The sequence below is a fragment of the Haladaptatus sp. QDMS2 genome (assembly GCF_029338295.1).
In the GTDB taxonomy this organism is placed as follows: Archaea; Halobacteriota; Halobacteria; order Halobacteriales; family Halococcaceae; genus QDMS2.
Window position 1 is genome coordinate 57,672 of the sequence record NZ_CP119793.1, and the last position, 57,671, is coordinate 115,342.

The following is a 57,671-nucleotide window of genomic DNA, read 5'->3' on the forward strand; positions in this document are numbered from 1 at the left end:
CGCTAATGACCATGCTCACGCTAGTTACCGTCGTCCGCCCCACGCGGTCTGCCGCGCTGCCTGCAATCCAGGCACCCACACCTCCGATTGCTATCGTCCCGAAGGCAAGCAACGATGTCGTAGTGGAACTGCCGCCTCCGTTCGCGTGCAAACTCGCTGCGATGTAGAATGGAATCCAGGTCCAGATCGCGTACAGTTCCCACATGTGGCCAAAGTAACCAACGTTCGCAAGCAACGTTCCCCGATCGCGTAGGATTCGCCAGACTGCAGTGGGATCAAACGGTGACGTGTCCGCTTGATAGGGTCCCGATTCATATTTCAATATCAAGAGTCCACCAGCGGTGGCGACAATTGCTGCCCCATAGAGCACGAGGCGCGGTTGCCCGATCCCCCCGAAAACGCGAAGTAGATGGGGCGCGGCTGACCCGACAGTGAGTGCGCCAACCAATACGCCGATTGCCAGCCCACGGCCTGCCTTAAACCATTCTGCCATCATCTTCATGCCAATCGGGTACACCCCAGCCATGGCTACACCGGTCACGAACCGGAGGCCAACAGCGGGAAGGAACGACTGGACGATGCCGGCAATAAGCACGGTTGCCGCAGCACCGACAAACGCTGAGCCAGCGAACAGATACTGGGGACGGATTGTATCCGAGATGGTGAAGATAGAGGAAAGAAGCGCGCCCACGACGAAGCCTAGTTGGACGGAGATGGTCAGCCAGGCCGCTTCAGTCCCGGATAATCCCCAGGCAGTTACGAATGATGACGATACAGCTGACGCACTGAACCACAGCGTCATGACGAATAATTCGGCCACAGCCACGAGGAGCAAGATTCGCCACTTCAGTTCGCCCCCACTAATCATTTTCACCACCGACCACTGTTTATTCGAACTGTCTACTTGACTCATCAGTATTCTCCCGAGAGACGAATGCCTTCGGTCATTTGACTCGAGTCGGGTAGCAGACGGTGTCAGAGCAGAATTTCATGCGTTATTGTCCCTCGAATCCAGATCCATGGTGTAGCAAACTGCGGTGCCATCCAGTACGACCGTTCCATCGTCTCGCGTTACGGTCGTCTCAAGGTTCGTGATTGGTTTGTCGTCACGCACGTCCGTCACCGTTACACAGCCGGTGATCGTATCGCCAGGGCGTGCCGGTGCCTTGAAATCCCAATTTACTGAGAGAAAAACGGTGCCTGGGCCAGGGAGATCTTCGGCGACGACCGCATTGAGGATCGCACTTGTGATTCCGCCTTGCACAACGATTTCACCGAATTGGGAGTTCGCCGCTGCCTCAGCATCGTAATGTAGCGGGTTGTAATCGCCGCTAATTGCGGAGAACCGTTCGATATCGTTCTCCTCAATTGTTCGAGATCTCTTCGCTGTATCGCCAATTACCGGCTGACTGACTGGCCAAACTTCCGCAGATGGGTTACTCATTGTTGGATGTATTACTGGATTTCGTAGTTGCTATCGAGCGTCTCTGACTTTCACTAAGCTTTCCGGATTCTCGATACTGGACGTCTCTTCAATCTCCTCGCCCTGGTAGAGCAAGCTGATGATACCACGCACAATTTTTCCGGATTGTGTCTTCGGGAACTCGTCGACGAACAGGATCTCTCGCGGTTTGAACGGTTTGCCGTGTTCCTGACCGATTCGATCGCGTATCTCTTCACGGAACAACTCACTTTCGTCGCATTCGGCTTCAACAATGACGTACAACACGACGGCAGTACCGGTCGTTTCATCAGGAACTCCGACTGCTGCCGCCTGATTGACACAGTCATGTTCTATTGCGACACCCTCTATTTCTGCAGGCCCGACTTTTCGACCAGCAACGTTCAACGCATCGTCTGCGCGGCCGTGAAGGAACCAGAAACCATCCTCGTCCTTTTGCGCCCAGTCGCCGTGATCCCAGAGGTCGTCGAACGTCGACCAGTACTCCTCAAGGTACCGACTATCGCCACTCCACAGGGAGTTCGTCATCGACGGACACGAGTCGGTCGCCACCAGATAGCCTCGTTCGTTCGTGTCGGCGATCGACTCGCCTGCCTCATTCACGATGTCGACGGGTTTGCCGACCGCTGGGCCCCCAACCGTACAGGGCTTTTGTGGATTCGAGGGGAAGGGCATAAGGAAACAGCCACATATTTCGGTTCCACCGATAATGTTCATGATGGGTATCTCACCGTTGCCGATTTGTTCGTAGAACCAGCACCAGGACTCTGGATCCCATGGTTCACCAGCTGAGCCGAGCAACCGAAGCGAAGACAGGTCGTGGCTATGTACCCACTCGTCACCTGATTTCATGAGGGCACGAACCGCGGTCGGTGATATTCCGAAGATCGTTAACTCGTGTCTATCGACCATTTCCCACAACCGGTCGGCTTCAGGATAATCCGGGGCCCCCTCGTACAGGAACACCGTACTTCCAAAGGTGTGGTTCCCAAGTAACGCCCACGGACCCATCATCCAGCCGATATCAGTCAACCAGAAGAACCGATCATCCGGCTTCAGGTCGAAGTGGAAGTACAGCTCGGTCGCACAGTTCACAAGTAATCCGGCGTGCGTCTGGACGATACCCTTTGGTTTCCCCGTTGTACCGGACGAGTACAATACCATTGCTTCTGCGTCGGCGTCGAGTTCCCTGGTTTCGAATTCTGTGGATTGAGACAGGACGGCATTTGCCCACCAGTCATCTACTGCATCATCCCAGTCAGGATCTGCATCCAACCGGTCGAAGACGATGGTGCGTTCGACGCTATCGGCCTGTTTCCGAGCCGCATCTGCTGTGGTCTTCATATCTACCTCGGAGCCACGACGGTAGAACCCGTCTGCCGTGAACAAGATCCGACATCCGGCGTCCTGTAGTCGGGAGGCGGTCGCCTCGACACCAAATCCGGAGAATATCGGGACGACAACTGCGCCAATCTTAAAACAGCCATAGAGGATCGATATTGCTTCCGGCACCATCGGCATGTACAACCCAACTCTATCGCCCTCTTCAATGCCAGATTCGGAAAGTGCGTTCGCGACCTGATTTGCTTCTCGGTTAAGCTCCTGAAAGCTGGTCTCGGTCACGTCGCCTGGCTCGGACTCCCAGAGGCAAGCGGTGTTCTCTGGATTGGTCGCCGCGTGCCGATCAAGGACATTGTGGGCGATGTTGAACTTTCCCCCAGGATACCAATGCGTGAACTGCGGCCCGCTCGTGTTATCGCGAACGGTGTCGTAGTCCTCATAGAACTCAATATCTAGGTACTCGACGACCTCATCCCAGAACCAGTCGAGGCCCGATGCCTCGATTCCATCGACCGATGTCGTCGTCCGAGTTATGAGCTCGTCAGTAGTTTGGATATCGTACTGCTGCATGAACTCGTAGGCGTTTGTCTGCCTGCCTGAGTCCAGGTTCTGTTCGTGAACAATCTCATCCAGTTCGCTAATGTTTGACAAGCCCATTGCTAACTATCCACAAAATCATGGGCCATCAATAAAAATGTTTTCCTGCCTGTCCCCTCGGTTTGAGGGTGGAACAGGACCAAGGCTTCGATGCGGCCACATATTTCGCCGCTACACCGCTTCTTGATCGAACGACGGAAGCACTCAGGCGGGTTCGATTACGTGAAGCGGCCAGTCTTGCTCCTGGCGGAGCTCCGTGTCGGCACTGATGTCTTCTGGCTGTCTGATGCGAATTTGAATTGGCATCCCGATATCCACGTCGGCGTATGGAACCGTCATTCGCCCGGTTAATCGCGCACCGGAGTCCAGTTCGACCGTCGCGATTGCGAACGGCGCCAGACCTTCGAACGCCGGTGGCGGCCGATAAACTTCCGTGTAGCTGACAACCTCCCCGGTCATTGGTTGCTCTTCGATTTCGATGGCACGGCTGCCACACGCGTAACAGGCTGGCCTGGGTGGAATCATGCGATTTTCACATTCCGAACACTTCCCGGCCAGCAGGCGTTCATCTGCCATTGCCTCGAAGAACCCTGGCAGTGTCAGGGGACTATCGGAGGTAATTTCTCGCTGTTCGTGTGTCATTGTCTGTATGTTGTTATTGGACATTGTTAGATTGAAAGAACGTGTGCCACGGTACAGGCATCAGCCACACCACCTTCGTTGATTAACAGACCAGTGGTAGCGTTGTCGATCTGTCGCCCAGCCGTCGCATTACCCGTGAGTTGTTCGTACACCTCGACGGCTTGCATTAGGCCAGTCGCACCAGTTGGATGGCCCCGCGCCTTCAGGCCGCCACTCGTATTGATGTGGACATCGGTCCAGCCGTCTGACCGGTCGACGGGATCGCGGACTGTTTGGATCCCCTCTCCCCAGGGAGCGAACCCGGCAGCCTCTGCTAAGAGCGCCTCGCATGCGGTGAATGCGTCGTGAACTTCTGCCACGTCCATGTCTTCGGCGGACATTCCGGCTTCGTCGTAGGCACGCTCAGCTGCCACTTCAGCACCCTCGATGGAAGTAAGATTCCGGTCGGCCACCGAGAGGTTGTTCGAAGTGACGCTGCTCCCGAGGATGCTCACTTGTTCTTCGTCAGGGACTAGTTCCGAAGCAAGGTCTTCGGACACGACGATTACGGCTGCGGCCCCGTCGCTGACCGGCGCACAGTCGTAGAGCTTGATCGGGGGTGCGATGTAGTCAGACTCCATGACATCGTCAATGTCTACTTCCTTCTGGAAGTGCGCGCGTGGATTCTGGGACGCATTGTGATGGTTCTTCACCGAAATCTCCGCAAGTTCCTCCTCGGTAATCCCCGTTTCGTGGAGATACCGCTGTGCGATGAGTGCGTATTGACTTGGTGCGGTGATTCCCGACCGTTGCTCGAGTGCTCGGTCAAACGCCCCCGAAAGGGATTCGATCGAGTGAGCGGTTCCGCCAGCAGTCATCTTCTCTACACCACAGGCGAGGACTGCGTCGTGAGTGCCGGTTTTGACGTCCCGCATTGCATTCTTCAATGCGAGCCCACCTGCGGCGGCACACGCCTCAACTCGCTCGGCGGGGACGTTTCGGAGGCCGGCCCACTCGGCCAGCAAGGTCCCCATCATAATCTGGTGTTCGTACATTTCGGATTGGCTTCCGGCGTAAACGGCGTCAACGAATGATGCCGGATCTGGGAGGCCACTAAAGGCCTCTTCCATCGCGACTGCGAACAAATCGCGACCAGTGAGATCGGTTCTGCCAATGGGTGATGTACCCACGCCTATAATGCAAGGGTCTGGCATTGCATAACAATGTCAATACCCCATCGTCATAAACCTACTGCAACCAATAACATATTTGCTACTACTTCTAGCACGGCTCTTGAGGGGTGACACCAGTATTGGCAAGCCCTCTTCCGAAATGGGCCCGCAAGAGTAGAATGAGTTAGGCACTCCCCTGTGATAGCGTCCTCAGAATTGCCGACAGCATCAAGCCCGCAGGCAGGGCACAACGTACAGGTCGAGCTGAACGTATTTTAAACCAAGCCACGCAAAAAGAGGCATCCGAATACATAGATCTGCCAGTGCTATGCCCAGAAGGGGAGGAAATAGAGCACGAGAGCCAGGAATGGAATCAGTCCGATGAGCATCGCGATGGCGTAGCCAAACATCTCACGTGCCTTGATTTGGGTGATTGCAATCAGTGGCACCGCCCAGAGCGGATTGAGAAGGTTCGTGTGAGCGTCACCGACCGAATAGGCAACCGTTGCCTGACCCACGCTAACACCCATATCCTGCGCAGCACCGACAATCGCGGGACCGATAACTAGCCATTCACCACCCCCGGATGGGATGAAGAGATTGACCACTGCACCGGTCATCCAGGCGAACACTGGAAACGTCTGCGGCGTTGACACCGAAATCAACAAATCCGCGAACGTCGCCGACAGACCGGACCCGTTCATCATCCCCTGGATACCCGCAAAGAAGGGGAACAGTAAGATGATTCCGCCGGCCGCATCTGCGGCTTCGTCGAATCTCTCACGATAGGCCATCGGATTCATGTATAATGAAATTCCACCGAATAAGAACGCGAAGTTTACTAAGTTGAGGTTCCAGGCCTGGATCCCTTGCGTGGCGAGCGTATAGATGGTCACGGCGACGCCGGTGAGTGCGATCCCACCGCCAATGAGTCGACTATTATCGATTTTCTCCGCCGGGACGGTTGGTTCTGAATTCTTCAGTTCTGACGCCTGCGGTTCCGAGACTTTTTGTTCGATACCGCTGGTCTCTCCACCGTCAGTGGCCGACTCGAACAGTTTCTCTTTAGCGACATACTCAGTGATTCCGTTCGACATCCCCTCTGGGGGGTCGAGTAGGTAGAGCAACAGCGCGGCGAATGCAATCGAGAGCGCCACTAGAATCAAAGCATAGGGACTAAAAATCGTATTTGCGGTCGAAACAACCCCATCGACGATGCCCTGTTCGATGAAGACGTTGCCGGGCGTTGCAAGCAGAAGCGATGCAGACGCAGACAGTCCCCAGTGCCACGTGAGTCCAAGGCCCATGTAGCCGGCCACACACAACAATGGGTAATGAATGTCAATCCCTTTCTGGTGAGCTGTCTTCCCCATCTCACGTGCGATAATTGCTCCGAGAATCAGGCCAAGTCCCCAGTGAACCCAGGCCATTACCATCGCAAATACTCCCACGAGCATAACTGCCTGTCCGCTTGTCCTCGGGATGTGAGTCAACCGCACCACTGCTCCGTTGACCTTTGGATGATAGGCAACCATGTACCCCGTTAGAAGTATGAGCGCCATCTGCATCGCAAACGTGAGGAACAGCCAGAATCCGTCAAACCAGTGCATTACCATCTCCGACGGCCCAGTCCCTTCGATGACCATCCCGAGAACGAACGTTACGTAGCTCAGGATCAGGACAAACAGGAACGGACTAGGCATCCATCGTTCAACAACCCCGGCCAATCTGTAGCCAGCGCGTTGTATGAGCGTCTCGCTGCTATCTGCGGAATTAGCTTGTGCCATGCTACAAATTAACTAACACACAATCCCCATTATATAATTTGGGGTCAATTTTGAGAAAGCGACTCCCTATTGCGAGACATAATTAAAAATTCATCCAATAAGAATCGCTATATACTCTATTCCCATGCGAATTTTACTGATATTTGTGGAATAATTCCAATTATCTATGGTGAGGGACAAGGGGCCACCCGCTAATTCGACCTTCTGACATTTTGAGAGGGACAAATTGAAGTCAGTGATTGACTATGACTAGCACATGGCTCAAAATTCGTCAGACGGCGGCCCGCGGACAATCGCGGCAGTCGAAAAAGCATGTGCAATTGTGGACTCGCTCCATGAGATGAACGGCGCAACGCTCACGGAAATTGCGGATCATCTTGACTTGACCCCCGGGACAGTTTACCCCCACCTAGCGACTCTGATGCAGCAAGAACGAGTAATCAAGCAAGACGACCACTACTACACCGGATACCGATTTTTGACGATCGGTGAAACTCGACGACGGAACGACGTCATGTTTGAACACGCTATGGATGAAATTGGTGCGTTCGCTCAAGAGGCGAACGTCCGAATGCAAATCTACGTCGAAGAGTTCGGGCAGGCGGTTTGTATCGGAATAGCGGGTGGACAACGGAGTATCTCCCCCGTGGATGAGGTCGGTTACCGAACCCCACTTCACTGTATTGCAGCTGGCAAAGCAATGTTAGCGGAGTTCGATCAGGACAGGGTAGACGAACATATTTCGCGCCGTGGACTATCAAAACACACCGAGAACACGATTACGAACCGCGCCCGCCTAGTTGCCGAACTCAAGGAGATATCCGACCAGGGATACGCCATCAATGACGAAGAATATATCCCCCGATTGCGCGCAGTAGGAGCAGCAGTAACCGAAGAAGATGGATCCCTCCTCGGAGCAATATCGGCGTCGGCACCCGTTGGCATTCTGAGTGGTAGAATGCTCTCCGAGGAATTGCCAAAGGACATAGTGGGCATGGCAAACACAATTGAAATGAATATCAGCGTTCAATCTGAGTGACATTTGCTGGTCGCAAGTATCCATTCTCACCCTCTTCAGGTAGAAAATACGAAGAACCACGTATCTACTCACTCGATTAATAGTAATTCAACTATTTCAAAGAAGTTATTGGAAATACAGACAGATAGTCCTGGTAGAACGGTACTTGTGAGCTTCAAATCAGAGTACGTTCTCCAAAGAGGTCGAAACTTCACTCTCATTCGTATCTGTCATGGAAGTAGCGGTGAGTCAGCGATTTCTCAGAGACCGTACCTCAGTCCGTTCCACAGGTGAATACGGCGATTGGTAGAAAACCTGCGATAACAGTAGTACCTTTGTTATCCCATTAGCCTATTGTGATAAGGGAACTCTCACTCTAGGTTTTCCGATTGCACTATAGAACCGTCTTCGGCGTTGTTCTAACGACTCCACGTCGCTCATCCGCAGGCAAATCAGGGAAGGTTGCATCAACTTTTTCCCAAAACTACTGGCGGAGTAAAGATACACTCACGTCATTGAATGCTATCTCTTCAACACTTTCGCAGAAAACGGCTGGTGTGGACTGACCATTCTTCAGCCTACAATGGCCGGGAAAATGACGTTCAGAAAGCGAATACCGCCTACCAAGAAATAGCCGACTTAGGAAGATTGTTGTCTCCACCTCTCCTAACGCAATTTGATTCTACTGATATTCTATACATAACAATAGTAACTTTGTTATGGCTGGATGGATTTTTTCTGGGTTTGTGGACTTGGATATCGGATGGTACCTTCCCACAGAAATCCCACCTATTTGAACACCGTTTCAACCGTCCATGAATGTTGGAACGGACAAAATGGTGGTAGTATTAGAACAACGGATATGTTGGTGGTGCGAGGTTGAATTTCTCCGATGGTGACTGTCTGAAGGCTTCTACTCCAGTAAATCGTTTTTACTTGTTCATTCATCGAGGAAGTGTACGAGAGAAACACTATCTGCAGTAATCTGTCTCGATAACAATTGGCGACATGTGGCAGACCTGTGTCGCTACTGTGTTTCCATGAGCTTCCTCCTCTACAAGAAGACGACATTCTTTGAACGAGCGGGCAAACACTTCTTTGAACCCCGAGGATACACAGACCCCCGAAATCCACTTTGTGGAACCCATCGATGTTAGGTGTGTGGAGGTTGTGAAGCGCTGGTCCTTCAACGAGATGCTAGAAAATGTCGTACTCCGTCCAACACTGTTGGAAGCATCTCTGATCAAGAATATGAGACTGTAATCTCGACAATATTCGCCGCGTTCTTGACCAGTTTCGGAATCTCTTCTTCGAACCGTTTACCGTGAATCCGTCCTACAGGTCCTGATACACTCACTGCACCAACAACCTGGCCGTCACGAGTAATTGGTGCACCGATACAGCGGAGGCCCTTGCGTAGTTCCCCGTCATTCACGGCGTAACCCTGTCTCGACACTTTCTCAAGTTCTGCCCAGAGTTCGTCTCGGTCTGTAATCGTTTTATCCGTTCTGCGAACCAATCCTCTTTCGTCTACGATTTGTTCGACTTCAGCTCTCGGGAGTGCTGAGAGGATGGCTTTACCCGATGCCCGGCAGTGAAGATCGACGTGTTTGCCGATGTGGGATTTCACTGGCATCGCTTGATCTCCCCGCTTTCGGTAGAGATAGACTCCGTATCCGTGTTCGGGTATCATCATGCTCGCTAATTCACCAGTCTCCTCTGCGAGGCGGTCTACCTCCTCGCAGCCGAGTTCGTACAGTCGGTTTTGCGATCTGGCGTTCTCGCCAATTTCGAGGAATCGCATCCCGATTCGGTACGTTCCATCATCGTTCACTGCGTACCCAACCTCTTCTAGTGAGGATAGGTACACGTGTGCGGTACTCTTTGGAATCGAGAGCTCGTTTGCGACATCTGTGACTCCTGACCCACCCGACCGTTTGAGGTAGTCAATAACTTCAAACGCTGATCGTAGCGATTTGAGTGGTTTTGTTTTTGTACCAGACATGAGTTAGCGTGTGAACTGTACCAACATATATGTTCCTCCGATAGACGCAAACTCGTTGACAATGGTTGCGGTTCGGTGAGGTTTGAGGCTGCCGGATTGTCCAGAATCCGTCCAACAGTCTCGGACACCTCTGTTCGGTGTCAGTGTGCAATCTCTCAACTGAAGTGTCTCGTGGCATCGCGGTTTTGTTGTGCCGCCACTCCAATAATCAGAGTGAATAACGCTCGCACTGGCCGCTGAGAGCAAATTTCGACAAAAACCCTGCAATAGAAAATCCCACCACGATATCGGAGTAGTTCGGGAACTTAGTTCAGTGACTGTGAGGATTGCTCGAGTGTATTGACACCGTCCGTGGTTTGTGCAAGGTCTCCTTCCAGTGCATCTAGGATACGGTCGGTGGTGTCGGCAACTACCTCCTCCATGAATTCAGCGTCTGAATTTCGAGGGTCTCCACGCCCACCTTGGACGGCGATGTCGGTGTACCACGTGTATTGTCTTGCTTTGAACTTGGCCTTCCGCTCTTGTTTTTCCTTCTTCTCCGTCCGAACGAGGTCTGGGTGGAACAGTTCAGTGACGCTCGTTTCGTGTTCACCTGCATGGCTCCAATCTTCTCCGAAGCGAGTCTCCAGTTGGTCACGAGCGAACGAGGTCCAGTTTACGAGATACACTTCGATATCGTGCTCTCGCTGCAGTCGGTCTCCAGCGAGCTTCAGTGGTGGGTTATTGCCACCGTGACAGTTGACAATTAGCAATCGCTTTGCCCCGTGTTGTGAAATCGAAGCTCCCAACTCTTCGATGACTTTCTGGTACGTATCTGGCATCAGGGTCAGGGTACCAGCTCGGGTCATGTGATGTTCCGAGTATCCAAATGGAAGCGTGGGCAGGCGGATCATCGAGAGCTCACGGTCTGCTGCGGCTTCGACGAGTATCCGGGTTAGATTTTCCGCCCGGAGGGTGTCGACCGAAACTGGGAGGTGGAGCGAATGTTGCTCGATTGCACCTGTTGGGAGAACCATGAAATCAGCATTTTCGATGGCATCTTCCGCGTCCTCCCATGTCATGCTTCCGAGATCGTAGCTGTCGTAGTTAAGTGAGACAGTCATACTGCGACCTCGATTCTGCGTCCCCCCAGATGCGGAGAGAGTGTCGGTACTGCTTCTACTCGAGTCGAAGACTCTGTGTTAATGGCTAACATCGAAAGTCTACCAATAGCCATGTGCATCTGCTATTTATAACTTTGTGCAACTGCGCTCTTTGCCAGACGAAAAAGCGAATTTTCGTGCGTCTCTGGGCGCACGTTAGGAACGTATGATATCTTTCGTATGACATCTGTTTTCTTTCTGTCTCCAAAAATGCGGATGTATCTTCGACTGAGCCATGGTACTGCATATTCCTCATACTTCTATAACAAATATTGGCAATGATGAATAGATTTAAATGATGGTAACCCTTTGACTGCAATGTCAACGATTGGCAATAGGTACGCATACACATGGCTAGAGACATCATCGAATACGATATTAATCGACGACAGTTCCTCGCAATGACCGGTGCCCTAACGGGTGCATCGCTTGCTGGGTGTACGGGTGATAGTGAGTCTGGAGGAAACGGTACTGAAGGAAGCAACACTGGCAGTGGGTCTGGCTCCACAGGTGGAACCGTACGCCTTAATGTTGCAATCGCATCAGAGCCGTGGAATTTCGACCCGGCGTTGTGGGCTGACACGGGTTCGAGCGCGATCGGGAGTCTGATCTATGACGAAGTAATCGAGCTCACGCCAGATTCCGAGCTCGCACCAGGTCTCGTCGAAGAGGTGCCGAAGCCGACGAACGACGGACTCGCGTTTGACTACACGCTCCGTGAGGGACTTCAGTTCCACAATGGAGACGACGTGACCGTCGAGGACTTCAAATATTCTGTCGACTGGATTCTGAACCCAGACAACAACTCTCCGATCCGACGCCGGATTCCGAACGTGGAAGGAACAGAAATCGTAGACGACCGGACGCTCCGACTGAATCTGACGACAGAGTTTGCCACGCTCAACTGGTGGCTGACTCGGGGACTTGAGGGAATCGTACAGAAGGGCTCTCGTGGCTCTGCCAGTGAGCGAGAGGGGCCGACTGGCATCGCGACGAATCTCACGACAGACCCGAGTGGAGCCGGCACTGGCCCATTCAAATTCGTCGAGTGGAACACCAACGAGAACGTGCTTCTGAAAAAGAACGAGAATTACTGGAAGGACGGCATTCCGAAGGTCGACGAGATTAACTTCCAGATCATGCCAGAGGATTCGACGAGGTTGGCAAACCTCCGATCTGGAACGACGGATCTGACGACATCTATCCCGGACAAGGACTTCGAGTCGCTGCAAAACGACCCGAACATCAAAACGGGAACCGTTCCGGGGAACACGACCGAGGTGCTCTACATGAACCTCATGGAAGCGGACGGGAACCCGATGTCCAACGTCAACAACCGCCGGGCAGTCCAGTGGGGCATTGACGCAGAAGAGATCTTAGACGAGATTTTCTACGGGAGAGGAGTTGCCCAGCAAGGGCTCTGGTATCCGGACAGCGAGTGGACATCGCCAAAACTGAAGGAGATGGAGATGTACGACCCAGACAAGGCCCGCCAAGAACTTGAGAAGGCGGGCAACCCCGACGGGTTCACCTTCGAGATGCTCATCACGAAGGGCTCTCATCTCAAAGACCAGGGTGTCGTCATCCAGAACCAGCTCTCGAAGATTGGCATCGACGTCGAGATCACCACACTCGAGAAGTCCGCACTGTTCGACCAAGTGTACAACACGACGGATTGGCACGCTGCCTTGGAGAACTGGACGAACGCTGTCCCAGTCGTCACTTACTGGCTGAGTACTGGGTTCGTTCCGAACGACCGGAACCACAACAATTGGCATCACGCGTCTCCCGATCTGCCAGACCGATACGCACCAAGCGGACCGCCAGCCCCGGAAGACGCGGAGGGTGACTTCTCTAACGGCCACGACTGGTACGTCCAAACGGTGAAGAAAGCCCAGCGGACGGTTGACGAACAAGAACAAAAAGAGATTGTGTACAGGCTGCAGGAGTACCTCGTCGAGAATGCGATCCAGATCGATATCGCGTACTCGAGTCGGCTGGCTGCGTGGAGTGACGCGGCGTCCGGCTACGAGATGGGATCGTTCTCGTCTGATCTCAGGCCCGTGACAAAGGACTGATAATCCAGGGAAATCCACAAAAAGAGTCATTATCAATCATCTGCAAGCGATTGACGTCACAACCATGGAAATCACTACTAACATTTTGTTTCATACATTGAACCTATGAGCATCGGACGATTTATCCTCAAACGATTGTTGCTGATCGTACCGGTACTGTTCGGTGTGAGTGTAAGTGTATTCGGCTTGCTCCACATCGCACCGGGAGGTCCGGCAGCGGTCATGTTGGGGCCACTCCAGAACGAACAGATCATTCAACAGGTACGCCAACAGCTCGGACTGAACCAGCCGTTTTACATCCAGTACTGGATGTGGGCAAGCAGTGCGATTCAAGGTGACCTTGGTACCTCGTGGACAGTTCAGCAGGGGACGCCAGTGGTGACGTTGATCAAAAGCCGCCTTTTGCTCACGTTCGAACTCGCACTCCTCGCCCAATTTCTTGCCGTGCTCATCGGAATCCCGGCAGGAATCATCGGTGCGGTACGACAGAACAAACCCGCAGACCACTTGTCTCGTATCGGGGCACTTTCGGGCATCTCGATTCCGAACTTCTGGTTAGGCATCGTCTTGATCATGGTGTTCGGCGTCACCTTCAACTTCGATTGGGGGACCGGTGGCTGGATATCCCCGTTCGAAGACCCAATTGCAAACCTTCAGCATCTCCTCCTCCCAGTCATCGCGCTCGGAACTGCTCGGGCAGCGATTATCCAGCGTATGACTCGGTCTGAGATGCTCGAAACGCTCAATCAAGACTACGTTCGGACGGCCCGGGCTATGGGAATTGGCGAAGTCGAAGTTGTGCTGAAGGACGCGACAAAAAACGCACTCATCCCCGTTGTAACCGTTATCGGAATTGGAATCGGTGGATTGCTGAATGGTGCGGTTCTGACAGAGACAGTGTTCAATCTCCCCGGACTTGGGAAACTGTTTATCACAGCGATTGCCCGCCGGGACTTCGAGGTCATTCGTGCACTAGTATTGTTCATCACGTGCGTGTTCGTCTTCGCTAACCTGAGTGTCGACGTTCTCTACGCATATCTCAATCCGAAAATTCGTGAAGATGGAGGGAACTGAAATGGCTACAAAAGAGACACGCACGATGGAGCAAGAACCGAAGACCAGTGAACACCGGAGCCAGTTCGAACAGTTTTGGCGGGAGTTCCGGAAGAATCGATTGTCGATTGTCGGCGCGGTAATTATCGGACTGACGCTGTTTGCTGCGATATTCGCGCCGGTTCTCGCACCACACGACCCTGCGACGCAGTTCGATGCCCCCGATGGAGAGCACAATCCGCTCCCACCGGGCTCTACGTTGTTCGCAGAAGACGACTCCAACGCTGAGATTACCGCGTATCTGGGGACGGATAATCACGGCCGTGATCTCCTTTCGCGGATGATCTTCGGGCTTCGAACGCTCATGATGATATCAATTGGCGTCAATCTGGTCGCGATGACCGTTGGTATTACACTCGGCGCGATTGCTGGTTACTTGGGTAACTCCTGGGTAGACGAGACGATCATGCGAGCGATGGACATCATCCTCTCGTTCCCGAGTCTGATCTTAGCCATCGCGATTATTGGAATCCTCGGCGCTGGCAAGACCGACTATGGGTGGATCGTTGTTCCCAACCTCGCGAAAATCATCTTCGTCATCGGGTTCGCTTACATTCCGAGATTCGCTCGGGTGATGCGGAGTGCGGTGCTCAAGGAGATGGAAGAAGACTACGTGGACGCAGCAAAGTCACTCGGGGCGAGCAATTCCCACATCCTCACTCGTGACATCCTCGTCAATACGATTCCTATCGTCGTCGTTCAAGCGACGCTCTACATGGCGACTGCTGTGTTGGCAAGTGCGGGGCTGTCGTTCCTCGGACTTGGGTTACAACCACCGACTGCAAGCCTCGGGCTGATGTTGTCGAACGCGCGGAGCTTCGTCTACAGTGGCCAGTGGTGGTACCCAGTCTTCCCAGGATTGGCGCTCATGATCATCATCCTCGGATTCAATCTCCTCGGTGACGGACTGCGCGATGCCCTCGACCCACGGTACTCTCAGGAGGCCTCCAATGACCAGTGAACCAATTCTCGAAGTCGAGAATTTGGTTACCCAATTTCGCACAGAGGAGGGTGTCGTCAAAGCGGTTGACGGCAACTCCTTTACCCTCTACAAGGGGGAGGTGCTAGGGATCGTCGGCGAATCCGGCTCTGGGAAGAGTGTCACCGCGATGTCGATCATGCGCCTCATCGACGAACCGGGGTACATCAAAGAAGGAACTGTCCGGTACAAAGGAGAGGACCTGCTAACGAAGAGTAAAGCGGAGATGCGTGAGATTCGCGGTAACGACATCGCCATGATGTTCCAAGACCCGATGACGTCGCTGAACCCCGTCTACACGATTGGGAGTCAGATCTCTCGGGTCATTCGCAAACACACAGACGCAACGAAAGCAACGGCACGTGAGCGGACAATCGAGCTGCTCAGTGACGTTGGGATTCCCGAACCTGCGACTCGCGTCGACGACTACCCACACCAATTCTCTGGTGGAATGCGCCAGCGAGTGCTCCTCGCGATGGCCATCTCCTGTGACCCAGAGATTCTCATCGCTGACGAACCGACGACGGCACTCGACGTCACCATCGAAGCACAGATATTCGACCTCATCGACCGCCTTCAGGAAAAGTACAGGATGAGTGTCATTCTCATCACGCACGACTTGGGTGTCGTCGCCGGAAGTTGCGACAGGGTTGCCGTCGTTTACGCGGGGCGCATCGTCGAGCGGGCGGGGGTACACGACCTGTTTAACTCTCCACGCCATCCGTACACACGAGGATTGATGCGTTCGATTCCGAACCTGCGGTCGAACGAGAGTCGGCTGACCCCCATCGAGGGTCGGATTCCAGACCTGACGGCACTGCCGACTGGGTGTTCGTTCCATCCCCGGTGTATCCACGCGACAGAGGAGTGCTCACAGACGGACCCCGACCTGCGTGAGGTTGAGGCTGGGCGTGAAGCCGCCTGTATCCACGCCCTCGGCTACAATCAAGCGACGATGACTCAAAACACAAACAATTCGGCATCCACTGAGGGAGGTGTCTCCAATGACTAACCAAGACACGATAATGAGCGTCCACGGACTCACGAAGCATTTCACGCAGAACGACAGCTTCATCGACCGGTTGTTCGGTGCGACGCAGACGGTCAAAGCAGTCCAAGACGTCTCATTCGAGATCAGTCACGGAGAGACAATCGGGCTCGTCGGTGAGTCTGGCTCTGGCAAATCGACCACTGCGCGAAGCATTCTTCAACTCGATGAACCCACCGCTGGTACCGTCACGTACGATGGGACAGACATGACGTCGCTCTCGGCGAAGGAACTCAAACAGTTCCGAAAGCGCATCCAGATGGTGTTCCAGGATCCTGCCTCGAGTCTCAACCGACGAAAGACCGTTGGACAGATCATCCGACAACCGATGCAAATTCACGGCTTGTACAAGGGCGAACGCGACGAACGCGTAGAAGAGCTGATGGAACAAGTCGGCCTCTCACCCGAATACTCGAACCGGTATCCTCACGAGTTTTCCGGTGGACAACGCCAACGCGTCGGCATCGCGCGCGCACTCGCGGTCGAACCGGAGTTTCTCGTGTGTGACGAACCTGTCTCGGCGCTCGACGTCTCGATTCAGGCGCAGATTCTCAATCTGCTCAAAGACCTGCAGATAGAATACGACCTCACCATCCTGTTCATTGCCCACGACCTCTCAGTCATCAGGCATGTCTGTGATCGAGTCGCGGTGATGTACCTCGGTGAAATCGTCGAGATCGCAGAGACAGAACAGCTGTTTGCGAACCCACAGCACCCATACACTCGCGCATTGCTCAAAGCGATTCCAGAACCAGACCCGGAACTCGCACAGAAACGAGAACCACTTTCGGGTGAGGTACCGTCACCTATCGACCCACCGAAGGGATGCTCGTTCCATCCTCGCTGTCCGGAGGCGACAGAGGAGTGTCGATCAATGGATCCTGACCTGGAACAGGTCGACGGCGCGAAAGTCGGTCACGAAACCGCCTGCATCCACGTTGGTTCGTTCGACAGAGACGGCGGTATCACGCTTGAGTCGGCGTCCAGAGACAGGTACGCTCCCGAGAACTTCCTTCACGAAAACAGGACCATCGAGACCAGGTCCCCTGAGAAGGAAGCAGGATTCAACACCGCGGGGACGAGCGAATGATCCGAATACAGGATACCTTCCAGACTCTGGTCCCGATACTGCTGACGTTCTTGCTCGTCCTGGCATACCAGTCGATAATCTCGACGATGGTATCGGGAATCCTTGCGTTTGCTGTGACGATCGTGCTTTCGATTGCAACGTGGTACGTCATCTGCCGCGTCGCGTTCGATAATGATGGTCGTCTCGCCGTTGGCAAACGACCCTTTTGAAAAGACAGCGAACTCCTTGCATTAATTCCCCAAGTGTTTTAAGTTGTGATCTTGGTTGCCGTCCGACCAGTAGCTGGTTGGTAGCGGTTTGTGAATCCCATCATTACGCTGTCTCGTTCCATGGGGCAGTCAACGGGTAACTTGCCCGAACCCTGACGACGTCAATGTAGGATGTTCAGTTCGCTGTCGAGGCCCGTTCTGCCATCATCTGTTCTGCTCGCTCAGCCCAATCACCCCACAGAAAACCGACACACGCGACGAGTGCCCACCAGACGTACGTGAGGACGATTCCTACATAGACCGCAGAGAGGCCGTACCCGAGCCAAACACCGACGAGATAGCTAAAGCAAAGCATGAAGCAGACGGTTCCGGTGAACCGAGCGTAGAAGGGCGTCCGCGTATCGCTCGCGCCTTGAAGCGCCCCTGCCATCGGGAAGAAAACCCCGAAAAAGAGCATCGAAATTCCAGAGATACGCGTAAAAGAGATGGCGTACCCGAGGGTTACCAAATCCGACGTGAATATCTTCGAAAGCGGTTCTGCCATGACCCAGATGACGATACCAACGATGCTGAGCGAAAGTGCGCTAAGCGCTGTGATGGCCAAGCCAGAAAAACGGGCATCGGCCGTATCTCCCGCACCGAGTTTCTGTCCGACAACGATGCTCGCTGCAACGCTGTACGAACGGTACAGCGGGCCTGCCAGCTGTTGGTAGATTCGCCGCCCGATATGGTACGCTGCACTAACTTCAGTTCCGAAAACAAGTAACAAGGCATTGAACGGAAAATTGGCGACAGACGTACTCATTCCCTCCGCGAAATTCGGGAAACCAACGGCAACAAGTTGCTTTGTAACTGTGGCATCTCGTGGTCGCCTGAGCGACAGTTCGGTTCGGTCACTTACGATCATTCCAAGTATTGTTATACACTCAAACCCCCGGCTAAGTGCCGTCGCCAGCCCGACGCCGACGATACCCAACCGCGGGAGACCCACGAGTCCCAGCCCCAATCCGACCGTCGCAATGATGTTGAAAAGGTTTGCTAGCCCATTCACCACGAGCGGCGTTCGCGTATCACCAGTCCCCTGCAAGGAGCGTGCCCCAACCAACGCAACGATTCGGAGCGGTGCAGCGACGAAAACGAACGCGAGATAACGCGCGCCCATTCTCACGACTTCTGACTCGGCGCCGAGAATCGCAATAAGAACGTCCGACAACGTCAACCCAATGATGACGATCGGAAGGCCGACGAGAAATCCGATAAGGAGCGCTTGGGTCACGGCTTGATCACGGGTTTTCGCGTTGCCTCGACCGGTATCTTGACTCGAAAGTGCAATCCCTCCTGTCCCAAGTGCACGCCCTATTCGAAATGGAATCTGCGCGTACAGATCGGCCAGCCCGATCGCAGCGACTGCGGCTGGCGAGAAGAGGCCGGTCACCACGATGTCGACTGACCGCATTAGCGTGTTGAGCACCTGTTGAACCACGATTGGCCAGGACAGTACAGTCACAGCCCGCCAGGTAGCGATAACTCTGTCCCGGTGCTCGGACATTCGTACTTCAATAACAATCAACGATTGGATGAATGTATCGGTCGCGGTGATTACGACTGAGGACTATCCACAGAGTTTCCCGTCGGAATCAATTCAGTAAACAAAGCGGGTATCTACACCCCCTCCACTCTCGTTCCCTTGCTCTCTTTGACCAACTCCCAGCAATCGGTACGTGGTAAGTATCGAGAACACACCACTGGGTCTTCTCAATTCCTGAACTGAAGGAACTAAGATGTCGATTTAGTGGAAAAGCCTGGGTTTCTTGGAACGCGTGTTGGGTTCTTACCGAATCCAGACTCAATCCACCGATACACCGACTCGTCTGTGTATACAAGTAGCCCCTCCCATTCTTTGAGATTAGTCATCGGTAGATTCGAGATCAGGTGAATATGCTCCCACTCCTGGTCTCGATTTGAAAGGGTTCCACTATTTTTTCTATAGAGTGCTTTCTCGAATTGTTCATTGCCAACGGCAGATTTGACTAATCTGATGATGGTTGTTTGTTCGTTTCGCATGTTATTCACTGGTATGATTAACCATAGCATGATATAAAAATTCCGTGGTCAAATACTGGTCTTTTTTTAAACTACAATGAATAGCATCCTACTGGAGGATGTGCCTGATATGGTTCACCTTACTCCGAATTTGGTGGATATTCCAGACAAAGTGGAGAGTTTTTCACCATCTCCTGGGCATCTCTACTGGATTTGAGAAACTAATCGGTGAATAAATTGTAAATAAATACTCAAACATATTGCATTGAGTAATCCGTGCGTAAATCCGCCATACATATAAATGAATTAGAAAATAACGAACTCTACTACTGGTCCGTGTATTACTCATATTCCAGTATTTACAAAAAGGCGTATTAAAGACTCTTTTCGAGATATATTACCTTACCTCGACAAAACTAATTTGCACTCTTAGGGTCATCGAAGCACTACCATATTTGAAAATTGACTATAAATTAGAAGTTTTTCTAGTGATATCAGTGTAGTACGGATCTCAACGATCGCCGAAGTTCATTTGTCTGATAAAATTATTATTTTCGCTGAAAAACACCAATATTATGTCTATTCTTTCAATTAGTATACCAATTGTAGTTAATAATCGACGTTCATCAACCGGACTCTCATCAATCGTCTGTACTGAATTTTCCGATTAAAAATCAACCAACTAATGTATTTATTATTATATATGGCTGATTCACTCTTATCACCACGTCTAGTCGTCAAATTCGCACATTCCTCACATACCTACCGTAAAAATTCTAACTAGAGGTGATCTCCTTCTTCATTACTTGGCGTATTCATTTTCGGGAATAAAATTTTAACGAATGATTCCGCTGTGGGACAAACCCCTTCTTAGACGACGGTTCACTCAGATGGTTGACGTAGTGCAACGACTGTTTTCACCAGCTTTCAGTGGAGGGATCGATGACGAATGATGACTCTGAGGTTGGTGCGCCAGTCATTCTGACGGCGCTTCATGAGCGTGACCAATTGGGGTGTTGGCGTGTTGATGCCCGCGAATGGTGAGCCAAGGAAGATTCCGGTGCCGCCGGGAACAAGGATGATCGCATTACCGACGGATCCGGTCAGTAGATGTGTGGTCTTGGATTGCAGAGTAATTAATACAGTCGCTGAGAAAATTCCACCGAATAAATCCAAACTTGAAAAATAAAATTAATTTAATTTAACTTGAAACAGAAAGCACTTTACACTCCACCTGAACATTCAGGATGGATGACATCCAGACGCAACTTCCTGAAAACCGGGGCAGCGAGCCTCACCGGACTGACCGCCCTCACCACATTCACCCAACCCGCCCTCGCCAACCGTCGCCACATCACCGTTACCGGTCAAGACGAATGGCTCCAATGTACCAGCATGTGCAACGGCGTCGGCGACGACATCACCACCCACTACGCCATCAAAGTCACCGGCGACATCTCCAAAGGCGGCGGAGCCGACTCCAACGACGACGTCCTTACCGACGACTACCTCGAAGGCGAGGTCCAAACGGGCTATCAAGACGACTTCTATTACACCGGCCACATCGAGTACATCCGCTGTGACGGCTGTGCTTCCTTCAGCCTTGATGACAACGGCCTCGGCAACGACACCTACCGCACGCAGTGGGAAATCGAAGGTACCTCCAGCTACGATTCAAGATACTCCGTCAGCCTCCCAGATGGCGAAGAAATCGGGAAACGTGGCTCCCTCGAAGACAACGACAAATACAACCAGTACAACTGGCCAGACAAGAACCTCGCCCACGGGCGCATCAAAAGCGGCTACGACTACTGGACGCAGTCCTCTCGCCCGTACAACGTAACCCTCCAAAACGACGGCAAAAACCTCTGCTACTACCGAACCTACGCGCCCTAACCACACACTGTCACCTTATTTTCCCAAACGGATTTATGCCTTCCCCGCTCGGAATCGCTTAATTGACTCCGTCACCGACAAATCCACTTCCGTACCCCGCGGGATCACCACCTGTACAATCGCCTCTGGTGGTACCCACCCCCCGACCAACACCTCGTACAGGTCTCGGTCATTCGCGGGAATCTGTTCAAAAAACGCTGCTCGCCCCACCAGGGGAACCTCCTGCATCGACGCGTAGTAGGCTCGTGCCTCATCAATCGCCCAGTGTGACGCTCCCGTCGACAGTGCTTCTGCGTAATCCTCCATCCCACAGTACACCACGAGGTTCGTCGCCGGGCGCAGGTCAGCCACCGCCATCGGCCCCGTCGGCTTCGTTAGATCGACCACGATACCGGCGTCCATCGACGACTGAATCCGCTGTCTCGTCGCATCGAATACTGTGTCGATGAGCAGCCCCGGCTCTAGAAGGAAGAAAACAGCGTCATCTCGCGTGACTGGTGGGTCGATGCCGTCGTGTGCGGCCACCCCCCGGAAAATAGCTTTGCCGTCGTTTTGCTTCGCCTTCACACGATTCCCGTTCAGGGAAACGCCCGTGGTCGAAGTTTGCCGCCACGACGTTGTAGCGTGTCAAGTAATACCCATAGATTGGCTATTGCTCAATGTGGGCTGGATCGCCCGCAATTACCTCCATACCAGTTCTAGTCGATGGCCTCTAACGTCAACCATCCTATGCGTGTCCGCGACTTCGCGTTAGGTGATATACGTGTTGAGTTTGAGGGGAGGTCAACAGTAGAGTGCTGGTGCGAAAGTCCTACCACGCCATTACGCCACGCTCGACCATCTAAATTAAATGGTGGTTAGACAATCGAAGACCGCTGTTGCAGTCACTCAAAGAGTTGCTGCACCGATTGTGACACATATGAACGCTCCACACCGACGCCGACTGCTCGGTCCGATTGTCGGCCATCAAGCCGTTCGTCACGATTGCCGACACGACCCCTAACATCGTTGTCCTTCTGCCGTCGCTCGCCAATACTATGGATTTCTCCTACATCCGTGCACGTTCGCCCGAAACGCTGAACTACATCGTACTGGAATGTCTCGAGGAGGTCAGCACGCCCTCACGTCTGAGATGCAGAACGGAAATGGCGATACACTATCTCCTCCACATTGGAGACAGACCGCGAGCCCACGGACAAACTCACTGCTTCAGTCGTGAGTCGATGACGACGAAAGTATCTCAGGAAGATTTGCTAGGGACGACAGTGTGTAGGTCGGTTCCGGATCGTTCACACCTCGGCGAATGTCGTCGAAGGGGACCCAGGCGGAATCAAGACCGAGCTTGTTCGCGCCTTTGACGTCCTTAGACAGGGAATCACCGACTTTCAGAACCCGCTTGGGCTCCACTCGCAGTCGGTCTAACGCCAGTTCGAACGGATCATTCGCCGGTTTCACCTGCGGTACATCGGTCCCAAAGATGACCATGTCGAAGTGCTTTGTCAGGCCCACCGCCTAGAGTTTAGTCGTGTGCGTGTTTTCCGAACCGTTCGTTACGATAGCTGTGGCGAGGACTACTGACGATTCGATGGCCGTGTCGACACCGGGGCGAAGGAACACTGCCTGATTCTCCAGGACGTCGTTGTACGCTTGAACGAGTTCACTGGCGGGGACGTCGGTACCGGTGGCCGCGGCCGTCGTTGCAAACACGCGGCGTTCGTAGCTTTCGATATCCAACTCTGCTGCCTCTTCTTGAACGACTTGGGCTGCGAGTTCAAGGGTTTCGGGTTGACAAAACGGTTCGATGCCGATTGCAGCACACGCAGCTTCGAACCGGGCTGCGTCGGTTTACGGCCGTACGTCACTCATTTGGTCATTCTATAACTCCCAGTCCTGGTAGTACGCTTAACTATGAATGATCGAACCCCCGTAAATCAACCGCAGTTTGTCGATTCAGCAGTGCCGTTCTTTCAAAATCGCACGTTGTTCAAAGCTAAAAAGATATTATCGTCCTATCGGCGCTTACAATTACACTGATATCCGATTACCCAATAGAAGGGCTGTTTCGTCACAAGACCAACGGACTATCATAATCTCATTATTTCTGTTATTCACTGAATCAGTGATTCATTGATTTTACTAGCCCTCCCGGTGCGAAAGGAGAAGAAGGGTAAGCTGGCCCCTCCCGAACACACAACACAAGCTGGTATCCCAAACTTGAGTTAGCGAACAAGCTGGCCAAAACGACTCAGTGTCCGCCCCGTTCACTTTGAAACTCGTTGCTGTGTCAGTGCACGCCCCAATAGTATTTTCGCGAATTTACCAAACTATACATTACTAAGCAACTCCGCAACGCAAGAATCAGGAAATTTTGAGCACGTATTTCCGTCAAGAATCAATGATTCGAATGTTTGTACACTGTCACGAGACTAGATAGGCTCGAATGAGTAGTGATACTACAACTATTAGGTGTGAACACATGGAGTGCGCTTGAACGGGCAACCCGCGAGAAAGCTCTACAGCGACAGACCGATGAGATGAGGTTTTTCAATTCGATACTTCGTCACGACGTGTATAACGGAATGACAGTAATCCGAGCCCGCGCAGAACTGCTCGGCGACGAGCTTGAAGGCGACCAGCAAGGGTACGCCAAAACAATCGAATCATGGAGCAACGACATCATCGCCATTGTTCAACGGGTGCGAACGGTTCTTGATGCGTTGACCAGTGACGATACTCCTATGTTACATGAGGTCAATCTCTCCGCGACGCTCCGGACTGAAATTGGGCGAGTGCAAACGACGTATCCAGCAGTGCGATTTGAGACGGAAATCCCAGACGGCGTTATGGTTCTCGCAAACGAGTTACTGGGTGAAGTCTTTGGGAATATCATCACCAACGCGATAAATCATAATGAACGCGAGGGTCTGGTCATCAGCGTGACCGTTGAGCAGAAAGACGGGATGATAACAACAAAAATAAGCGATAATGGCCGTGGAATTCCTGATGCTGACAAGGAATCTATCTTCCGTCGAGACTACACTGGACACGTGAAATCCACTGGGTCGGGGTTCGGGTTGTTCTTTGTGGACACAATGGCGTCGACGTACGACGGTGCTGTTTGGGTTGAGGATGCATCACCTACAGGCGCCACTTTCACGATAGAACTAATGCATCCATCTACGCGTGCGAGAATTCACTCCTTGTGATTAAATCTAGAAGAGGCAAAGTGACGGACGTACTCGGTCAAATACTGACCTATTATCGACTCCAAGAGTGTTGTTCGGCAGTTGTCGGATTCACACCAGTCGTAAACGACAGAACTCCTTCTGTGATTCACGTAGTGAGGGTTTGACTAGCGTTGACCATTGGAGGGTCAGAACGTGCTATCGGCAGTTCAATCACGAAATTCGCTCCCTGTGGTTGATTATCTTCAACTCGAATACTGCCACCGTACGCACCGACCATTGCATCGACGAAAAACAAGCCAAACCCATCACCCGTATCCTTTGCGTGCCCTTTTTCACCGCGTCGAAAAACGGTGTGTTTCTGATCATCAGGAATCCCCGTTCCGGTATCTGCAATTTGAAGTTCAACCACGTCCCTGGCCGGAATTTCTTCAACCTGCACTGTCACACGGAGTCCCTCTCGTGAATTGTGGTTAACCGCGTTTGTGAGCACGTTACCGATGATTTCGCCAAGAAGGTCATCGGCTTTTACATAGACTCCGTCTGGAATGTTCGTTTTAAATGTCACCTCAGGATATGTCGTGCGTAACCGTCTTACTTCATCATTGACCGCTTGCGTGAGGTTTGTAGCGGCCAATGGCACTTCAGATTCATTCGATAAAATACGAATAATCGCCCGTACGCGCTGGACGACATTCACGATATCATCTGACCACTGGACGATCGTCTTGAGATGTCTCCGTGATTCCTCATCGTTTGACGAGGCAAGGAGATGTGACGCTCGGCCTTGCACAACTGTCATTCCGTTGAGCACGTCGTGGCGAAGTATCGAATTGAAAAATTCTAGTTGGTCTGTTCGATACTCGAGTTCCTCTGCTCGGACTACGGCGCGTTCGGCGGCGCGTTCGCGAGTGATTGCGCGGGCTTCGACGACACCGAGAAGCAACCCGCCGCCTGCGCCAACTGCCGCTGCGAAGCGACCCCAGCCGACGTACCCCTCAAGCCCACCAAAGGGTGGAATGGCCACCATTACGATGACGTTGAGTCCAAGAAAGGCAAGTAGTCCACCGAATGTCCATTTCGCGATTCGAGTATACCGAGTTGGCGAAAGCGGACTTCGGTCGAGCCAGTACCCACCGAAGATGATTCCGAGAATGAACGGACTCGTCGTTGCGATATGCGCAATAAACTCTCGTGAGAGGGCCCATTCAAGGGATAACCCTCCGAACACGGTGATATCAATGAGCATCGATAGATAAAGCAGAAGCCCAAGTGTCATGATTGCTCGTGGGACATAGGAGGAGGGGGAAAAGTTTTCTTCAGGAGACTGGCTCATTGAGTGTGTTCCCCGGAGTTGTTCGTAGTATGTTCCGCCTCGTTCATGGATTCACTTTCACGCATTATTTCACGAATTGCGCCAATGAAGTTCGCATCTGAGTTTAATTCGCCTAGTCGATCTTTGAGTTTCGATTCTTGTGCTTCGATTTGGGCTAGAAGCGTATTGTATTCTGGACTGTCGGCTAATTCACCGGGCGAGAATTCTGCCTGGAGGGCATCCTGTCGGGCTATCAGTGAGAAGTACTCTTGGTAGGTGGTGTTGAGTTCCCCTCGTTTCACTAGTTGCTCAACCGTCGCACGAAGGCGTTCTTTGCTTGGGGGTTTGACGACATACTCATCGAATCCCATTTCGATGATGTCAAAGCTTGGGTCGACGGCTGTAACCATTGCCACGCGACAGTCGATATCGCGCGTGCGAATTTCCGTTAATACTTCCTCACCGGACATGCCAGGCATCATTCGGTCAAGTAAAACAACATCGACATCTGTATCGATTTTTGAAAGAGCTTCGTCACCTGACCCAGCAATTTTAATTTGATACCTATCGGAGAGCCAGAGTTCGTAGGTTTCTGCGATGTCTGGCTCATCGTCGACGATGAGTACGACTGGCTGGGCGGGAGACCCCATAAAATATCAGTGGCACCTGCACGATAATAATAATATGTATATTAAAAACAACCCTGAATTTTTGGTAAAAGGGTTGATAAAATATATAATTAGTTGGTTCGCACGAATTCAGGCTACTCGGAAGGTGATGGTGATGTGGGCGGTGTGCTCTAGCCTAATCGTCTCAAATTTATTGCGGATTCGTGACGTGAGTTTGGCGTGAGAGGGTATTCCATTTGACCGGCGAAAGACCATGCACACTCTTCCGTCCAAAATAGCTCTTCCTCGAATATCAGTTACGAAGTACCACGCCAATGCCGTACGAGAGAACGGCAATTTGTATTAGATGTTTAATAAGATAAATGGTTCGGTAATTCAGCACCGTCTAGATAAGGGCCGAACAGGTCGAAGAGATAGTGTCCAATGCTACTCACAAATCTGCTCAAAGAGGGATTAGACACTGCTACTTGAATGTTGACAGCAGGTGCGGACGGAGATGCCGAGGCGGGTCGAAGTCGACGAAACCGCTGTCAAAATCAATGACGAGTAGCCTTGATTGTAAGCTGCAATAGGCTTCGACACAAAAGTGATTCTGACCGTCGCGCTGTTCACACATCACGGGACTGATCCGGAAGGTGTGTTTCTCATGGAATGCCTGAGAAACACGGCTGTTCAGAGACGGTGTTTCTCGCCAATGCATACAGCTATTGGACTGCATCTTTCGATTCGAGGTGGACAGTCGGGTCGACCACACAGACCGAAACCTGATCGAAATGTGGTTTCACACGTTCAAAATGAAGGAGCTCACGACGTATTCATTGGTTAAGACAGAGCGGAAGAGTCAGGGCCTGTACTCGGGAAGCTACCTCGAGTCCACGTTTGGGAAGAATCCGAACACGATTATCGAGACGCTTCGAGAAGATTCACGACTGAAGGACGTCCACGTGGATGAACTACTGGCAGTGGTGTGGGCTCAGATCAATCAGTAGCTCATTTTTGGAACAAATCGATAGGGGCGAGGATTCTGCTGCGTTATAGCTCCTTCGACGCCGATCTCCCCACAAATATGCGGCATCTCGCTCAACAGATCGGGTGCGTTGCGGTACGATTCATCAAGATAAACCCGCAGACAGTGCAGCGATACGAGAGTGTAGGCGGCGAAGCCGCTACCCCCTTCGAGGGCGGCGACTTCTCCTCGATCACCAACAGCATCTGTAGCTAACGTGTCCGCTTTGCTCGTGAAGCGGGAGATTTTTGACATAGGCATCGACGGTTTCCCGCTTCATCTTCCAAGTTCTAACGGTCGAAACCGACGCCATCTAGTGATTCATCAGAGCTTGATAAATATAACAATCTCGCGTCCCTACAGTGGTTCCCACGTTGGAGGTACGCCAGCTAGCCCTTGAATACGGATTTCACGACCCCGGTTGTCAGTGTCACGGAGTTCGATGACACCATCAAACTCGCTGGCAATCGTGTTGATTGTTTGTGGATTATATGATGCGTTATCAACGGTGAAAATTCCAAGTCCACGGGTGTCAGTAATACGTCCTGTATAGATATGCAGGAATTTGAATACGGTGTCAAGTTCGAGAAACTGGAGCAGCGTCGACACCGAAACAAGACCGTGGCGCATTCGGGAGATGTTCTGAGCGGTGAATCTTTGCATGAGTTTGGCCGTACCGATGCTAATACCTGTGAGGTCGCCTGGTGAGGCCACGCGTTGTGTCATGACCCCTCGTATCGCCTGTTGCTGGCTGCTTCTCGAGCAATCGACAACACCCACTTGATCGCGTTCAAGCGTCGGCACTCGTTGTTCAAGTTCGTCAAGACACGCCTCTGCACTCTTGCTTGTTGAGACAATGAGGAGCCCATCTCTCTGGGTGAGCCCTGCAGCAAGCAGGTCGAGAGCGAGGTCCTGCTTCCCGGTCATGGCCGGCCCGGCGATCAACAGGCTCGTCCCAGGTGCCAGTTCAGAAACCGTTGTCGGGAGCACATCAGTTATGTCAAACATGGTCACTCAGTTCTGCGGGTCTTCAGATACATCTTCATCCAGAGGATGCTGGTCGTCTGGTCCGTCCATGATCGCGCGGACAGCACCAATGAAGTCTGCATCCGAGGTCAGGTCACCAATTCCGTCATCGACTGCGGCTCGTTGTGTCTCGATTTGTTCGACCAAGCCTACATATTCTTCACTCGCGTCAAGTTCTCGCCTGGTGTACTCAGTTTCGAGTGCTGCACGTCGGGCTACGAGTGAGTAATATTTCTGTAAGTCACTATCGAGTGTCGCCCGATGAAGGAGACGCTCAACGGTTTCGCGGAGCTGATCACGATCCGGTGGCTTCGTGACGTACTCGTCGAACCCCATCTCAATGATGTCGAATCCCGGATCGACCGCCGTTACCATCGCCACCCGACAGTCGATCTTCCGTGAACGAATCTCCTCAAGTACCTCTCCTCCCGACATGCCGGGCAACATCCGATCTAGGAGAACAACATCGACCGACTCGTCAAGCTGAGCGAGTGCCTGGTCGCCTGTTTCCACCCAGCGGACATCGTAGTCCGTGAGCCATCGTTCGTACGTTTCTGCGACATCCGGTTCGTCTTCGACGATGAGGACAACCGGAGCGACGGAGGTGCTCATGAGGGGTTTCTCTGTCGTGATTCGGCTACAACTCTCTTGATACTTTTCCTCCCAAACGATACCAAGAGCGTCCGATGAAACGTCCCGTGGTCGATATCGTGTAATCCAGTTTTGTTCCCTTATCACCGGCAGATTACTGCGATGGAGTCAGCAACTTGATCATGAACACCGCCCCGTGGGGGTCGTTGTCCTCGACCCAGATGTCGCCCCCGTACTCGGCTACCATTGAATCAACGAAGAAGAGTCCGAAGCCAGAGCCAGTTGATTTCGCATGCCCCGTCTCGTCACGCCGGAAGATCGCCTCCTTGCTTTCATCGGGGACACCGCAACCGTTATCGGCAATCCGAACAGTCACGAATTCGTCGGTGTCGTCGCGTTCCTCGTCCACAGCTAGCGACACACGCAATCCATCAGTGTCGTTATGATCGACCGCGTTCGTGATGACATTGCCAAGGACCTCACCCAACAGATCGTTCGCCTTGACGTTCACAGCCTCCGGGATGTCCGTCTCGAACGTAACGTCGGGGTAGGTCGCCTGAATACGGTCGACTTCCGAGTGCAGGACTGCCGACAGATCAACACTCTCGAGCTGTGGATCACCCGTTCCCGTCAGCGCCTCCAACACCTTCCGGACGCGCTGAACGATAGTGATGACGTCGTCGGACCAACGAACGACCGTCTGGGCGTCCCGTAGCTGCTCGCCCTCGAGTTCCTCGGTGAGGAACTCAGCCCGCCCCCGTATCACCGTCATCCCGTTTAACACGTCGTGGCGCAGGATCGAATTGAAGAATTCCATTTGGTCGGTCTGGCGCTGGAGAGCCGCCTCGCGTTCGGCTCGGTCAAGCGCAGAGCGCGTGTTCGCCGCTAACAATTGCGCGAGCATGACATCTGCCTCGTTAAATCGGCCGGGATCGGTCGACCCGCTAGTCAATACACCGTACTCTGCGATCGGAACGATCAGTTCGCCACGGAGCTTCGTCTCGGGATTGAAGCGGTTGGCCTCTCTGCTAATGTCGTTGAAGACGCGGGGTTCTCCCGACTCATACACCTGCCAGGCGATGCTGTTCCCCGGCTCGAATGTAGGCGCGCCACCAAACAATTCCCTCGCCCGGTCTGACAACGCAACGGGTTCTAACTGAGGTTCATCGTCTGCGTGTAACCAGATTGCCGACATCGACAGACCCAGCGCGTTCTGCGCTGAGTCAACGGAAATTTGACAGATCGTCTCCCGGTCGGTCGCCTGCATCATCTTCCGAGTTGCGTCGTGCAAGGCTCTGATACCCCGCTCGCGCTTGTCGCGCTCGGTGACGTCCATCGCGACACCAATCACGTTCGTGATCTGACCACCGTTCGCGATCGGCTCGTACCAAACCTGATAGGTTCGTTCCCAGAGATCAATCGTTATGTCGACAGCCTCGCCATCGAAGCTTCGATCGATCGCATCGATGACCTCGGGCGAATTATCGAACACGTCATTGATCGATTCTCCGACCATCTGGTTCTGCTCAACCCCCACATCATCCAAGCCCTTGCCGACTTGGAGCGTGATTTCATGGTTACGATCGACGGCAAACAGGATTACTGGAACGTTCTCGACGATAGTTCGGAGCCGTTGCTCGCGGGTTGCAAGCTGTTGCTCGCGCTCTTTGCGCTCGGTGGCGTCTCGAACAACGCAGATAAGGCCGCCGTCTGGACGCAAAGAGAGCGTGAGTTCTTGCGGAAACGTACTCCCATCACGACGAAGCCCAGTGAGTTCTCCTCGCCAACGCCCCTCCGCACTCAACTGCGGCATGACCTCTTCCTCAACCCGTTCAACTTCTGGCTCTGTATAACATATGTGCCAGGTCTTACCAATGAACACACCGGGGTCGTCATATCCATAGACCTCAGCATGTGCTTGATTGACTGACTCATACTCACCCTTCTCGTTGAGGATTGCTATCCCATCCATTGACGCGCCGATGGCCTGTTGAGCTCTTTCAGCCTCCCGGTGCTGATCTCTCCGCTTGCCGTCATACACACCGATGAGGAAACCAGCCATCCCCCCGACAGTCATACTACTTGCGGTCACGAAATGCCAGTGGTGAAAGCCCACACCACGAATAATCTGATGGCTGATTATCCAGCCTGTCACTACGGCCATCCCAATCAACCCCAGGATGAACCAGCCGGCAATTCTGAGCATCTCCGACTCACTGAACTCGCTTTGGGAGAGCCAATAGCTGGCAGAGACAATGACAAACGCCATCACCAGTGGCAAGCCCGCTTCAATGATTCGACCCAACAGTGTTTGCATCTGGATCGCATGCCAGATTTCAAACCCGGCTAGGACGATCCCGGTTCCTCCAATAATCCAGACACTGAGCGCCTGTTTCAATTCCTCCGATGCCCGCAACGACAACCCTCTATTCATTGGCCTGCTCCCCAAAAGTTCTCGATTCTTACGTTACGACGAGCGGGATTTCTGACTCGTAGGTACGCCGCGGTTTGAGTCGGCAGCCGGTTCTGACAATTGCCAACGTCACTTTCCCACGCGTATTCGCCGCTAGTTTCCAATGAAAAATCAGCCCCCACACGATCAACTAATCCGGATCCGTTGACTTGACAGTGACGCTGACGAGGATTCGCGACACGAATATCCCACTTCGGAGTGCTCTGGACCGCCCACATCTGACGTCGATGGAGTCGATCGATGGGGTTGAGGTTCATTATTTTGATGATACGAGTGTTAGTTTTAAAATAGTTCTCACAAATCTGCATATACAATCCATGATTCACTCGGATTTGTTGAAATTGACCGGTAGGATGCTGTGAGACTCGAAGGGTTCAGGCAGAGTATGAGCGGGTGAACAACAAGATTCGCCACAAGCGAGAGCAGTTGGTTCACGATGTAGCAAATCAAGTCCTCGCGCTTGCACTTGTGTACGACGTTGACGCGATTGTTCACGAAGACTTGCGGAGCCTGTCACCGCCCTGTGGTGAGGGACAACTCTCGTGGGAACTTTCGTCGTGGGCACGCCGCGAGATTGCCTCAAAAATCGAGTATCGGGCGGACATCGCCGGATTGCACGTGAAGCGTGTGCGTCCGGGTAACACGTCCCGGTCGTGTCCTCGATGTGGCTCCACGGGTCACACTACGAAGTCGCCTGACCACGCATTCGAGGTGTGGTGGGGCGGTCACTTCCGGTGTGACAACGCCCGGTGTGGCTTTCAGGCCGACCGGGACTACGTTGGCGCGGTCAACGTGGCTCGCGTGTTCTTCAGCAGAAAAGCGAAACAAGCCCTCTTTATCGTCTAACTTCGGATAGTTAATAAACTGATAGGAACTCACATTTCCACCTGTCGTAGTTCCACTCGTTTGTTGACCGCTATCCGACGATATGGTATCCCCTTGGGTGAACGCGGCCAGATCGATTAGTGTCTCACCCGCTGCGTTTGGTGACAAGCTAAACACTAACATATTAATTTTACCAGGAAGGTGATTTTATAAGCATTCTCAATAAATTCAACGCTATTAATGAGCAATAATGAATCAAGTACCACGGGAACGCCGTTATTTGATCCTTCTGATCTTCTACAGACTCTCAGAGCCCCCCTCTCTCGGTGGCCTCGATGGTATCTCTGGACGTGGGTCGGTGCAGCATGTATATTACTCTGTTCGATCGTTTGGATTCGCTGGCAGATTGGCGGCGAGTATGCAACGCTCGTTTTCTCGAACCTCGTCGTTAGTGGCACCGCGCTCATCGTTCCACTGACACTCTTTAGTGTGGTACGCCAGAGTTCTACCTCGACACTCTGGGGATGGCGACTGCTCGCAATCGGTACCGGATTCGAAGCAATTGGCGAACTCACCTGGATGGCGTATGAGTTAGGAACCGGCGACGTGCCATTCCCTGGTCTTCCTGACCTGTTTTATCTCACCGGCTATCCTGTTCTTGCGCTCGGATTGGTCTTGCTGACGACCGATCGACGACGCTTGGGATCGATGTACCGACTCACACTTGATGGGCTGATCGTTGGCGGGGCGTTACTCACCGTAAGCTGGTATTTCCTCCTCGAACCAATCCTCACCAGTAGTTCACTTAACTCTCCAGACACGTTGGTGGCGATGGCGTATCCCATCTTGGATATCGTCGTCGGTTCGATTGCCTTCGTCGTTGCGCTGAACACACGAGGGCAACGACGGACCCCAATTCTCTTGATTTCACTTGGTCTGTTCATCTGGGTGATTGCAGACAGTACCTTCGCGTATCTCGAATTCACCAGCGGCTACGTCTTCAGCGAAATCGATTCCGCGTGGGTCGCCGGTAATGCCCTCATCGCACTCGGCGCACTTCATCCGGCAGCAACGCTCACTCCGCGCGTCACCGAGCGACGCCGCTATGAGTTCATTGAACTGCTTGCTCCATACGGCCCATTTGCGGTCGCCATGGTGCTCATCGGCTATCTCGGGCTCACCGGCCAATTCCGGAGTGACGACGTCTTCTTCGGGGCATTCGTATTAGTTGCACTGTTACTACGCCAATCGTACGTATTCCACGACGCAGCCAAACTAAGTCGTGAATTAGACGAACAAGAGGCCACGCTCAACAAACGAAACAAAGAGTTGGTACTGCTCAACCAGATTGTCCGACACGACATCTGTAACGATATGATGGTCGCGCTCGCCTGGGGACGGGAATTGCGAAACCATGTCTCACAGGAGGCAAACACGATGCTTGACCGAGTGATTCGAACGACGCAACACACGGTTGAACTCACGGAAACCTTGCGCGATTTTCTCAATTCGATCGAAACCGAAGACGAATCTGAGTTAACACCAACGGATCTTCAACGTACACTCCACGATACAATCGATCGGCGTCGTGAAGCGTATCCGGACGCCGAGTTTTCGGGTTGGGATTCCATCCCTGCTGTCGAGGTGTGGGCGACGCCGTTGTTGTCGTGCGTCTTTCGAAACCTCCTCAATAACGCGATTCAACACAATAGCAAAGGCAAATCACGCATTGAGATCTCCGCTGAGTTATCTGACGAAACCGTGATTATCCGGATTGCGGATAACGGTCCCGGAATTCCAGTTGATCAGCGCGATGTGGTGTTCGGCCGTGGGGAGAAGGGACTTAAAAGTGCAGGATCGGGGGTGGGGCTCTATTTAGTGGACACCTTGATGACGCAATTTGGAGGTGACGTCTGGATTGAAGCGAATGAGCCAACGGGCGCTGTCTTTGTGATAACACTCTCGCGCGTGACCCACCATGAGTAGCTGTCGAATTGATATCCTTTCGCGCCTGAAGACGTCCCAGTAACGCTTCGCGTTCTGGGGTGCGAACGAATCGCGACGCGATTTGTTAACGCCTGTGGAGACTGCGCTCCCTGTGGACACATCTGTGTCTGCAAAGCGTGTCGTGGAAGCAGGAAGCCCCACCTTCACGCACGAGCCGTCGGACGAGCTGTAGGGCGGAGTAGTTCACTTTGCATAGATATTTGGTGGCATATACCAAACTATTGGGGATGTATACTGACATTCTTATTCCCACAGATGGCCGTGCCGGAATGGAGCGGGTGAGCGCACACGCCCTGACACTTGCAGAGCTGTGTGAGGCCAGAATCCACGTCGTGAACGTCGTTGATGAAACCACCTACATGACACTTCCTGATGACGTTCGCGACCAATTGCAGCAAACCTTCGAAGAAGACGGCCACAGTGCCACAAAAATAATCGCCGAGCGAGCAATCGATCGGGGACTTGACGTGCGCCGAGAAATCCGTTGGGGAGATCCTGCCGTCGCCATTATCGCGTACGCCATCGAAAACGAGATCGATATTATCGTAATGGGTACCCGAGGGAAAACAGGCTTCGAGCGGTATCTGCTTGGCAGTGTTGCCGAGAAAGTTGTCCGTGTCTCCCCAGTTCCCGTCATGACCGTGCATACCGGTGACCGCGAGGAGTTACTCTCAACCCTCGACGAATTAGTTGGTGTTTGATACTAGTTTCAGTCAACAGCTCTTCGGTAGTGATGGGTCTCTAACTTCCCTCAGTATGTGCAATAGGCATACCTCTGGAAGTGCCGACGCTCGGCAGCGTATTTAGAAACGGATGCAGACTACCGAGAGTCCTTTATGGAGACAATCATGTTTGGGGAACGTTGGGGTCGGGAAAAACGGGATGCCCATTGGGCTCCCGTTGAGGGGGATTCGTGGGGGAATCACCCAGGTGAACGCAGACCGCTGGGGGAATACAAACGGGTGTTTGTGGGTCCTGCGTCGAACTACTAATGGGCACAATAACACATAAATCTATCTATATAATGAATTATACTTAAATATAAAGTTATTAGAAACTAACACTATCCATGGTCTAAAAGTGTGGAAACCCCGCCTTCAGGCGGTACGGATTCAGAGAAGTTGACTACATATCATACTGTTCAATTAATAGAATAGTTTATCTTCACAGAACACCATTCTTCGTGAGTCGTGTGAGAACACGACAAGCCAAACGGGTGTGATGGTCCTTCGAACGCTTTCGAGAGTGGACAACAGCACTACTCACAAACCACGGGAAAGTCAATCTCGTCTCTTTCTCTTGGACGCGTGTGTAGAACGAAACTCACTCACAGAGATTCATGAGGTGACCCCTCTGCCAGCGTTCACGAGATCGTTTGTCTCATACAACCGGCCCACGACTTTAGTCGTGAATATTGGATCGCGATACAGAAGCTGACTGTGGTTCGTTGTTTCTGTTACACTGTTGTGGAAGAACGGGTGCCTCTGTCAATGGGTCAAACGAAGGGGTTGGGTGGGGGGTGACGTAGGAATAACCAGCGAACTCTGAAACTGAGTTCTTCGTAACTACGCCATCACAATCTCTATCTTGAATGCAGATAATGTTTTTCGGACACTATTATTAATGAAGTAGTTGATATAGTGAAACAACATGATTGCAAGAAGGAAGCTCACGATTTCAGTCGTGGGTAACTGAAATATATCGATATTTTGGAGTTTATGTGGCGTCAATCCTAGGTGTTCTGATACTGTCGCTCCCATTGCTCACGAGCTTCGATCTCACGCCGCCCACGTCAAGTTACCGCGTAGTAATTCGTCCGCCCATTGTGTTCGCCTTTCTCGACGAAGCCCTTCTCGACGAGCGTGTCGAGGTTCGGGTAGAGACGTCCGTAGTGAATTTCTTGTTCGTAGTATGCTTCTAGCTCGTCTTTGACGGCGAGGCCATAGGGTTTCTCGTTCCCGGCGATGACGTACAGTAGGTCGCGTTGGAACCCGGTCAAATCATGCATTGATAGGGGGTGGTACGCAAAGATGCAAACCTCTATTGGCCCACATAATGCCGGTGGCAACCACACTCCCGTCGATTCGTGTTGGCTGTCGTTACTCAACACGAGGTCTGGTTGTGGCACCAATCATCATACAGTGTTTTGCTCAGCAGCTGTCGGACCCTTTCAATTCAAAAGAGAGATTCTCCCGGTGCAGGAAAACGGGAGAATCACTCGACACCCCGGTAATAATTAAGGCTTGTTCAACCCTCCCACTATAGGTAGCGATGAACAGCGAGGAGTTTCTCGACCACCTCAAAGAGACGTGCGCCGACGCAATCGACACGTATCGGCGAGAGTATCCAGAGGCTCCCCCGCTGTCCGAATTCCATACGTACGACCCGCACAGCGCCCCAGCCAGCAAGCGCGATATTTACACGTGCTTTGCAGCCCTCACCGAGTTCTATGATGCGCTCTTCGATGTGGATTCAACGTCGTATCACGATCTCTGGCGAGACCACCTCGTGTATGACTATTCGTGGCGGGAGCGAGTCGCACTCGCAACGGGCAACCTCCCACAGTCGTTAACGCTTTTGAGTATCGAGGGGCGGTACTCACGGAGTACCGGCTATATCGGCGTCAGTGGAGGACACCTCCCCGTGCCGGTGGCGTATTCGTATCTCACCTCGGAGCTGTGTCACGCCTACCAGCACCGCTTTGGGTCGCCAACGTGGGACCACCCGTATCTTCTTGAAGGCCTGGGGGTAGCTGCGTCGATTCGCGCGATGGAGCACCTTGCTCACGACTGGGACGATTCATCGTTGGCGCACGTTGCCGCTCGACAGCGAGTAATCGTTCTCTTACAAGGAGTACTCGCGCACGGCACCCGTCAGGGTGGCATCACGCAGACAGCTGTGCGCCAACTCGGTGTCACAAAGCGCGAGCTGGTGGGCCTTCAAGCCATGCTTCCATGGCGGGTGCTTGGACGATTCCGATCTCGGTATCGCTGGAGTAGTACCGCGTTCTTCCCCGAGTATCACCTGTTCGGGTCACTCCTGCTCGTGAGTGAGACGATGGGCGTGGCTGAGACGTACGCGCGAGCGTTCGATGGTGAACACCCCTGGGGGGAGTGTATCGATGAGCTTCGGTCGACCACGCCTAGCTGGGTTTGGCGGCGGTATCACCCGGCGAGCGACGCCTGACTCCACGTGCTTCTTCGGGTCGCTCGACTCGGAGTGAACCATGTTCCGCTGGCCTCAATTTTGTTGGCTAGCCATCATTACTATGCGTGTGCCAAACTAGCAACTAACTATGGCAACGAGGGTGGCGACCCGCCTTGAGGAGTTCTTCACTGAACGGGCGGAGGGGAACCTGCGAAGCATCATCAAATACGACCTCGATGACACTGAGGTAGTCTACGTGCGCGATGACGTGGCTGACCACTATACCGATGAGAAGGTCGAGCAGGCTGTGGAAGACTGGGTGATGGAATCGCTGATGGCTCCCGTGTATGAAAACATCTATGCAGAGGATCACGGGGAGTTGACGTGCCTGGTCAAGTGTTTCAAGAACGTCATCGAGATGAATTTCGTGGTCGACGATGCGGTGGGCGCGGCGGTCGCACTCGATGCGAGTGCGATGGCCGATGCTCGGGGGCTCGTCGCCGACGCGCGAGTCATCGTACTCGACGAATAGCAGTAACACATTCCACGACCAGAGTAGTGACAACGACCGTCGAGTATCCTTACAGAGATTCGAGGAGAACGCCCACGACTGAAGTCGTGGGAGGGAGTCAGTCGGTAATTCGGATTTTCGATTGATTGAGTAGGTCTATCGAGAGCTGTACTAATACCAGTTAATCAGCTGAATACAGGGCGCGTATCTGCCAAGCGCATTCTGATGACACTCCTGTTCGTGACGCTTCGTACAGAATAGATACAACCCTTTTCGACGTATCCCTCCGAATAGTTGAATATATAATGATTACATCTTGATTAAAGATACCGGCGGACGTTTTGGCGAAAGACACGATACTCGTCACCGAACTCCCGTTCCAGGGCCCGTTCTTCCTGAATGGTCCCGACGTGGGTAATGGCGACAACTGCTGGAAGCAAGAGCGCAACCCACCGGTTATTGCTGAGCAACGCGCGGCCTGCATAGAGCATCGTCCACCCAACGTACATGGGGTTTCGACTGAATGCATACGGGCCAGTCGTAACGAGCTGTCGTTCTTCTGGACCGATGTTCCCTGCGACCGATCTGAATGCCCATCCGATGAGCAAAACCCCACACCCAATCAGTCCCAGTCCACTGGCACGTGCCATGGTCCGTTTTTGAGTAATCCGCCGCGGCCAGCGCGCGTAAAGCACTCTCCCGATGACTAGCCCAGCAACGTGCGGCTCCGGAACCGGAGTGTAGGCCCAGAGCCTCCGGAGAATCGGATACAGCTCCCCATCGATTAGTTGCATGGCAGTCTTCTGGTTTCTTTCCGGAACTTGGTGGTCTGCCACCCTCACTACACCAACCATAATGAACGCCTTGGGTAGACGTAAAGATACTACCCAATCAGTACGAAAATAGCAGTTTCTCTCAATCGCCTACTGAATATACCCACTGAGTCGGTCACGACGTTCATGACACAACCCGAGTAGTTCGTTCAGACGGTGCTGAATTCACTTCGATTAGGCGAGGAAGCCCACGACTTTCGTCGTGGGATGAATCGCCGCATAATACTGTTACCTGTTCGACGTTGTAGTGCTATCCGACGCGGCACGCCCGCGCCCACATCGGGACAATCGGACAGTATCGGATTCCTCAACCGATTGTCGAAGGTATCCCCTACGGGATAGGTTAGATACCGACGTTACACACCAAGTACCTCTGAATCCGCTCCTAACGGAGTAGATGGGATTGACATCCTCCCCGCGCTGAAGGGCGAGGAATCCCCGAAGGGGAGTTCAAGGTTGCGCGTTTCCTCGGGAGCGAAGTACGCTTTCGCGTCCTCCCTCAACGGTTGCCTCCCAATTATGACCGAGGGAGTGCGTTCCAGCGCGTATAGCCCTGTCAATGGGACCTTCCACCTCGGACGCGCCGAGTGGGTCACAGGGAATACCGTTTCCCTCTCCAACGGGGTATTCAGCCCGCGTGGTACCGCCATCAGCGTCCGTGGGCCGGGACGTGGCGGAGTGGGTATCGGATTTGTCACCCCGCGACGAATCGATGCAACGCATCGGTACAGTCAACGACTGTGTTCGCCACCGAGGGAACTCCGGTAGGCCATCGTATGAGAGACAGTGGCATGAACATGTCGGACTCAGCCCCGCGCTAAAGCACGGGGCTTTCTTCCTTGACTCTCCGTAACGGTATCGTGGCGGTGCCAGCACCTGTCGGTGTGTAAACCATAACTCTCCCCACTCAAGCGGGCCGTTGCTCGTGGGTGGCTGTCACCCGACGCTGTACCCTCCCCTACAAGTTACCCAGTGAACAATGACGGGTATGGTCGATTTGATTGCAGTCGGTGGGCTGCTCCTCGCTGTCTTCCTTGTGGTCATGAACGGCGTGTTCGTGGCCGCCGAGTTCGCATTTGTGAAACTCCGGCCGACCCGAGTGAACACGCTGGTCGACCGCGGAAAGCCCGGTGCGGGCCTCGTACAGGACGCACTCGAGAATCTAGATGGATACCTCGCCGTCAGTCAGCTCGGGATTACGCTTTCCTCACTCGGCCTCGGGTGGATTGGTGAACCAGCTGTGGCAGCACTCATCGAGCCAGTTCTCGGTGAACTGCTGCCTACAGGAGTAATTCATCTGGTTGCGTTCGCGCTTGGATTCGGTTTCATCACGTTCCTCCATGTCGTGTTTGGCGAACTCGCACCGAAGACGTTCGCCATCCAAGAGGCCGAACGAGTGGCGTTTCTCGTCGCCCCGCTCATGAAGTTCTTTTATTACGTGTTCATCCCGGGTATCATCGTCTTCAACGGCACTGCCAACTACTTCACCGGCTTGTTTGGCGTCTCGCCAGCGGCAGAAGGCGAGGAGACGCATTCCGAGGAAGAAATCCTGATGATTCTCAGCCGCTCCGAAGAGACTGGAGAAATCGATCTTGAGGAGGTTGAGATGATCGAGAGTGTCTTCAAACTCGGCGACACGATCGCTCGCGAAATCATGGTGCCACGCCCCGACGTGGAGACAGTCTCCGCGTCGATGACCCTCCCAGAACTCAGATCTGTTGCCGCCAGCGGAACCTACACGCGATATATTGTGCTCGATGAGGACGGAGAACAGCCGATTGGCTTCGTCCACGCGAAGGACATTCTGAAGGCGAGTGAAACCGACCACGACGGTCCGGTCACTGCACGCGCTCTCGCACGCGACGTTCTCGTTGTTCCGGAAACGCGACGAATTGACGCGATTCTCGCCGAATTTCAGACGCACGGTGGGGGACAGATTGCCGTAGTTATTGACGAATGGGGCGTTTTCGAGGGGATCGTCACGATTGAGGACATTCTCGAAGAGATCGTTGGCGATATTCGAGACGAATTCGACACAACACCGCAGGGTCCCACCATCGAGGAGCGAGATGATGGGACGTACCTCATCGACGGCGGCGTGCCGGTTCGTGAGGTGAACGACCAACTCGGCACTGAGTTCGAGACTGATGAAGTCGAAACCATCGGCGGCTTCGTCTTTAGTAAACTCGGACGAGAACCGAAGGTGGGTGACCGGATCGAACACCAAGGATACGTGCTTCGCGTTAACGCGATCGACAACGCGCGAATTAAACGGCTCGTGATTCAACCACCAGAATACTCTCAGAAGAAACCCACCGAAGAATGACTACGCTCCCAGCGGGTGGTGTCTGTATCGGAACAGAATTCTATGTCACACTCCTTTGACCCGCAACCCAAACATGAATCGTTGAGTCTTCCGTTCGCTTATGGTTCTGGCCACTGAATTCTCATAACTGGACTAGACTGATGGCACTTCACAACCGTCTTTCAACCGTCAGAGATCGGATTTCTCTCGCTGTTCGTCACCGGTTTGAGATTGATACTCGATCGCTTGCTGTGTTCCGAATTGCTATCGGACTCCTCATACTCGCTGATCTCGTCCGCCGGTCACGTGCCCTCACCGCATTCTATACCGATTTCGGTGTGCTGCCACGGACGGCTCTTATCTCTCGTTCAGACCCGTTACACCTGTCACTTCACACGCTCTCCGGCGATGCATGGGTCCAGGCGGTTTTCTTCTTGATTGCAGGTGTCTTTGCCGTGGCACTGACCATTGGTTATCGAACGTCGGCCGCAACAATCGGTTCCTGGATCTTTCTCGTATCGCTTCATAATCGGATGCCAGAGGTCCTCAATGGTGGAGACTTCCTCCTCCGATTACTGCTCTTCTGGGCGATGTTTCTGCCGCTCGGCGCGTCCTGGGCGGTCGATAATCAACAGGCCAGCAACACTCAGACGCGAACCGCTGTAAGGAGTGTCGCGGCGGCCGCACTATTACTACAGGTCGTCATCATGTATAGTACGAACGCCGCGTTCAAGCTATCCGGTGATGTCTGGCTCCAGGGCAAGGGGCTCGAGTACGTCTTCAGTCTCGGTCAATTCACCATTCTGTTCGGTGACGTCCTCGGGTCCTACCCTGCTGTCCTCCATGGTCTTGATTATCTCTGGTTGGGGATGATCACGCTCTCATTTCTCCTGATCGCACTTCCCGGTCTCTGGCGGACGGGGTTCGTGTTTCTCTTCATCAGTTTGCATCTCGGGATGCTGTTCACCATGCGCATTGATCTCTTTGCACTCATCTCGATCGCCGGGTTACTCCCCTTCCTACCCGCAGCGTTCTGGGACATCGTGCTACCGCAGCTATCCCACTATCGACTGAGTAGAGCGATTGGTCAGTGGCCACAGAAACTCGCCGGTACACTGCCGGTCATCACTGTTTCGGGTGTTCCCTCGCTGCTAAGTCGATGGAAGACCCGCTTGGGGACTGGTGTTCCACTATTCTTCCTTGTCCTCATCGTGCTCTGGAACATTCAGGTTCTTGGCTATTCCCAGGTCTACGGGCATGACGTGGTTCCAGAGGAGGCCGAGTCGGTTATCGATCTCACTCGTACCGATCAGTACTGGAATATGTTCGCGCCAGATCCCCTCTCCACTGATGGATGGATTGTCGCTCCGGGACTACTCGAAAATGGCTCACGGATCGACGCCTTTCACGGTGGGCCTATCCGCTGGGATCGGCCGGCGGATATTTCAGATACGTACCCGACAGCACGATGGCGGAAATATCTCGTCGGGCTCTGGCGGGACGACACCACAGACCGCCGTTATTTCGCCGACTATCTCTGTCGACGCTGGAATAGCCAGCATGAAGCCGAACTGGTCAATGTTTCAGTGTACTTCATGGAACAGCCGACGCAGATCCATACCGAGACCGAACCGATCAATAAAGTCAAGTTGGAGGACTATCACTGCTAGCTGTCGGTCGTGAATTCATCACGGCGTCACCGATGACTTCGGCTTGTTTGGGTGTTAGAAATCCGCCAGGGACCTTCGTCCGCAGCATGAAATAGCCCTCTTTGCGGTCGTGGGTGTACATTTCCGCCCACTTGAAATGCTCCCACTCGCCTTCGCCTCCGCGCTCTTCGATTTCGTCGAAGGAAAGGCCTTCGGCGGCGTATTCGTAGATTTCCTCGATGATATCCAGGGAGTGTTTCTCTTGTTTCCAGTGTTCGACGGTATTCATGTGAATTCCTCCACCATGACTGACCCGCACGGTGTATCGATTCACATTATTCGAATGCCAACCGGGTATTGTATGACAACATCTTGCATCCGATGTATCTCCCCGTATCGGGGATATGGGACGTATCTCCCGCTTCGAAGGACAATGTTGCCAGTATCTGTGATTTTAGATCGGGTGGGTTACTACGAGCATCGACGATACAGGTGAGCTCCGCTGAAGCTTCCCAGCGGCACAACCTACCGGCGATTGTTGCTATTATCGGTTCTTTACACGTGCTGTTCGTCTGCAACGCGCCCGCAGAGAAACGAGCGCACCTGGCGCCGCCGCTATCGAGACCAACGGCGTTATCGATTTCGAGAGATGCTCACCAGCACTCCCAACCTCTACGTCGAGGTCGTCGCAACCGATCGAGTGATTCCTGCGGTGAAATTATAGTCCATTCTGTGACATACACAATGCTTTTTATGATTGGTCTCATTCCCTTACCCGCCACGAGGTATGTGAACGAGTGACACATGTCCCAGAATCTGACCATGGCATCGCACGTCTCTGGAGGGCTTGTGCCACACGATTGGATCGCGGGCCACGTGACTGTCATCGGCAGGAAGTTGTGTGCTGCTCGATGCAGTTAACCCACAATGCCTCGAGGCATTGGAGGGGGGAGCCATATGATTCCGGACCGAACTCTACCACGTCCATCCACCCTAGTTCGAGGCCGTGGGGTCCTCGAATGGGACCACCGATGAGATTCGCAAGGAGTCGGGTTTCAAAGAGACCAAACCGACTCTCGAACTTTTTATTGCAAACGAATGTCTCCCCGATGTCTGACCACGACGACCGAGGGCCCAGACCAGGGCTCCGCGGTCGAGTAATGGGTAGAAAGAATGGCGCGCGAGGTCGCGAGCCGTCGTCTGGTAGAAGCGGTTTAATGAGCGCGATCAACCAAACTAAGTCGTCTCCGGCGACAACACGGTGGGAATCGACCTTGGCATCAGCAACTCCCTCGCCATCGCCTACGACGACGGAGACGCCGAATTGTATCCGGGGAACGTGCTGAAACAGGACAAGCACTATTTCACCCGCGACGAGTACGACACCGAAGGAGAGAACGGCCCGTCATGTCGGGCGCAAAGCGCACGACAGATGTTGTCTCGACGGAGAGACCACTTCCTGTACGCCCTCGTCAAGCACGTCGTAGAGCAGTGCATCAACCACGAGGTCGATCGCATCGCCACCAAGGACTTGAGTAAAATTCGTGGAACTGAGAATGGCGACTCACGGAACTGGGGCAAACGTGGAAACAAGAAACTCCACTGGTGGGAGATTGACCGCTTCTCGACGCTCTTTGACTACAAGGCCGAAGGGAACGGCATCCACGTTACCGTGTTTCCGAGCGAGATACGTCGAAGACGTGTTCGTGTTGTAGCCGAAAGCGTGACGCAAAGATACTGAGTGATTTGTATGTCGGTTGGGGAGTCGCTCTCTCTCGGTCTTTCATCGGGGCCATTGCCGAGTTCATGTGAGGGGCCGAACTTTTTTACTCTCGTCAACCAACGTCCCACTCGTGGTTTACGAGACCGAAAACACGACGATAGCCCACGCCGTCGAACAGGTACTGGCTGATGAACGATTAGATCGCCGTGACGGGCTGGCACTCATCGCACAGCCGGTCGAGGAACTCGCGGCCGCCGCCGACTTCGTCCGCGCGCACTTCGGTGACGACACGGTTGATGCCTGCTCGATCGTGAACGCGAAAGCGGGCAACTGTGCCGAAGACTGTGGCTTCTGCGCCCAATCCGTCCACTTCGACGCCGGCATCGAGACGTACGGGTTTCTCGACCCCGAAGAGATACTTGAAGCAGCCAAACGAGCAGAGCGCGACGGTGCCCAGCGCTTCGGCATCGTCGTTGCCGAGAAAGGCGTCTCCAAGGAACAACGACCCGACGAGTGGCAGGAGGTGCTCCGGGCTATTCGCCTCGTTCGCGACGAGACCGACGTCGAGGTCGACGCCTCGCTCGGCATCCTCACGGAGACAGAAGCCCAAATCCTCGCCGACGAGGGGATTAACCACTACAATCACAACATCGAGACCTCTCCCCGGTTCTTCCCGGAAATTGTTGGGACCCACTCCTTCGAAGACCGGGTGGAGACCCTGGAGATCGCCAAAGCAGCCGGGATGGACCTGTGTGCCGGGGTCATCCTCGGTATGGGGGAGACGCCGACCGACCGCGTGGACGCCGCTATCGCCCTGCAAGAGATCGGGATCTCCTCGCTCCCAGTGAACGTCCTTAACCCAATCGAGGGGACGCCGCTGGGCGACCGACTCGGTGACGACGCGGCGATTTCTACCAACGAACTCATCAGCACCATCGCGGTCTATCGGTTGCTCCACCCCCACGCGCGGGTGCGACTCACGGGTGGCCGCGAGGTCAATCTCGAGACGGACGAACAACACCTGCCGTTCGAGGCGGGAGCCGACGGCATTCTGACCGGCGACTACCTCACCACCTCGGGGCAGTCTCCCGGCGACGACATTGAGGCGATCGAGCGGGCCGGAATGGAGCCGAACATGACCGTCCACGAGTTCGATACCGAGGCCGTCAAGGCACGGACGAAACGGGAACGCAGGACGGTTGAAACGGCAGCAGGATCGGCGAACAGCAACGCGGAACTGGAGAATTAACATGCACGAAAGCACCTTCGCAGTACTCGGTACAGGTGGCATCGGTCGACGAATGCTTGAGGTCTCGATGGAGAAGGAGGGGCTCACGCCCGTCGCAGCGTGTGACCGCCATGGAGTCGCCATCGACCACGACGGCCTCGACGTGGACGAGCTGCTCGCGGCGACGGAGGGGAACATCGCGAGCGATCCCGAGGGGCGCGACCTGTCTACAGACGGCGGGTCGGCGTCCGCCCGAGGGGGTGGCATCAAGCAGACCGGGGCGGGCGCCGGTGTTGTCGCGTCTGCACAGGCGACCGCGACGGAGACGCCGATCGATGACATCATCGCAGAGAGCGACCGGATCGACGCGGTGCTCATCGCGCTCCCCAACTTCGAGCACGACTTCATTCCACGGGTGGCCGACCGCTTCGCGGACGCGGACTATTCCGGCGTACTCGTAGACGTGCTCAAACGCTCCCGCGTCATCGGAATGCTCGACGAGCGTGCGGATACCTTCCAAGAGTGTGGCATCACGTTCGTTTGTGGTGCCGGTGCGACGCCCGGCTTGCTCACGGGTGCAGCGGCCATCGCGGCCCAGTCGTTCGTCGAGGTTGAGGCGGTCGATATCTGGTGGGGTGTGGGACTCAAATCCGGCTACGAGGACAACCGCGGCACCGTCCGCGAGGACATCGCTCATCTACCAGGGTACGATATCGAGGACGCCCGCAATATGAGCGACGCGGAGATTGCGGCGGTCATCGACGAGCACGACGGCATCATCGAGTTCCGAGACATGGAGCACGCCGACGACGTCCTTCTGGAGCGCGCTGGCATCTGCGACGCCGCGGACGTAACGGTCGGCGGAATCCTCGATGTGACCGCCGACGAGAAGCCGACGACAACGACCGTGCGTGTCACGGGGCGGACCTTCGACGGAGAAACGGCGACCAACACTTTCCAGCTCGGCGACGACACGAGCATGGAGGCCAACGTCAACGGACCGGCCCTGGGGTACATGAAAGCGGCGCTCCGCCGTCATCGCGCTGGCGAGTACGGGGTCTTCGGGCCCGCCGAGTTGATGCCGGGGTTCTAGATGCGTGACGAACTGAAGGTTGGTTCGGATGCCGACGCGGGCCGGAACCGGGAATACGGGTTCGACTTCGCCGCCCAGCTTGCCGCGCGGGAACAACAGGGGCTCAGGCGGACCCTCACTCCGACAGAACGGGTGGCCGCACGCAGCCGGATGGCTCCCGACCCGAAGGGAGGAGTCCCCGAGTTCGACAGCCGGGAGCAACTCGTGTTCGCCGCGAACGACTATCTCGGCCTCGCAGCCGACGAGCGCGTCCAGACGGCGGCAGCCGATGCGTCCCGCCAGACCGGGACTGGTGCCGGTGCAAGTCGGCTCGTGACCGGTGACACACCACCCCATCGCGCCCTCGAACGCGATATCGCCGAGACGAAGGGGATGGCGCGGGCGCTTGTGTTCTCGTCGGGGTACGCGACGAACCTCGGGGTGCTCTCAGCACTGGCTCCGGACATTGTCTTTTCAGATGAGCTGAATCACGCAAGCATCATCGACGGCTGTCGGCTCGCCGACGCGGAGACGCGAGTGTACGACCACTGCGACCCCGACGATCTCCGTGCGATGCTCGAGCGACGCGCTCAGGAGGCGACCGGGGACGAATCGTGGCTGGTCGTCACCGACTCCGTTTTTAGTATGGACGGTGACGTGGCTCCCCTTGAGGAGCTCTGTGCCGCCGCCGAAGAGTACGGCGCGTGGCTGATGGTCGACGAGGCGCACGCGACCGGCCTGTACGAGGCGGGTGGCGGTATCGTCCAGCGCGAGGGGCTTGCCGACCGCGTCCATGTGCAGATGGGGACGCTTTCGAAGGCGCTTGCGAGCCAGGGCGGGTACGTCTCAGGCAGTGAGCTGTTAATCGAGTACCTGCTCAACGCCGCCCGCTCGTTCGTTTTCTCCACAGGCCTCACGCCCCCAGCTGCGGCGGCTGCCCGGAAATCGCTCCAGATCGCTCGCGAGAGCGACCGGCCGGCACGCCTCTGGACGAACGTCGAGCGACTGCGCAATGGACTCGAGGAACTCGGGTATGAAGTGTGGGGTGAAACCCAGATCCTGCCCGTTGTCGTCGGCGACCGGGAGACCACAATGACGCTCGCCGAGCGGCTCCGCGAGCGGAATGTCATCGCGCCAGGGATTCGTCCGCCGACGGTTCCCGAGGGGACCAGTCGAATCCGGGTGGCACCGATGGCGTCACATACGGACGAGGAAATTGATCATTGTTTGACGGCCTTCCGCGAGGCCGGCCGCGCTCTTGATCTGCTATGACTGAGGACTTCGCAGTCGTTGGGACGGACACGGGCGTTGGCAAAACCGTCGTCACCGCAGGATTGATTGGGAATCTACGGGAAGTCGGTGTCGCCGCTCGCGCCGTCAAACCCTGCCAGACCGGCTTCCCCCCGGACGACGACGCGGGGTTCGTCGCCGACGTCTGCGGGACGGCCGCTGCCGCAACCTGTCTCCGCCGGCTTGAGGAGCCGCTGGCTCCCGCAGTTGCGGCTGAAAAAGCAGGCAATACCCTCTCCTACGAGACGCTATTGGCGGACTGTGAACAGGCGTTGGCCGACGCGGCGTGTGGCGTCCTTGAGGGCATTGGTGGACTCCGTGTGCCACTGGCCGAGGGACGAGAGGTACTCGATCTCGTCGCCGACCTTGACCTTCCCGCCGTGGTTGTCGCCCGGTCGGGATTGGGGACCTTGAATCACACGGCACTGACCGTCGACGCGCTTTGCGAGCGCGGGCTCCCCGTTCGCGGTGTCGTTCTCAACGAGTATGAGGGTGCCACCGTGGCCGAACGGACGAATCCGGCCATGCTCGAACGGATGATCGATGTGCCGGTCGAGACGCTCCCCCCGCTCGACCTGACGGACCCGACGGCCATCATCAGTGGCACGGCGGAACATCTCTCGGATTCGCTACTAACCTTGAATCAATGAATTGACGGCCGGCGACCGGAATCAGTCGTCCGCGTGTACTCTGGCGTGAGAACGAGCCGCCAACGAAGTTTGTCAGCCGAAAATTGAGATGAGGAACCGTCATTCAGTGGATACAGACTCCGTAAGAATAGGGTGGGTACGACTAAAAACGTGCCATATCTGCTGAATTCCAGACGAGAGAGCCTCGCTTAGATCGGAGCCTACAGCGGCCACAGAACCACGAACGCGACAGTGTAACTGGCCGATACCAACGCCAAAAAGACGAGCCACTCGACTACGGCGCGACGAATCGACCGCCGGGGGGCAAACCCCGTGGCCACGCGGTTCACCACCAGCAAGACGGGGGTGCTGGCGACGACGAAAAACACCGGATAAAACGTGAATCGAGACTCCCACCGACAGACGGACAGCGCCCCCATCGGTTGCTGGGTTATCACCACAAGCACCTCGCTGCAGAACGTCACCACCAGTGACGCATACCCCAGCGCTCCCAGGAGGAATCCAATCACGCCGACACTGAGAACCGCGGCGTGCCGCCGCCGAAATGCAGCCCTCACTTGCGCCGACTCCTCGGGATCGACCCGGTAACACCATCCGAGGAACGTTCTGACCACGGGGAGTCTGCGAAGCGCCACGACGGTGACGCCCGCAGCCAGCAACCCACCGCCGACCACCACCAGAGCGAACACGCCGAGAATCACGATGACCGTTACTGCGATCCAGCCTCCGACGACCGCACCCAGCCCAACGACCAGCAGGCTCCGACCGGTAACGACGTCCTTGCTCAGTCGCTCGCGTGCGACGAGGACGAGAAGGCTTGCGAACACACCCATGATCACGGTGAACCCGCCGACTAGGCCCAGCCCCCAGTAGAGAAACAATAGAAAGACCAGGAAGTTGCCTTCCGCGTCCCAGACCCCCGTTCGGATCGTGTAAAGCCCGAGGATGAACACCCAGGCGATGGGGTGGACCAGCACGCCGGTTATCAGCCCGACGAGGCCGCCGCGCTCGCGGGTCAAGTGCCCGGGTCGTTCGACGAGCAGCCACCAGCTGGTTCCGCCGACGAGTCCCGCGGCGAGCCCAGCCAGCAGGGGAAACTCACGGGTTGGGAGGCCGAAGCCGCCGTAGAAGACGAGAAAAATCAGCGTTCTCGTCAGGGCAGCGGCGGCGAGTCCACCAATCGCTGTAAATATCGCTGTGGCGAGCAACGCCCAGCGGAGCGTCTTCGTGTTCGTGCGGGAGTCCTTGGGCTGAGCCACTCGTCATGTAAGCCGGCCAAGACTATTAGTAACGGACAGCTTATCGCTCGCGACGGTGGGTGAGAGGAGGTGGAAAACATTCTGCACGCGAGTACGCACTAGAATTCGTAGTGGAATCAGCGACCCAATTTAATTTTCCGTGAGAACCACTATCGACGCCAAATCAAGTATCGCCAGTCCAGTGTTTCTCTGCGTATAATTGTCACAGACTGCTTGCTGATTCGGTGCGACGGATAGAACCCTTGATTACCGAAACGTACTTTTCGTGGTTGGGTCCACTACTAGTATGTCATTTGACGTGTTTCTGCGTAACAGCTGGCTAGTACTGTTTCTGCTCTTGATTGCTGGCGGACTTTTCGTTGGTGTGTGGAACCAGCAGGAAATCCAATGGTGCCACGACACATACGACGACGACCCTTCTCAAGTTGTAGAATGTGAGGATTCTTTCACGGACGTAGTGCACTATGGGTCGATGGTCAGTGTTTTCACGGGCGTAATTGGCGTGCTCGGAATTCTGTTAAGCCGAGAGAGCTGACCTAGCCATCGTGTGGTTGTGCGTAGCTATTACGCGCCCAAAGAAAATCTGCTGGTGACGACGCTCACATTGTTCTCACAAGGAAAGGGCGAGGTCGTCTTTCCCCACAAAATCTTCACTCTAATATAGAGTGCAAGGAATGCGTCGATGCCGAACAGCCCTCGGATTGCTCCAATGAGTAGCCAGAAGATCTCGACCAATAGGAGGACCACCAGCGGCGTGAGGAGACGATGGTACGATAATTGGGTGACTATCGTTCTTGGCAAGCAACGAACGCTCACGTAACGACGATGCCGCCGTCGATCTCCATGTAGGGGTGGCCGTAACCGCAGTAGGTCAGGCAACTCAGCGTGTAATCACCACGCTGTGTCGCCTCAAGTTGACGAACGACAGGTCTGGTGGCATTCTGTGGGAGGTCGACAGGATGCATCATCATGCCCCCACCCATGTGGACCTGTCCAGACGGCATGATTCCGAGACTGTGGTCGGGATACTGCTCGTTCGCCACCTCCAGTAGTTCGTGAAAATCGCCATCAGAAGGAGGCGGAATGCGCTCCTCGTTTCGCTCTTCGAGCGCCTCGTGGTCAGGAACGGCTTCACGAATCGATGATGGAAGAGCTTGTATGGCTTGACTCGAGAGCGTGTTGAACGCAACGACACGAAGAACATCGTTTCGTTGCAGGTTGACACGCTCTAGTTCCTCACCGGAGTCGTTGAACATGACGAAGCCCCAGTGGTAGGCGCCGACGTAAATCGTCCTGTCGACGCCGCCACTCCCTGGGAGATTCCCGATGCATCCCGAGAGTCCGACAATGCCCGCTCCGAGTGCCGTCAGGAACTCCCGTCGCTGTACTGTCGGAGACATGATGGGAGATTACTGCGACTCCTCGCGGCTGAGTCTCGCACGTCGCTCTTCGAACTCCTCGTTGGAGAGATCACCGCGAGCGTACGCCATCCGTAATTCCTCCATTGCCGGATTCTGAGATGTCTGAGATTCTATCACGCGACGGAATACGACGTATCCCCCACCGAGCAGGACAAGAAGGAAGATCAGTGGGACGAGCATCCCGATGAGTGGCCACCACCCGCTGGTCGTTCCGTATCCGCCCATCATTCCACCGTAACCCATCATTCCGCCGAATCCCATCCCCATCGTGAGCAAGGGGAGCACGACGATCGCTCCGAGGATGAGGAGAATGATTGTTGTGATAGTGCGTTGATTAGATGACGACATCGTCAGTCATGCCTCCGAGGTGGATTCGAGCTGGTCAACAACGCTTTCGAGGACGCGCTCGAATCGGTCGTGGACCTCAGTCGCGATCGAGTCGAGCGCCTCATTCTTGGCGACCCCAACGAGCTGTTGTGGGTCGACTGCACTCACTTTAACCTCGCCGTCGTCGGTTTCGTAGACGATGACGTTACAGGGCAGGAGCGCGCCGAGCTCGATCTCTTCGTTCAGTCCCTCGTGGGCCAGTGCCGGGTTGCACGCCCCGAGGATGCGGTACTGTCGGAACTCTTCGCCGAGTTTCTCCTCGAGCGTCGCCTGCACGTCGATGTCACAGAGGACGCCGAAGCCTTCGTCTTTGAGCGCGTCGATGGTCGTCTCGACGACGTCGTCGAACTCGCCGGACACTGCCTTTTGTATTGTGTACGTCATGCAATACTCTACTCGATTGAAGGACATAAGCGTGGGGTTTCACTGCGTTTGTGGCGGCTGGAGTCATCCACGATTGAACTGTTACCGGATTGCTCATCCAGCACGTTTTAACTGTTCGCGCCGTCGTTCGAACTCGTCGTCCGAGAGCTCGCCGCGCGCGTAGCGCTCTCGAAGGACCGACAGCGGCCGTTCGTCTGGTCGGTCTCCGTCACGCCCTGCGAGCGCGAAGACCAGGTAGAGCGGGACCGCGATGAGCAATCCCATCCAGAGGAGTCCCCAGAGACTCATCGCGCCGCCGAAGAGTCCCCAGCCGCCGCCCATCATACTACCGCCGGTGCTGCCGCCCATAGCGGCCGCCGTGCCGGTCGCCGCGACGAGTAGCGGGACGGCGAGCATCGCGAGTCGCCGAGCAGTGCGTCCGAGAGTAGTGGTGAATTGGGTCATGATCGTGCGTTGGTTGGTGCGTTTCAGTGTGGGTTCAATGCGTTCGGTACGGTCAGGGGCCGTCAGCAGTGGCCCTGTCCGTACATCCCGCCGTCGTAGTCGTCGTCAGCCATGTCCTGAGCCATCTCGTCGACGGTCACACCCATGTGCGACTCCATCCACTCGACGCTTCCGGGGCCCATGTGGTCGGTCATGTGGGCTTCCATCCAGGCCGCCCAGTCGGCGGCGGTCCCGTCGTACGGGGGCGCGTCGTCAGCGGTCGTGTCGGTGCCGTGTGCACTGACTACGGGCGCGACGAACGCGAGTCCGATGATCGCGAGCGCCACGAGTAGCCAGCCGCCGAGTTTGAAGGTGGTCATTGTCTTTCTCCTCGGTTACTCGTAGGACCGCTCGGGAGTTATCACGAAGGGTGTGAACCCGCACAGGAGAACGTTCGAGAACGTGTATAGGGCGCTCTAATCGTTTTTCAGGAATAGAATCGTTCATCTCCATCGAATTCACCGAGGACTAGGTTCGCCCGCCTCATTCATCACAGCTTGATGTTAGAGATAGTCACATGATTCTGAGGAGGAAGCCCACCCCTTTAGGGGTGGGAGGAATCCGACAAGGCCTACCCCATCATGCACTACTTCTACACCGACGATCGCGAGGCTGCCGCCGTACTGAGCGTCGCTCGTCTCGACGACGCCCTGACCCTCTGGCAGCGAGCGACGCCCGAGGCGAACATGCCGGGCCACTCCATCCTTGAAAACGCGCGCTCGAGTGTCCAGAACTACCTCGACACGGTCAGCACGTTCGCGACGCCGTCCGACGACGCGCTCAACGAACTGGAGGCTCGACGCCGAACCATGTACGGAGTAATCCGAGCGGACGCGCGCCAGTGGCCGAGTACCTCGGAGGAGGAGGAGGACCGAACGGCCTCGGACGAGTGATTGTCCTTGGGTCATCCAACTCCTCAGTGAAGATTGAACATCCACTTTCGTCAGGGCTGATATACTGTCTTCGTTGTCAATCCAAGAGCGTATGTCGGAACTCTATTCGCTGCCTGACTTCCTCCCACGACTGCAGTCGTGGGCTTTCTCCTAGGACTTCTGTAATAGACTTGTTCAATTCGAGCCTCGCTGCTGAGCTACCGATTGGACTGTCGTATCAGCAATTGGTCGGGTGATTGGCCAAGAGTGACGAAGAAAGTCGACGTCGGAAAAAACCGACGCAGTTTGTGGCTTACGCCATCGAGCGGCAGGACTCCGCGCACTCGCGGAGCGGCTCGACACAGGCCTGACAGTGGTCGTGGTCGTGCTGTTCACACTCGTCAGCACACGCTTCACAGACGTCTGCGCACGTCTCGGCGATGTCGCTGTTGAACTGCGAGCCCGACGCACAGAGCTGAGCGCACGTCGAGGCGACGGTGACCACGTCGCGGCAAAGTCGGAGGCACTCCGCCATCTCCTCGCCCTTGCCGATGCACTCGTCGGCGCAGTGGGCGCACGCCTTCACGGCTTCGTGACAGTTGTCGATACACTCGCGGGTCGAATCGTCGAGCAACTCGTTGATTTGAGCCATCGCGTTCAATACTACGGTCGACTCCTTTTCGTGAGTTGTGGCTCCCAATCCAAGCGATTCTCATACGATTCTTTCCTGTCCGCTTAGGGGCCCGAAACGGCAGATATCGGTCATCTGGTGCGTAGCTGAATCAGTGTCTGCCTTCACGTTGGAACGAATTGGCGCTCCAGTTGTTACACAACCCGAAATAGCAGGCTGCTCAATCCGGGGTTTGTAATAGCGGACAAAGATCCGCTTCAGACAGACACAGCTATTCGTCAGCTGCTTGCTTCAGGGATTCGTACTGCTCGACGATTTTCTCCGTGCACGACGAGCAACAGACGTGATACATGTCTCCAGAGTCCACCTCTACTTTTTGACCATCTCCCGAGATCGGGTTTCCACAGATCGTACACTCAATCGTTAGGTCGTCTGTGCCAAGCTGTGGTTGCCACGACGATCCCAGAATTGACTTCACGCGATAATCCTTGACCTGATCGTCGGTCAGGGTGTCAGTGAGCAGCGAGCGGAGTTCGGCCGGGGGAAGAACCGCTTTGGCGACGACCGTCGAATCGACTGTATAGAAGACGTGTTCGATGCCGTTGACATCTTGCAACTGGGAGAATACGTCTTCAGCATGGACGAGTCGCGTGTCGATGATGACGAGACACTCATCCTCGTCGGCGAACTTCGTTCGATCAACTTCAACGGTGAACCGCCGGATGACGCCAAGGTCACGCAGTCGGTCGACACGATTTGAAACGGTCGGTGGAGAGAGTTCTACCTCCTCCGAAATTTCTCGAAACGACCGACGGGCGTCCTCCAGTAACAACTCCAAGATAACTGCATCTGTTGAATCTAGTTCAGCCATAGGTACATGGATGGGCTGGGACGTTTTCTGACTACTGCTATCGAAGACGATGACGATGGAACCCGGATCTCGCCCTCGTGAGTCGTGCGAAACGCGGACTGAGAGAGTGGCTGTCCGTGTTCAATTCACCAACTGACTTCAGAATGTGGTGTCTCAGTCGCCAGCACATTACGGACAGAAAATACGACACCGTCTCACCCATGGAATGTTAGCCGTAACTCCGTAAAAGATCGAAGCCCAAGTATCCAATATGGAGAAAAAGGAATACGCGATCCTCGCGGTCATCGCGCTCGCAACGGTCGCACTCGGTGTCGTCACGACGTCGAAGCCCCTATGGACGTTCTTCGCCGAGAGCATACAGCAGTTCGCCCAGACCACCGCGGCGATGGCGTGGATCACTTGGTGGGCGCTCGTGATCGGCTTCGCAATCGCCGGCGGCGTCGAGGCCTGGACCTCCAACGAGCAGGTCGCGGACTTGCTTGACGGTCACGGACTGCGTGAGATTGGCTACGGGTCGCTGTTCGGGTTCGTGTCGTCGTCGTGCTCGTACAGTGCCATCGCGACCGCGAAGAACCTCTTCAAGAAGGGGGGCTCCGCCGCCGCGACCATCGGGGCATTCATGTTCGCCTCGACAAATCTCGTCATCGAAATCGGCATCGTGATCTACATCCTGCTGGGCTGGCAGTTCCTCGTCGCCGACCTCGTCGGCGGATTCATGCTCATCGGGCTGATGGCCTTCGGCTTCGTCTACCTCACGCCCGAGGAGGTCATCGAGCAGGCCCGAGAGAACATTCAAGACGAGGGCGACTCGACCGTCCAGGACCCGGTCTGTGGGATGGAGGTCGACCCCGAGGAGACTGACTACTCGACCGACCACGACGGTCAGACCTACTACTTTTGCTCGGAGTCGTGTAAGGAGAGTTTCGACCCAGAAGAGGCGAACACGACCATCCGCGAGCAGGCGACCTCCCTCTCGGGCTGGAAGGCGCTCGCGGACAAGCAGTGGTCGGAATGGGGGATGCTCTGGGACGAAATCGCCATCGGCTTCATCTTCGCCGGCCTCATTGCGGGTTTCATCCCCGAGAGCGTCTGGACGTCCGTGTTCTCAGGGCCGACGTTCGGGCTGCCTGTCTATGTCTTCTGGACGGCAGTCCTCGGTGCAGTCATCGGCGTCGCGACGTTCGTCTGTTCGGTCGGGAACGTCCCGTTCGGCGCCGTTCTCTACGCCAACGGCCTGCCGTTCGGGTCGGTCCTCTCGTACATCTACGCGGACCTCATCGTGCCGCCGATTATGGACGCGTACCGTGAGTACTACGGCACGAAGTTTGCAGCCATCCTCTCGGGCATGATCTTCGTCTCGGCCGTGCTCACGGGTGTCGTCATTCACTTCCTCTTCCTCGGGGCGGGCGTCATCCCGGACCCATCGAGCGTCCAGATTGCAGAGGTGAAAATCGAGATGAACTACAAGATGGTCCTGAACGTCCTCGCGACCGTCTTCTTCCTGTTCCTCTACTGGCTCCACCGCTCGGACTCGATTGGTGATAAGGTACACGGCGAGCACGCACACACCGCTGACTGATACCCCCCAGCACGTTTCTTGTCCAGTGGTGTACCGACTTCGAAATCGGATGCTCGAATGCTTCGATACACGTCAGTCAGCCGTGCCGACGAGAGGCGTCCACGAGGGCGATACACCGAGTGGGAACGCGAGTACTCCAAAGGTCGCTAATGCGTGTTTCGCGTACGACGATTCTCGATAGGCGAGGGACGTCACACCCACGCCCATGACCGCCACCCCGTACGTGACCCGTACCGATGGTAGGCATGCAACAGCACGAGTGGGAACGTGAAGACGATTAGCCATAGGCCGACAGTGTAGGTGACTGGCCAGTGTTCGATTCGTGGCTGGGTGTAGGCGACTCTGAGCGACTCGGGAAGCGTTGCCCACGGAAAGGATGGATCTGGAACCGGATTCGTGAGGAAGGATAGTCCCATCAGAAGTGGTTGGCTTCGAACGGGTAGATTCCCTAATCCAGCATTCAAGACCGTGAGTGAGGTTGAACTGATCGGCGATTATCGAGCGAGGCGGCTTCTGAGAGCTGCCAGCACTCCAGGCTGCTCTCTCGCCGCCTGTTCCCTATCGCGGGACTCTAACCCCCCTTCCTCCTCGTCTGCTTCGAGCCTCGCCGCTTCGTAGTCCGCAATCATGTGAGTGACGTGGCGATTGCACATGAGAGTGGATACGACGTCCAGCCACAAAGCTGTTCGACAGGTGCTAGCAGATACTAGCTTTGCGT

Annotated in this window: 51 protein-coding genes and 7 pseudogenes (2 of these 58 cut by a window edge); 25 read left to right on the forward strand and 33 right to left on the reverse strand. The window is 54.7% G+C overall.

What is annotated here, in order from left to right; translation table 11 throughout:
* The 7 genes and pseudogenes from P1M51_RS18915 to P1M51_RS18945 form a co-directional block, all read right to left on the reverse strand.
* Positions 1–868, reverse strand: partial view of an MFS transporter gene (locus tag P1M51_RS18915; RefSeq protein ID WP_276275389.1) — the 5' portion only. Its footprint begins 347 nt before the window's first position; the window shows 868 of its 1,215 coding nt (coding positions 1–868); the start codon lies at positions 866–868; the stop codon falls past the left edge of the window.
* A gap of 120 nt (positions 869–988) precedes the next feature.
* On the reverse strand, positions 989–1,444 hold the full coding sequence (locus P1M51_RS18920) for a MaoC family dehydratase (RefSeq protein ID WP_276249070.1): 456 nt from the start codon (positions 1,442–1,444) through the stop codon (positions 989–991).
* Positions 1,445–1,474: 30 nt separating this feature from the next.
* Positions 1,475–3,460, reverse strand: coding sequence for an AMP-binding protein (locus P1M51_RS18925; protein ID WP_276275322.1), 1,986 nt, complete (start codon positions 3,458–3,460; stop codon positions 1,475–1,477).
* A 144-nt stretch (positions 3,461–3,604) separates the two neighbouring features.
* Positions 3,605–3,859 carry a Zn-ribbon domain-containing OB-fold protein gene (locus P1M51_RS18930; protein ID WP_276249219.1) on the reverse strand — a complete coding sequence of 85 codons (255 nt, stop codon included), beginning with the start codon at positions 3,857–3,859 and terminating at the stop codon, positions 3,605–3,607.
* Positions 3,860–3,886: 27 nt separating this feature from the next.
* Positions 3,887–4,066: pseudogene (locus P1M51_RS20185) on the reverse strand (zinc ribbon domain-containing protein); the annotation flags it as partial.
* Positions 4,067–4,068: 2 nt separating this feature from the next.
* A complete protein-coding gene (locus P1M51_RS18940) occupies positions 4,069–5,235 on the reverse strand; it encodes a 3-ketoacyl-CoA thiolase (protein ID WP_276249068.1) in 1,167 nt (388 codons plus the stop codon).
* A 284-nt stretch (positions 5,236–5,519) separates the two neighbouring features.
* Positions 5,520–6,980, reverse strand: a complete 1,461-nt coding sequence (locus P1M51_RS18945) for a short-chain fatty acid transporter (protein WP_276249067.1) — start codon at positions 6,978–6,980, stop codon at positions 5,520–5,522.
* Between the two features lie 256 nt (positions 6,981–7,236).
* Between P1M51_RS18945 and P1M51_RS18950 the strand changes: the two genes are divergently transcribed.
* A complete protein-coding gene (locus P1M51_RS18950; protein WP_276275323.1) occupies positions 7,237–8,019 on the forward strand; it encodes an IclR family transcriptional regulator in 783 nt (260 codons plus the stop codon).
* Positions 8,020–9,241: 1,222 nt separating this feature from the next.
* Here the strand turns inward: P1M51_RS18950 and P1M51_RS18955 are convergent.
* Positions 9,242–10,003 (reverse strand): IclR family transcriptional regulator, encoded by a 762-nt coding sequence (locus P1M51_RS18955; RefSeq protein WP_276275324.1) that lies wholly within the window; start codon positions 10,001–10,003, stop codon positions 9,242–9,244.
* 305 nt (positions 10,004–10,308) lie between these two features.
* Positions 10,309–11,106 carry a creatininase family protein gene (locus P1M51_RS18960; protein WP_276275325.1) on the reverse strand — a complete coding sequence of 266 codons (798 nt, stop codon included), beginning with the start codon at positions 11,104–11,106 and terminating at the stop codon, positions 10,309–10,311.
* 389 nt (positions 11,107–11,495) lie between these two features.
* On the opposite strand from P1M51_RS18960, the gene P1M51_RS18965 reads away from it, so the two are divergent.
* The 5 genes from P1M51_RS18965 to P1M51_RS18985 all read left to right on the forward strand — a co-directional run bounded on the left by P1M51_RS18965 (position 11,496) and on the right by P1M51_RS18985 (position 17,453).
* Positions 11,496–13,223, forward strand: a complete 1,728-nt coding sequence (locus P1M51_RS18965; RefSeq protein ID WP_276275326.1) for an ABC transporter substrate-binding protein — start codon at positions 11,496–11,498, stop codon at positions 13,221–13,223.
* Positions 13,224–13,334: 111 nt separating this feature from the next.
* Positions 13,335–14,297, forward strand: a complete 963-nt coding sequence (locus P1M51_RS18970; protein ID WP_276275390.1) for an ABC transporter permease — start codon at positions 13,335–13,337, stop codon at positions 14,295–14,297.
* Position 14,298: 1 nt separating this feature from the next.
* Positions 14,299–15,297, forward strand: a complete 999-nt coding sequence (locus P1M51_RS18975) for an ABC transporter permease (protein ID WP_276275327.1) — start codon at positions 14,299–14,301, stop codon at positions 15,295–15,297.
* The gene (locus tag P1M51_RS18980) at positions 15,287–16,327 is read left to right on the forward strand and encodes an ABC transporter ATP-binding protein (protein WP_276275328.1); all 1,041 of its coding nucleotides are present in this window, start codon (positions 15,287–15,289) and stop codon (positions 16,325–16,327) included. Before P1M51_RS18975 ends, P1M51_RS18980 begins: the two co-directional genes overlap by 11 nt.
* Complete coding sequence (locus P1M51_RS18985) at positions 16,320–17,453, forward strand: ABC transporter ATP-binding protein (protein ID WP_276275329.1); 1,134 nt, start codon at positions 16,320–16,322, stop codon at positions 17,451–17,453. The genes P1M51_RS18980 and P1M51_RS18985 overlap by 8 nt, the downstream gene beginning before the upstream one ends.
* A 384-nt stretch (positions 17,454–17,837) precedes the next feature.
* Here P1M51_RS18985 and P1M51_RS18990 read toward each other — a convergent pair whose 3' ends face one another.
* A complete protein-coding gene (locus P1M51_RS18990) occupies positions 17,838–19,211 on the reverse strand; it encodes an MATE family efflux transporter (RefSeq protein ID WP_276275330.1) in 1,374 nt (457 codons plus the stop codon).
* Positions 19,212–20,956: 1,745 nt separating this feature from the next.
* On the opposite strand from P1M51_RS18990, the gene P1M51_RS18995 reads away from it, so the two are divergent.
* Positions 20,957–21,601 carry a twin-arginine translocation signal domain-containing protein gene (locus tag P1M51_RS18995; RefSeq protein WP_276275331.1) on the forward strand — a complete coding sequence of 215 codons (645 nt, stop codon included), beginning with the start codon at positions 20,957–20,959 and terminating at the stop codon, positions 21,599–21,601.
* A gap of 33 nt (positions 21,602–21,634) precedes the next feature.
* Here P1M51_RS18995 and P1M51_RS19000 read toward each other — a convergent pair whose 3' ends face one another.
* The 3 genes from P1M51_RS19000 to P1M51_RS19010 form a co-directional block, all read right to left on the reverse strand.
* Complete coding sequence (locus tag P1M51_RS19000) at positions 21,635–22,168, reverse strand: hypothetical protein (protein WP_276275332.1); 534 nt, start codon at positions 22,166–22,168, stop codon at positions 21,635–21,637.
* Positions 22,169–22,810: 642 nt separating this feature from the next.
* The gene (locus P1M51_RS19005) at positions 22,811–23,110 is read right to left on the reverse strand and encodes an HAD family hydrolase (RefSeq protein WP_276275333.1); all 300 of its coding nucleotides are present in this window, start codon (positions 23,108–23,110) and stop codon (positions 22,811–22,813) included.
* 3 nt (positions 23,111–23,113) lie between these two features.
* Positions 23,114–23,335, reverse strand: coding sequence for a hypothetical protein (locus P1M51_RS19010; RefSeq protein ID WP_276275334.1), 222 nt, complete (start codon positions 23,333–23,335; stop codon positions 23,114–23,116).
* Positions 23,336–24,048: 713 nt separating this feature from the next.
* Between P1M51_RS19010 and P1M51_RS19015 the strand changes: the two genes are divergently transcribed.
* The gene (locus tag P1M51_RS19015; RefSeq protein WP_276275335.1) at positions 24,049–24,807 is read left to right on the forward strand and encodes a sensor histidine kinase KdpD; all 759 of its coding nucleotides are present in this window, start codon (positions 24,049–24,051) and stop codon (positions 24,805–24,807) included.
* Positions 24,808–24,934: 127 nt separating this feature from the next.
* On the opposite strand, the gene P1M51_RS19020 is transcribed toward P1M51_RS19015, so the two are convergent.
* Positions 24,935–26,122, reverse strand: a complete 1,188-nt coding sequence (locus P1M51_RS19020) for a sensor histidine kinase KdpD (RefSeq protein WP_276275336.1) — start codon at positions 26,120–26,122, stop codon at positions 24,935–24,937.
* Positions 26,119–26,751 carry a response regulator gene (locus tag P1M51_RS19025; RefSeq protein ID WP_276249063.1) on the reverse strand — a complete coding sequence of 211 codons (633 nt, stop codon included), beginning with the start codon at positions 26,749–26,751 and terminating at the stop codon, positions 26,119–26,121. The genes P1M51_RS19020 and P1M51_RS19025 overlap by 4 nt, the downstream gene beginning before the upstream one ends.
* A 478-nt stretch (positions 26,752–27,229) precedes the next feature.
* Between P1M51_RS19025 and P1M51_RS19030 the strand changes: the two are divergent.
* Together P1M51_RS19030 and P1M51_RS19035 are read left to right on the forward strand one after the other, a co-directional pair.
* A pseudogene (locus tag P1M51_RS19030) lies at positions 27,230–27,530 on the forward strand (DDE-type integrase/transposase/recombinase); the annotation flags it as partial.
* Positions 27,522–27,719 (forward strand): annotated as a pseudogene (locus P1M51_RS19035) (toxin-antitoxin system, toxin component); the annotation flags it as partial. The pseudogenes P1M51_RS19030 and P1M51_RS19035, both read left to right, overlap by 9 nt.
* Positions 27,720–27,772: 53 nt before the next feature.
* Here the strand turns inward: P1M51_RS19035 and P1M51_RS19040 are convergent.
* The 4 genes and pseudogenes from P1M51_RS19040 to P1M51_RS19055 all read right to left on the reverse strand — a co-directional run.
* Positions 27,773–27,991: pseudogene (locus P1M51_RS19040) on the reverse strand (IS5/IS1182 family transposase); the annotation flags it as partial.
* Between the two features lie 102 nt (positions 27,992–28,093).
* Positions 28,094–28,744 carry a hypothetical protein gene (locus P1M51_RS19045; protein ID WP_276275337.1) on the reverse strand — a complete coding sequence of 217 codons (651 nt, stop codon included), beginning with the start codon at positions 28,742–28,744 and terminating at the stop codon, positions 28,094–28,096.
* A gap of 6 nt (positions 28,745–28,750) precedes the next feature.
* Complete coding sequence (locus P1M51_RS19050) at positions 28,751–29,374, reverse strand: response regulator (RefSeq protein WP_276249061.1); 624 nt, start codon at positions 29,372–29,374, stop codon at positions 28,751–28,753.
* Between the two features lie 133 nt (positions 29,375–29,507).
* On the reverse strand, positions 29,508–31,787 hold the full coding sequence (locus P1M51_RS19055; RefSeq protein ID WP_276275338.1) for a PAS domain S-box protein: 2,280 nt from the start codon (positions 31,785–31,787) through the stop codon (positions 29,508–29,510).
* A 432-nt stretch (positions 31,788–32,219) separates the two neighbouring features.
* Here P1M51_RS19055 and P1M51_RS19060 point away from each other — a divergent pair, with 432 nt between their 5' ends.
* From P1M51_RS19060 to P1M51_RS19070, 4 genes and pseudogenes are all read left to right on the forward strand, one after another.
* Positions 32,220–32,672 carry a transposase gene (locus P1M51_RS19060; RefSeq protein WP_276275339.1) on the forward strand — a complete coding sequence of 151 codons (453 nt, stop codon included), beginning with the start codon at positions 32,220–32,222 and terminating at the stop codon, positions 32,670–32,672.
* 468 nt (positions 32,673–33,140) lie between these two features.
* Positions 33,141–34,637 carry a HAMP domain-containing sensor histidine kinase gene (locus P1M51_RS19065; RefSeq protein WP_276275340.1) on the forward strand — a complete coding sequence of 499 codons (1,497 nt, stop codon included), beginning with the start codon at positions 33,141–33,143 and terminating at the stop codon, positions 34,635–34,637.
* 88 nt (positions 34,638–34,725) lie between these two features.
* Positions 34,726–34,830, forward strand: a pseudogene (locus P1M51_RS20190) (RNA-guided endonuclease TnpB family protein); the annotation flags it as partial.
* Positions 34,831–34,885: 55 nt separating this feature from the next.
* Positions 34,886–35,359 carry a universal stress protein gene (locus P1M51_RS19070; RefSeq protein WP_276249057.1) on the forward strand — a complete coding sequence of 158 codons (474 nt, stop codon included), beginning with the start codon at positions 34,886–34,888 and terminating at the stop codon, positions 35,357–35,359.
* A 1,091-nt stretch (positions 35,360–36,450) separates the two neighbouring features.
* On the opposite strand, the gene P1M51_RS19075 is transcribed toward P1M51_RS19070, so the two are convergent.
* Positions 36,451–36,666 (reverse strand): helix-turn-helix transcriptional regulator, encoded by a 216-nt coding sequence (locus P1M51_RS19075; RefSeq protein ID WP_276275341.1) that lies wholly within the window; start codon positions 36,664–36,666, stop codon positions 36,451–36,453.
* Between the two features lie 263 nt (positions 36,667–36,929).
* On the opposite strand from P1M51_RS19075, the gene P1M51_RS19080 reads away from it, so the two are divergent.
* Both P1M51_RS19080 and P1M51_RS19085 read left to right on the forward strand, forming a co-directional pair.
* Positions 36,930–37,844 carry a hypothetical protein gene (locus P1M51_RS19080; RefSeq protein WP_276275342.1) on the forward strand — a complete coding sequence of 305 codons (915 nt, stop codon included), beginning with the start codon at positions 36,930–36,932 and terminating at the stop codon, positions 37,842–37,844.
* A 109-nt stretch (positions 37,845–37,953) separates the two neighbouring features.
* On the forward strand, positions 37,954–38,337 hold the full coding sequence (locus P1M51_RS19085) for a hypothetical protein (RefSeq protein WP_276249054.1): 384 nt from the start codon (positions 37,954–37,956) through the stop codon (positions 38,335–38,337).
* A gap of 299 nt (positions 38,338–38,636) precedes the next feature.
* Here P1M51_RS19085 and P1M51_RS20195 read toward each other — a convergent pair whose 3' ends face one another.
* Positions 38,637–39,170, reverse strand: coding sequence for an isoprenylcysteine carboxylmethyltransferase family protein (locus P1M51_RS20195; RefSeq protein ID WP_369685330.1), 534 nt, complete (start codon positions 39,168–39,170; stop codon positions 38,637–38,639).
* Between the two features lie 967 nt (positions 39,171–40,137).
* On the opposite strand from P1M51_RS20195, the gene P1M51_RS19095 reads away from it, so the two are divergent.
* Together P1M51_RS19095 and P1M51_RS19100 are read left to right on the forward strand one after the other, a co-directional pair.
* A complete protein-coding gene (locus P1M51_RS19095; RefSeq protein ID WP_276249217.1) occupies positions 40,138–41,475 on the forward strand; it encodes a hemolysin family protein in 1,338 nt (445 codons plus the stop codon).
* Between the two features lie 140 nt (positions 41,476–41,615).
* The gene (locus P1M51_RS19100) at positions 41,616–43,124 is read left to right on the forward strand and encodes an HTTM domain-containing protein (protein ID WP_276275343.1); all 1,509 of its coding nucleotides are present in this window, start codon (positions 41,616–41,618) and stop codon (positions 43,122–43,124) included.
* Between the two features lie 25 nt (positions 43,125–43,149).
* On the opposite strand, the pseudogene P1M51_RS19105 reads toward P1M51_RS19100, so the two are convergent.
* Positions 43,150–43,392: pseudogene (locus P1M51_RS19105) on the reverse strand (ferredoxin--nitrite reductase); the annotation flags it as partial.
* Between the two features lie 960 nt (positions 43,393–44,352).
* Between P1M51_RS19105 and P1M51_RS19110 the strand changes: the two are divergent.
* From P1M51_RS19110 to bioD, 5 genes and pseudogenes are all read left to right on the forward strand, one after another.
* A pseudogene (locus tag P1M51_RS19110) lies at positions 44,353–44,858 on the forward strand (transposase); the annotation flags it as partial.
* 98 nt (positions 44,859–44,956) lie between these two features.
* Complete coding sequence (bioB, locus tag P1M51_RS19115) at positions 44,957–46,075, forward strand: biotin synthase BioB (protein WP_276275344.1); 1,119 nt, start codon at positions 44,957–44,959, stop codon at positions 46,073–46,075.
* Between the two features lies 1 nt (position 46,076).
* Positions 46,077–47,147, forward strand: a complete 1,071-nt coding sequence (locus P1M51_RS19120; RefSeq protein ID WP_276275345.1) for a transcriptional regulator — start codon at positions 46,077–46,079, stop codon at positions 47,145–47,147.
* Positions 47,148–48,398, forward strand: coding sequence for an 8-amino-7-oxononanoate synthase (locus tag P1M51_RS19125; RefSeq protein WP_276275346.1), 1,251 nt, complete (start codon positions 47,148–47,150; stop codon positions 48,396–48,398). It abuts the gene before it with no gap.
* On the forward strand, positions 48,395–49,066 hold the full coding sequence (gene bioD, locus P1M51_RS19130; RefSeq protein ID WP_276275347.1) for a dethiobiotin synthase: 672 nt from the start codon (positions 48,395–48,397) through the stop codon (positions 49,064–49,066). The genes P1M51_RS19125 and bioD overlap by 4 nt, the downstream gene beginning before the upstream one ends.
* A gap of 200 nt (positions 49,067–49,266) precedes the next feature.
* Here bioD and P1M51_RS19135 read toward each other — a convergent pair whose 3' ends face one another.
* The 6 genes from P1M51_RS19135 to P1M51_RS19160 form a co-directional block, all read right to left on the reverse strand.
* The gene (locus P1M51_RS19135; protein WP_276275348.1) at positions 49,267–50,325 is read right to left on the reverse strand and encodes a hypothetical protein; all 1,059 of its coding nucleotides are present in this window, start codon (positions 50,323–50,325) and stop codon (positions 49,267–49,269) included.
* An 812-nt stretch (positions 50,326–51,137) separates the two neighbouring features.
* Complete coding sequence (locus tag P1M51_RS19140) at positions 51,138–51,725, reverse strand: hypothetical protein (RefSeq protein ID WP_276249047.1); 588 nt, start codon at positions 51,723–51,725, stop codon at positions 51,138–51,140.
* A gap of 9 nt (positions 51,726–51,734) precedes the next feature.
* Positions 51,735–52,094, reverse strand: a complete 360-nt coding sequence (locus tag P1M51_RS19145; protein ID WP_276249046.1) for an SHOCT domain-containing protein — start codon at positions 52,092–52,094, stop codon at positions 51,735–51,737.
* Positions 52,095–52,100: 6 nt separating this feature from the next.
* Positions 52,101–52,517: a DUF302 domain-containing protein gene (locus P1M51_RS19150; protein WP_276249045.1), complete on the reverse strand. Its 417-nt coding sequence runs from the start codon at positions 52,515–52,517 to the stop codon at positions 52,101–52,103.
* Between the two features lie 93 nt (positions 52,518–52,610).
* Positions 52,611–52,961: an SHOCT domain-containing protein gene (locus P1M51_RS19155; RefSeq protein ID WP_276275349.1), complete on the reverse strand. Its 351-nt coding sequence runs from the start codon at positions 52,959–52,961 to the stop codon at positions 52,611–52,613.
* A gap of 62 nt (positions 52,962–53,023) precedes the next feature.
* The gene (locus tag P1M51_RS19160) at positions 53,024–53,320 is read right to left on the reverse strand and encodes a hypothetical protein (RefSeq protein WP_276249043.1); all 297 of its coding nucleotides are present in this window, start codon (positions 53,318–53,320) and stop codon (positions 53,024–53,026) included.
* A gap of 261 nt (positions 53,321–53,581) precedes the next feature.
* Here P1M51_RS19160 and P1M51_RS19165 point away from each other — a divergent pair, with 261 nt between their 5' ends.
* Positions 53,582–53,893 (forward strand): hypothetical protein, encoded by a 312-nt coding sequence (locus tag P1M51_RS19165; RefSeq protein ID WP_276275350.1) that lies wholly within the window; start codon positions 53,582–53,584, stop codon positions 53,891–53,893.
* 292 nt (positions 53,894–54,185) lie between these two features.
* On the opposite strand, the gene P1M51_RS19170 is transcribed toward P1M51_RS19165, so the two are convergent.
* Together P1M51_RS19170 and P1M51_RS19175 are read right to left on the reverse strand one after the other, a co-directional pair.
* On the reverse strand, positions 54,186–54,524 hold the full coding sequence (locus P1M51_RS19170) for a four-helix bundle copper-binding protein (protein ID WP_276249041.1): 339 nt from the start codon (positions 54,522–54,524) through the stop codon (positions 54,186–54,188).
* A gap of 250 nt (positions 54,525–54,774) precedes the next feature.
* Positions 54,775–55,374 (reverse strand): AsnC family transcriptional regulator, encoded by a 600-nt coding sequence (locus P1M51_RS19175; RefSeq protein ID WP_276275351.1) that lies wholly within the window; start codon positions 55,372–55,374, stop codon positions 54,775–54,777.
* 250 nt (positions 55,375–55,624) lie between these two features.
* Between P1M51_RS19175 and P1M51_RS19180 the strand changes: the two genes are divergently transcribed.
* Entirely contained in the window at positions 55,625–56,953 is a 1,329-nt protein-coding gene (locus P1M51_RS19180) for a permease (protein ID WP_276275352.1), read from the forward strand.
* A gap of 191 nt (positions 56,954–57,144) precedes the next feature.
* Here P1M51_RS19180 and P1M51_RS19185 read toward each other — a convergent pair whose 3' ends face one another.
* The 3 genes from P1M51_RS19185 to P1M51_RS19195 all read right to left on the reverse strand — a co-directional run.
* A complete protein-coding gene (locus tag P1M51_RS19185; RefSeq protein ID WP_276275353.1) occupies positions 57,145–57,369 on the reverse strand; it encodes a hypothetical protein in 225 nt (74 codons plus the stop codon).
* A 78-nt stretch (positions 57,370–57,447) separates the two neighbouring features.
* Positions 57,448–57,606, reverse strand: a complete 159-nt coding sequence (locus tag P1M51_RS19190; protein ID WP_276249037.1) for a hypothetical protein — start codon at positions 57,604–57,606, stop codon at positions 57,448–57,450.
* Positions 57,607–57,659: 53 nt separating this feature from the next.
* Positions 57,660–57,671, reverse strand: partial view of a MarR family transcriptional regulator gene (locus P1M51_RS19195; RefSeq protein ID WP_276275354.1) — the final stretch only. Its footprint extends 588 nt past the window's final position; 12 of the gene's 600 nt are visible here — the last part of the coding sequence; its start codon lies beyond the right edge, outside the window — the gene reads right to left on this strand; its stop codon occupies positions 57,660–57,662.

Coding starts and splice junctions, on each gene's coding strand:
- P1M51_RS18920 (WP_276249070.1), bottom strand. CDS start 1,444: ATGAGTAACCCATCTGCGGAAGTTTGGCCAGTCAGTCAGCCGGTAATT.
- P1M51_RS18925 (WP_276275322.1), bottom strand. CDS start 3,460: ATGGGCTTGTCAAACATTAGCGAACTGGATGAGATTGTTCACGAACAG.
- P1M51_RS18930 (WP_276249219.1), bottom strand. CDS start 3,859: ATGACCGGGGAGGTTGTCAGCTACACGGAAGTTTATCGGCCGCCACCG.
- P1M51_RS18940 (WP_276249068.1), bottom strand. CDS start 5,235: ATGCCAGACCCTTGCATTATAGGCGTGGGTACATCACCCATTGGCAGA.
- P1M51_RS18945 (WP_276249067.1), bottom strand. CDS start 6,980: ATGGCACAAGCTAATTCCGCAGATAGCAGCGAGACGCTCATACAACGC.
- P1M51_RS18950 (WP_276275323.1), top strand. CDS start 7,237: ATGGCTCAAAATTCGTCAGACGGCGGCCCGCGGACAATCGCGGCAGTC.
- P1M51_RS18955 (WP_276275324.1), bottom strand. CDS start 10,003: ATGTCTGGTACAAAAACAAAACCACTCAAATCGCTACGATCAGCGTTT.
- P1M51_RS18960 (WP_276275325.1), bottom strand. CDS start 11,106: ATGACTGTCTCACTTAACTACGACAGCTACGATCTCGGAAGCATGACA.
- P1M51_RS18965 (WP_276275326.1), top strand. CDS start 11,496: ATGGCTAGAGACATCATCGAATACGATATTAATCGACGACAGTTCCTC.
- P1M51_RS18975 (WP_276275327.1), top strand. CDS start 14,299: ATGGCTACAAAAGAGACACGCACGATGGAGCAAGAACCGAAGACCAGT.
- P1M51_RS18980 (WP_276275328.1), top strand. CDS start 15,287: ATGACCAGTGAACCAATTCTCGAAGTCGAGAATTTGGTTACCCAATTT.
- P1M51_RS18985 (WP_276275329.1), top strand. CDS start 16,320: ATGACTAACCAAGACACGATAATGAGCGTCCACGGACTCACGAAGCAT.
- P1M51_RS18990 (WP_276275330.1), bottom strand. CDS start 19,211: ATGTCCGAGCACCGGGACAGAGTTATCGCTACCTGGCGGGCTGTGACT.
- P1M51_RS18995 (WP_276275331.1), top strand. CDS start 20,957: ATGACATCCAGACGCAACTTCCTGAAAACCGGGGCAGCGAGCCTCACC.
- P1M51_RS19020 (WP_276275336.1), bottom strand. CDS start 26,122: ATGAGCCAGTCTCCTGAAGAAAACTTTTCCCCCTCCTCCTATGTCCCA.
- P1M51_RS19025 (WP_276249063.1), bottom strand. CDS start 26,751: ATGGGGTCTCCCGCCCAGCCAGTCGTACTCATCGTCGACGATGAGCCA.
- P1M51_RS19045 (WP_276275337.1), bottom strand. CDS start 28,744: ATGTTTGACATAACTGATGTGCTCCCGACAACGGTTTCTGAACTGGCA.
- P1M51_RS19050 (WP_276249061.1), bottom strand. CDS start 29,374: ATGAGCACCTCCGTCGCTCCGGTTGTCCTCATCGTCGAAGACGAACCG.
- P1M51_RS19055 (WP_276275338.1), bottom strand. CDS start 31,787: ATGAATAGAGGGTTGTCGTTGCGGGCATCGGAGGAATTGAAACAGGCG.
- P1M51_RS19070 (WP_276249057.1), top strand. CDS start 34,886: ATGTATACTGACATTCTTATTCCCACAGATGGCCGTGCCGGAATGGAG.
- P1M51_RS19075 (WP_276275341.1), bottom strand. CDS start 36,666: ATGCATGATTTGACCGGGTTCCAACGCGACCTACTGTACGTCATCGCC.
- P1M51_RS19080 (WP_276275342.1), top strand. CDS start 36,930: ATGAACAGCGAGGAGTTTCTCGACCACCTCAAAGAGACGTGCGCCGAC.
- P1M51_RS19085 (WP_276249054.1), top strand. CDS start 37,954: ATGGCAACGAGGGTGGCGACCCGCCTTGAGGAGTTCTTCACTGAACGG.
- P1M51_RS20195 (WP_369685330.1), bottom strand. CDS start 39,170: ATGGTTGGTGTAGTGAGGGTGGCAGACCACCAAGTTCCGGAAAGAAAC.
- P1M51_RS19095 (WP_276249217.1), top strand. CDS start 40,138: ATGGTCGATTTGATTGCAGTCGGTGGGCTGCTCCTCGCTGTCTTCCTT.
- P1M51_RS19100 (WP_276275343.1), top strand. CDS start 41,616: ATGGCACTTCACAACCGTCTTTCAACCGTCAGAGATCGGATTTCTCTC.
- P1M51_RS19120 (WP_276275345.1), top strand. CDS start 46,077: ATGCACGAAAGCACCTTCGCAGTACTCGGTACAGGTGGCATCGGTCGA.
- P1M51_RS19125 (WP_276275346.1), top strand. CDS start 47,148: ATGCGTGACGAACTGAAGGTTGGTTCGGATGCCGACGCGGGCCGGAAC.
- bioD (WP_276275347.1), top strand. CDS start 48,395: ATGACTGAGGACTTCGCAGTCGTTGGGACGGACACGGGCGTTGGCAAA.
- P1M51_RS19140 (WP_276249047.1), bottom strand. CDS start 51,725: ATGTCTCCGACAGTACAGCGACGGGAGTTCCTGACGGCACTCGGAGCG.
- P1M51_RS19145 (WP_276249046.1), bottom strand. CDS start 52,094: ATGTCGTCATCTAATCAACGCACTATCACAACAATCATTCTCCTCATC.
- P1M51_RS19150 (WP_276249045.1), bottom strand. CDS start 52,517: ATGACGTACACAATACAAAAGGCAGTGTCCGGCGAGTTCGACGACGTC.
- P1M51_RS19155 (WP_276275349.1), bottom strand. CDS start 52,961: ATGACCCAATTCACCACTACTCTCGGACGCACTGCTCGGCGACTCGCG.
- P1M51_RS19160 (WP_276249043.1), bottom strand. CDS start 53,320: ATGACCACCTTCAAACTCGGCGGCTGGCTACTCGTGGCGCTCGCGATC.
- P1M51_RS19165 (WP_276275350.1), top strand. CDS start 53,582: ATGCACTACTTCTACACCGACGATCGCGAGGCTGCCGCCGTACTGAGC.
- P1M51_RS19170 (WP_276249041.1), bottom strand. CDS start 54,524: ATGGCTCAAATCAACGAGTTGCTCGACGATTCGACCCGCGAGTGTATC.
- P1M51_RS19175 (WP_276275351.1), bottom strand. CDS start 55,374: ATGGCTGAACTAGATTCAACAGATGCAGTTATCTTGGAGTTGTTACTG.
- P1M51_RS19180 (WP_276275352.1), top strand. CDS start 55,625: ATGGAGAAAAAGGAATACGCGATCCTCGCGGTCATCGCGCTCGCAACG.
- P1M51_RS19185 (WP_276275353.1), bottom strand. CDS start 57,369: ATGGGACTATCCTTCCTCACGAATCCGGTTCCAGATCCATCCTTTCCG.
- P1M51_RS19190 (WP_276249037.1), bottom strand. CDS start 57,606: ATGTGCAATCGCCACGTCACTCACATGATTGCGGACTACGAAGCGGCG.